The sequence below is a fragment of the Pseudanabaena sp. CCNP1317 genome (genome assembly GCF_034931345.1).
GTDB lineage: Bacteria > Cyanobacteriota > Cyanobacteriia > Pseudanabaenales > Pseudanabaenaceae > Pseudanabaena > Pseudanabaena galeata.
In genome coordinates, this window is record NZ_JAYGIF010000008.1 from 1 (window position 1) to 57671 (window position 57671).

Consider the following 57671-nt stretch of genomic DNA (forward strand, 5'->3'; position numbering starts at 1 on the left):
CTAGAACTAATCCTCCACCTGCCTGTGCTTCTATTGCCAAACGCGAAAAGTTAGATTTTCGTATCGAATTTGCTCGTATTACCATTGTCTCATCTTGAGACTCTCCTGAGTTTTCTGCACCACTAAGGTCTTTGAAGTTCCATCTTATCAGGGATCTGGATAGTCTCATTGCCATTGGTTTCAGCTAGAGTTTCGAGATCGCTTGAGTAATGTTCTGTTTTCTCTATGTTGATAGGAGTCGCTAAATCGTATTTTGAAGCGATCGCCACCTCTATTTCCAACGTAAAAGTACTACCCTGATCGATGACGCTCTCGACTTCGATATTGCTATTCATTAAATTCGCAATCCGCCGACATATCGCTAAGCCTAATCCTGTTCCTTCGCTCTGACGCTGGCGATCGCCTACTTGTAAAAATGGTTCAAAGATTGTCTCTAGCTTGTCAGACGGAATTCCCACTCCAGTATCTTGTATTTGGAAACGGATGATAGCTAAGGCTTTTCCCATCGGCTCTCTTTTGCCCCCAATTTGCTGCACCTTAAAAACCACTGAACCGCGATCAGTAAATTTGATCGCATTACTCAATAAATTAATCAAAATTTGTCTTAAACGCACATCATCAACTTCAATTTCTGGCACTAGATGCGGATCAGGTAAATACAAAAACTCTAGTCCCTTACTCTCGGATCTGACCCGACACATTTCAATTACACCTTGCAAAAATGAAGGTAAATGAATAAATTTTGGATGAAGTTCTAGTTTATTAGCTTCAATTTTGGAAAGATCTAAAACATCGTCTATGAGCGTTAACAGATGAAACCCACATTGATGAATAATATCAACTCCGCGCTTTTCCTTATCTCCCCAAGCTCGCGATCGCCTTAAAATTTGGGTGTAACCTAAGATCCCGTTTAAAGGCGTTCTTAACTCATGGCTCATATGGGCTAGAAATTCACTTTTTGCATGGTTTGCCGAATCTGCTAGCTCTTTAGCTATTTTTAACTCGCTGGTTCTTTCTTCTACCTTTTGTTCTAAACCTTCAAAGGAAGACTTTAACTGTTTTGCCATTTTATTAAAAGTCTGCGCTAATACGCCCACTTCATCGATAGTCATAATTGGTGCAGCTTGATTGAGATCTCCAGCCGCTAAACTAGCCGCTGCCTCACTAATTGCTACAATCGGACGTGTGATTTGACTAGAGAACCAGTAAATAGCAACTAGCAATACTCCTGAAGAGAGAAACCCCAAGACAAGAATATTTATAGCTAAGCGGTTGGCTGGAGCTAACGCTCTTTCTTGGCTAATTTCGGCGATCAGTGCCAAATTTTGTGAAGGTAACCACCAATATACGCCTACCACAGGTACACCTGCGTAGTTATTGTAAGCTCCAAAAACATTTTGTTGTCTAATCGCTTGATTGATCCCTTCGCTAGATACTCCATTTGCCCAAAGGCGATCGTTGGCGTTTGCTTGTTCCCCCGCAATAAAAATGGCTTTCGTACCAGCTTTGCCAATCAAATAAGTTTCACCTGTTTCACCTAGCCCCGTATTATCACGAATTAAAGCATCAATGTCATCCAGATTAAAATCAGCAGTCACCGCCCCCATTTTGGTATTAAATTCATCGAACAATGCGGTGCTAACTGTCATTGCTACTTTTTTGGTACTTGATGAAATATAAAAATTAGGAACAACTGTATCTAAGCGATCGCCTGTAAAGTATGTAGCAGGATCACCCAAGGGCAGATAGCTTCCCTCTAGTTTGGGGTCTAAGGAGGAGAAGATCACAAAACCACTATTTCTTGTAATACGGATATTCCTTAAGTTTGGTTTTACTCTCCCAATCTGTTCCATATATTGTTTGAGTTCAGCATAGGCTTGTTGATAAGTAGGTTGAGAAGATTCGGAAGTCAGAAGTATGCTTAATGTCTCTTTAATTTTGAAATCTTGACTAACCAGAAGAATATCGCGTAACTGGTTATCTACCCACTTTGTAAGTTGATAGGATTTTAACTGGTTTGCCACGGTCAAGCGATCGACGACTTCTGCCGATAGAGAATTGCGTGCATGAAAATAGGAACCGATCGCCACCGTAATCACAGTAATCACAGACAATGCCGAAAAATAGCCGACAATTTGCCTTAATAAACTGCGACTGAGCCATAATTTCATTCTTTTCATACTGTTTTCTCCCAAGATTGCCAAATATCTTGGATTTTAGAGATCAACCAATCTGTAGATTCTACAATTGAAGCCTTGTCTTGAATGACTTTGAGAACTGTCTTTGCCCAAAGTTGCTGGTTTTGGACTGCGCTAAAGGCTGAGTGAATTACCTCATAAGGCACAAAGCTAGGACGTTGAAAAATTTGCATTGCTGATGACAAGTGGGGATCGTTAGGGTCATTCCAAAATGAATCTTCTAACAGATCTGGCATGACTGGAAAAACTCTTCCTTTAAAACTTTTTAACAGAGGAATCAAGTTATCTCTACGAATTAAAAAGCTTAAAAACTCCTTGGCAAGCTGAGGGTCTCTCCCATTTTTAGGAACGATTGCCTGCTTTATTCCTTTTCTGGTCAATAATTCACTACCATCTACTTTTAAGGGTCGATTAATTGTCACGATCTGGCGATATCTGGCGATCGCATCACGATCATACCTAGGATGAGATAGCTTTTGAGTAAGCGGAATTGATAGTGTTAGGTTTTGAGTCATTAAGATTTCGCCATTTAATAAACTATTGTTATTACCCGCACCTAACCACTGAGAGGCCGCAGGCGGCACATATCCCTGTAAATAAAAATTAGTAAACTCCCTTAATGCGTCCATAAACTTTTGACGATTTTCAGGACTCGATAGCAAGAGTTGTCCTTGAGCATTAACCACAGAGACATCATAGGCATCCATAAACATCTTTAGAGATGTGTAAGTATCAAATCCAATGGCAGACATACAAAGACCAACACCGTAAATTTTAGGGTGATTCTTAGCTCGCAACAATGTTTGAGCAGTTCGCCAGAATTGCCAAAACTGATCCCATTCTCTAGGAATATCCTGCTGCGTGAATCCAATCTCTTCTATAAGATTTCCCCAATAGTGAATATAGTCATCCGATTGCCACAATGGCATAGCGTAGTAACTACGTTCTTTTTGCACTTGATTGCGATAGAAGACATGATCAAGCGCAATAGAAGTATATCTGTCTTCAATCGGATGAATTACATCAGACAAATCAACTAGGCGATCTTGCCAAGCTAATTTGGGTGCAAGGCTAGCATCGATTCCCACAGAATAGACAATATCAGGAATTTGCTCGAAATTTTGTTGGTCGATAAAGCTAGTCAACTGCTGATCAATCAAAGGAACAGGTAATAGTTTTAAGTCAACATCCTTACCAGTCTTTTGTTCCCATAATTGAACTAGAAGATTGATCTGTTCATTCTCTTCTGGTAAAAAACCCTGCTCCCACCAAATTACAAGATCAGCTTTATTGGACTTCTGACTATTAGTACTGTTTAGATACTTTGATGGGGTACAACTTGACATTCCCAATGCCCCCAAAGATAGCTTGGTAAAATGCCGTCTATTTAACATAATGAATTGGCATAACAAGTTAATATGCTATTAATAATAACAATTCACAAAAGTGTCGCGACACTTTTGTGAATTAAAAACCAAAACCAGTCTTTGTGTTTTGGTATAACTTAGCAAAATAACATATAAGTATATGTAATTGTATATTCAACTATAGCAATCCTAAATAGGTTGAGAGAGTGCGCCCCTTCGGGGCGCACTCTCTCAACACTCAAAATCTTACAACTCATTTAGGAGCGCTATATTTTTTATCAGTAATTAATTGTCATTATGAAAATCGATTCCATAATGACAATTGCTGATTTTCTACTCTCAATAATGCAATAACAGTATTGCTGTAATTGGGCGTTTTGGGGAACCGTTTATTTGTATGTGTATAAGTAGGAGATGCTTTATAATTTAAGACCAAAGATTTACTATGACAAAAGCTCTATAAATGGAGCAATGCTAAATTATTTGTAAGCATAACAAGAAGCTACCCCCCCTTGTTATGTACTTTAGCTTCTCATGATTCATTTAGGATTTATATAATTTCTAAAATATTCACTAGGCAATAGTAATGACTATCTATTAGTCATTTACTACCTTACCAGTCTAAAAATAGACATTAAAACCCAAGAATTAGTGGTGTGATGCGAAGCGCCACTTCAATAATTCTTGGTCGGGAAGTTATTTAATGATGATATACCAAAATACAAAACGGCTATACCGTTTTATCTGAATTGTTCAGATAGCGACACCTTCCCCCATGTGTAACCTGTTATGCTGAGGTTGTGAGACAATCCGATCAATACAATTCTATAAGTAATCTTAAGATAGCTAAACCAAAGAATAATTTTAGATTTCGGAAAAATCTGAGCAGTTTTAAATTATGAAAAACAAAGTAAAATCGATTTTAGTAGTTGATGATGAAATTGAAATTCAAAGACTTTTTAAACAGAGATTTAGAAAAAGAATTCAAGCTAAAGAACTAGATTTTATATTTGCGTCAAATGGTTTAGAAGCAATTGAAATCTTGAAAGAGTCGAATTGTATATCGATGGTTCTAACTGATATTAGAATGCCAGAAATGGATGGTTTATCCTTAATTTCAAAATTGGCTGAACTTGATCAAAATTTAAAAGCAGTAGTAGTTTCAGCCTATGGAGACATGCAGAATATTCGGATGGCGATGAATTACGGTGCTTTTGACTTTGTAACTAAACCGATTGATTTTGAAGACTTAGAAATTACTATTAATAAAACACTTACTTTTGTAGATAGTTTACAGGAACAGCAGCAAAAGCTGGAGGAAGCGTTCACACAGGTGCGATCGCTAGAATTAAAGGAAATTGCTCTTGCTCATGCCAAAGAGATGGCGGAAGCGTCAAATGCAGCAAAGAGTGCTTTTTTAGCAAATATGAGCCATGAAATCCGTACTCCCATGAATGGTGTAATCGGAATGGCAGATCTACTGGCAACTACTAACTTAACTGAAGATCAGAAAGATTATGTGCAAATTATTCGTGATAGCGGTAATGCACTGTTAACAATCATTAATGACATTCTTGATTTTTCTAAAATTGAATCAGGAATGTTGAAAATAGAAAGCCGACCTTTGTTTTTAGAAGATATTATTAAATCTGTCTGCGAACTTTTAAGCAACCAAGCGAACGATAAAAGCCTCAACATTCAATATTCAATCAATCCTGATATCCCTAGAGAGCTATCGGGTGATGCGGTACGAATTCGTCAAATTTTAATCAATCTTTTAGGCAATGCCATTAAATTTACGCTACAGGGAAATATTTCAATCTCGGTTGCACCTCGTTTATCTGCTGGCGATCGCGCCAATGCCAATAGGTTATGTGAATTAATTTTCATAGTTACAGATACGGGGATTGGCATTGAATATGAGCAACTAAATTTATTGTTTCAGCCCTTTACTCAAGCTGATTCTTCCATTAGTCGCAAATACGGTGGCACAGGACTGGGGCTGGCAATTAGCAAAAGTTTAGTTGAGTTAATGGGAGGCACTATTTGGGTAGAAACCAATGGTCGAATCGGTGGTAACCCTCCTGTTAATTGGATATTTAATTCTGAAGATATATACATGCGAGGTTCCAAGTTCTACTTTACGCTAGTTCTGGAAACGTTACCTACAATATGTATCCCATGTCCAGCAACCAGTAACCAAAGCATTCAACCAAATTTATCCCCTCTGGCTCAACCAACTCTTCCATCAGCTAGTTTCCAAGTCCTCATTGCTGAAGACAATCTCGTTAATCAAAGGATACTTGAATTATTTCTAGAAAGCCTTGGCTATAGTCCAAATCTTGCCAATAATGGTTTAGAAGTACTAGAAGCTCTCGGTCAAAAAAATTATGACTTGATTTTTATGGATATACAAATGCCTAAGGTTGATGGAATTACAGCTACGAAAAAGATTCGCCAAGATTTCCAACAACAACCATGGATTGTGGCCTTGACCGCTAATGCTTTGCCAGAAGATCGTCAATTATGCCTAGATGCGGGGATGAACGACTTTATTACTAAGCCAATTCAGATTGAAGATATTGTGAATATTTTCGTGAGGTATAGCAATTCCAAGTAGTTACGTGGAACGCTGAGATTGGGGCTTGGAGACCAAGCCCCTACCTTTACAAATATGTAGGGATTTGGTCTCCAAATCCTCTTTTAGAGGCCATTTAAGAACTGTCTAGCTCCCCCTCAATCCCCCTTAAAAAGGGAGAATTATCTTCTTCCCCCTTTTTAAGGGGGATTGAGGGGGAGCTCTTAGTTTTTTTATACCAGAAAGTAATTCTTAAATAGTTTCTTAAGATGATATGGAAACATGATGACGATCTTCGTTCTACGTAACATCAGTAAATATAGCTGTCGCCAAGTGTATGAGGACATAAAACCCAAGAAGATGAGTGGCGGCGCGAAGCGGCGCCACTCATCTTCTTGGGTTTGGTCTGTGAGCATTCTTAACACCGAAGAAATTATAAAAAGCTCGTTCTATAAGGTTTTTATAATTTCTTCGGACTCCGAAAACCGATCGCGGCAAAATCAAAGTTGCAATCTCGCTCTATTATCGGTAGCATAGGGGATAATAAAAAATGTAATAAAACGCAACAATCAAATATCTTTGGTTTTTGCAACTGGCAATCCCCAAATGTATATTTGGCTATAAAGAAAAGATAGGAAATTTGAGTAAGGAGTGACACAATGCAGCAGCAGGGCAAAGCCCTAACTGTTCCAATCGGTCTGATGGGTGCAGCACAGGGATTTAATCCGACGATACTACTGCTACTGGGTTCGATTGTTTTGGCAACTGCATCGACAACAGGGTATTGGGTATGGGGCTGGGCGCACTGGCTCGTATTTGTTTGTAATTTTTCGGCGCTTTATGTACTGGGAACAGTAATACATGATGCTTGCCATAACGTTGCTCACCCCAATCGCATTGTCAATGCTGCGATCGGGCATATTGCCGCAATATTGCAAGGCTTTGTTTTCCCTGTATTTACTCGTGTCCACATGCAGCACCATGCCCATGTGAACGACGAAGAAGATGATCCCGACCACTTTGTTTCAACTGGTGGACCATTGTGGTTGATCGCAGCTCGCTTTTTCTATCACGAAGTTTTCTTTTTTCAACGTCGGCTATGGAGAAATTACGAGCTTTTAGAATGGGCAATTAGTCGTTTAATTGTGGTCGCGACCATATTTGTTGGTTATCACTATGGTTTTCTTGGCTATATGATGAATTTCTGGTTTGTGCCAGCAGCCGTGATGGGACTTTTGTTAGGCTTGTTTTTTGACTATTTGCCGCATCGTCCTTTTGTTGAGCGATCGCGTTGGAAGAATGCCAGAGTTTATCCAGGTAGATTTTTAAATATCTTGCTATTAGGTCAAAACTATCACTTAATTCACCATCTTTGGCCGAATGTACCTTGGTACTACTACGAGAAAGCTTATTATCAAATGAAGCCTTTGCTTGATGCCAATGGATCACCACAAACCTTAGGGATTTTCAAAATGCCTGATCTAGCTGGTTTTCTATACGATGTGTTCTTGGGTATTCGTTTTCACAGTCATAAGCACAAATAAAAAAGGGAGCGCTAAGCGCTCCCTTTTTTATTTATATGAGGACATAAAACCAAAGAAGAGAATGGTGGCGCTACGCGCCGCCATTCTCTTCTTTGGTTTTGCTTTGGCAGCTATAAAAAGCTAGGGCGTTGCACAGCGCTAGCTTTAACTTTTTGGGGGCTATAGTTTATCCAAGGAATGGTCTAGCTGCATTCTCGTTTCCATTTGGCGGATAAAGTAACCTGTCATCATCGCTGAGCCGATCAAGCCCGCTAAGTTTTCGCGATCGGTGGTGATACTGACATTAAAGTGCTGTGGAGGTAATATACCTAGCAAGTTTTGAATATTTTGGTTGATGATTTGCTGCGCTTCAGGGCTGACGGATTGAGCAACAGTTGCCAGAGTTTCAGGCGATTGATTTTTGAGATAGTCGAGTAAAAGGTTGTTGGAGGAGTTTAGCTCGCCAAGGTTAAACATAATCGGTTACCTACATCTTTAATGAAAATATCTAAAATATATTCTTACTGATGCGATCGCTGAGTTTTGGGTAGGAAAACCGTATTTAACCGAATAGAAAATTTTAAAAGCCTTGCTAAGCAAGGCTTTTAAAATTAAAAATCGTCGTCATAGCTGCCGCTACTATTGCTAGCTGCTTCATTATCTTTGCGAGAACCAAGTAGATCTAGACGATCAACACGAATTACAGGTTTTTGCCGCTCGTCACCTGTAGTGCGATCGTTCCAGCGATCAAATTTGAGTGATCCTGATATACCGATTAGGCTCCCTTTTTTAACAAAATTTTTGGCAACTTCAGCGGTTTTGTCCCACATTTCTAAGTCAAACCAATCGGGTGGATCATCACGGTTGCTGGTATTGCGATTAACTGCGATCGTGAAGTTGCAGACTACTTTGCCAGACTCGAAATATTTAACTTCAGGATCACGTCCTGCACGTCCAACTAGATGAACTTTGTTTAAGGTCATAGAAAAATTATCAAAAAAGATTTAGACATCTGCATTTTATAGCAAAACCCCAAAATAGAGGCGACACTTCGTGTCGCCTCAGCAACTCTCATTAGGAAACCAATTTTGGTGTTTCCAGCGCCGAAGGCGCTGGAAACACCAAAATTGGTTTTTTGAAAGCCCGCCAACGACGGGCTTTCAAAAAACCGATTTTCATAATGAGAATTGCTGATGTCGCCTCTATTTTGAGCTATGGATTAATTGACTCAATCCTTGCTGATAAGCCTTGTTGCGCGAGGCGAGACACTTGGACTTCAGCAATACGGCGATCGCTATAGGCTCCAATCTGCACTACTAAATAGCCATTCAGCCGCGAAGCAAAGGAATTCGGCACAATTTGACGTACTTGAGCAACGACATTTGGTGAAGAAACAGGCACAACCACTCGATATCGAGGTTGGTTTTGGGGTCTAAAACTGGTATTTGCTAGTGGCGCAATTAGAATTGGTTGATTGACAGGTTCACCACTAGGTGGACGCGATCGCACAGGGGGCAAACTGGTGGTAATTTCAGGGTTAGCAGGTATCGGAGAGTTAAAACTTCTAGGTGTAATTCTGACAATCACAGAAGTAACAGGCTCATACCAGAAAGGATTGTTTGCTTGAATGCCTTGATTGGGGGTAGAAGATGTCGATCTAAACAATGCGGGTGGATTATCAAGGGGAGGCGCAAGATTCATGGGCTGACTGGCTGCAATCTGTTGTTCTAGTTGTTGGTTGATATTGGCAAAGCGATCGCTTTTGGGCGCAGTTGGTAAGGGCTTACGTACCGCCACATTTGCCGTTGTCGTATTTGTCGAAGGACTAGTAAGATTATTTGCAAATAGATTGGATGGCGGACGCACACCCGACAATTGCAAATTTCCCTTTACTCTTTTAATGTCCAATTGATTGCCAATCACAGCAACCGCATTACGGCTGACGTTTTGCAAATCGAATGTGCCATTTCCCTGAAAAGTGTTGTTACCATCATCGTTAGACTTACCCAGATCTGGCTTAGCAGTATCAGAAATGGTTACGCCATAGGCTCGATTATTGACGATCGCATTGCCGCGCAAAATTGGCTTGGCGTTAGATTGGATTAAGAGTCCATTTTGATTTTGCGTAAAGGTATTTTCCGTGATTTGTGGAGCCGCATTTTGGCGAATACTCATGCCAAAAGTAGTTTGTTGAAAGAGGTTGCCACGAATATCTGGACTGGCTTCACCCTCGATCGCTAAGCCACTAGTTCCATTGCGAAAGAACTGATTGGCAGAAATAATTGCCGTTGATTTGCCCGTAATCAAGCCGCCATCTTGCTGATTATCGATAAAAGTATTATTGGCGATCGCAGGACTCACATTTTCAATCCACAGTCCATAACCTCTAGGATTAGGATTGGTGACAGTCACACCCCGCAATTCTGAACCGTCACTAAGAGCGATCGCCACATTTTGAGGAAACCCTGATCCTGTGCGTAGGGTTCCCCCGCCTAAAATTATGATGCCTTTGCCTTTATTGGCTTCATTACCCCGCAATGTCACATTAGGGCGTAGTCGCATTGGGAACTGCTCACCCGTAGCGCTGCTGTAGGTTCCATAGGCTAGCTGAATAATCTGTCCAGCCTGAGCGCGACTCAACGCATAGGTAACTGTTTTGAATGGTGAATTACTACTTCCTTGATCGGGGCGATCGCTACCTGTTTGGGGATTTACATAGATGATATTTTGGGCGATCGCTGATGCGCTAGGCGATGTCTGTGATTGAGCGGCCACAGGGGAGGCGATCGCTAAGGTTGGCGACAAGATTGCGATCGGAAGCAAATAAATCAGGTTTTGAAAAATAAAGCCTTGAAATGTTTTACAGATGCTCATTTTCATGTACGGATTGCTTCCCTTAAATTTGCTGAAGTTACTGAACAGGACTTGGGCAGATGGGCTAGAAATATTAAATCTAAATTAAATTTAAAACCCTAGTCTTAAGAATCATAAACTACCCTAAGTTCACAACTATGGCAAGAGCAACAAGTCAGAGGGTAAAAGCGACGCTTTGCGTCGTCTTTATCCTTTGACTCCAATACTAGCTTCGGTAGGAATGATGTAGCGTTGTAGAAATACAAACACAATAAATACTGGAAGCATCGAAATCGCGGAACCAGCGGCAATTAATCGCCAATCCTCAGAGAAGGCACTTGCCAGACTAGCAATCCCCCTCGGCAATGTATAAAGCTCAGCCTTATCAACGATCACCAATGGCCACAAAAAATCGCCCCACATCGCCACAAAGGTGAATACTGCGAGGGTAGTCAGAGCAGGACGCGCCGCAGGTAACATCACATGCCACCAAATCCCTAAACTAGAGCAACCATCCATACGTGCTGCTTCTTCCATTTCCTTAGGAACGCTTTGAAAGGCTTGACGCAGTAGAAATATGCCGAAAGCTGAAATTACATAGGGGAAAATCAAACCAGCATAAGTGTTTTTGAGGTTTAGCTGCACCGCCAGAATATAAAGGGGAATCATCGTAATTTGAAACGGAATCATGGTTGTACCAACGATCGCCCAAAATATAGAATCCCGTCCTTTAAAATCTAGTCTGGCAAGGGGAAAGGCTGCGAGGGAGCAGAATAGCAAATTTAAAATTACGGTGATGCTGGAAACAAAAAAGCTATTCCAAAGATAAAGATCGAAGCGGGAATTTTTCCAGACCTTAAGGAAATTCTCAAAAGTAGGCTGGGCGGGTAAGAGTTGCGGTGTAGCCTGAAAAATATTTTCGCTAGGTGATTTAAAAGCGGTACTTACTAACCAGAGCAAAGGAAAAACCGTTAAAGTTGCGATCGCAATTAAAAGGATAAATTGAAAAGCAATTTGTAAATTAGTCAGTGATGATATTTTTCGATCTTTTTTCTTCATAGTTGAACAAAACAACACTTTGACTAACTATCATGCCACCTTTGCTGTGTGTAGATACGAGAAAGATGTCAGAGTGATTGTGTGTGGATACTTTTCAGATTGTTTCTTCAAAAACTCAATAAATTGCTCTACTAATATTGGTTCATACCAACCTTTTACTGTTTCTTCTAGAATTATTTCGATGGCTTTTTCCGAACTAAAAGTTCTCTTATAACTACGAGTATGTGTGAGTGCATCATATATATCTACAAGTTGAACAACTCTTGCTAAATATGGAATGTCTTTTTTGGATAAGCCTTTAGGATAGCCCGAACCGTCCCAACGTTCGTGATGGCATTGAATAATGGGAATAATCGGTTCAACTTCTTTGGGGAAAAGTAGGGTTGCGTTATCAATTGTGGGATGTAATTTCATAAATTCCCATTCATGATGCGATAGCCCAGATGGTTTATCTAAAATATTTGAAGAGATAGAACATTTGCCAATGTCATGCAAATAAGCACCCCAAATTAAAGTCTGAAGCTCTAGATCTGACAACTGCAAAAACTCTCCAAAATATCTGGATAAAATTGACAAGTACTTGCAATGTAAATATGTCGGGGAATGAAGTGTATAAATTATTTGTTTTGTAGAAGGTTGCAACAGATTGGATAATCCTAAAATCTGAATATCATATTCCCTAGAATAATCACTCATAAGAAAAAATTCCCAAATATTTAAGTCTTAGACCAGTTGAGCAATACACTCTAGACTATTTCATTCCCTTTGCACTAAAGCTTTAAAAACTGTCTTTGACTGATTAGCATAATTTGCTTATGGGTAGAGATACAGCTACCATATTACATAGTAAATAATCAAGTCAAGTTAAATTGTTACAATGTATACTGCGAAACATACTGTGAAATTTATGAAAAATTGACGGCTCTCCACTAGGAATATATCTTCGTGTGAACATCATAAATCAATTTTAAAAGCCATAAATAATAATCTTCCTAAAAATCTACCATTTGCATTGCATCTAAATTTATTTAACGTGAGTTCGATATAGCCATTTGCGGCGTGCTTCGCACGCCGCAAATGGCAGAAGATTGGAAGCCATCCACGAGAAAAAGTAAGTGCGGGGCAAGTGGTGAAAGCAATGATTTTGAACTGCATGGGATTCTTGACAGCTCCATTGTATTTATTCAGTGACTTTTTTATAGGAAAAGCGACAGAACATCTAATCGGAACAGGAGTAAAAGCAGAATATTTGAACGATAGTCGCTTAGGGAGAGTGATGGATCAATTATATGAATATGGGATCACGCTAATATTTGTGAAGATAGCGACGGAGATGTGTAAACGATTTGGTGTAAGCGTGAAGAATACACATCTTGACGGCACAAGTATGTCAGTGCATGGGAAGTATCAAACAACGGAATCAGGAGAGGAAAATTTAGTCGAAGAAGACTCATCTGAACCAATAGCGATCGCAATTACGCAAGGGTACTCACGAGACCATCGCCCAGACTTGAAGCAATTTACATGGCATTTACTGACCAGTGAAGAAGAAGAGATTCCGATATTCATGAATGTTGCAGATGGGAACAAAATAGACCAAAGCGCTTTTCCAGAGGTAATCCAAGCATTTCAGACAGAATGGGAAGGAGAACAACCAGAATTGTATGTAATGGATGCAGCCTTCTATAGTGAAGCAAATCTGAGGGAATTTGGTAACAGCATCGATTGGATTAGCCGAGTACCAGCAACGATAAAAGCTGCACAGGAATTAATCCAAACTTTATTGCCCGAACAATTTGGTGAACAGCAAGACCACAAAGGTTATCGTTTTTGTCCTGTACTAAGATTAAACAGATATTCCTTTCCTAGCAAATAATATACTAGTTAACAAAAATACAACGACACTTTTGCGAATTAAAAACTATCCATAGCAAGGTCTTTAAAATATAAATTGGCTACGCCATTTTATGTTTTGGTATAAATTTGTAATATAGCGATCCTAAATGATTTGTAAGATTTGGAGGGTTGTGAGAGTGCGCCACGAAGGGGCGAACTCTCACAACCCATTTAGGATTGCTATATTACCTTATGTTGCATTTATTTTATAAGTAACCATATTAGAGTGATAATTAATCTCGGGGTGGGGAAATGACAAACCTTAATTTAGGTGAAGTCTACGAGCAAGTTAAGCATCATAATTAATCCTCATGATTCTGCGAACCTCAAAAAAGGTTTTCGCGCTTGTTTTGATTAACAATAAATTAAGGTTTAGATAGCATCTCTACCAAAAGCTTCTCAGTTAACTATCATAAAGAGTGAATCATCTATGGTACTCGATCCTCAGGCTTTCATGACAACGATGGAGAAACGTATATCTTTCTCAGATTCTGACAAAGCCATACTTAAAACAAATGCTGCATGGGGAAGTTCGATCGCATTGCAAATGGCAGAAGTCTTTTATGCCTACCTTGCTCGCGATCCCGAAATGAATGAAATCCTTAATGCTAAGGAAGGTAGAATGCACCGCTTAAATGAGACCTTCATTGAGTGGTTTGGGGAAATGTTTACAGGTATGGATAATTGGGGAAGCGCCTATGCTGCGCGTCGTTGGCGGATTGGATTAGTGCATGTGCAGATCGGGATCGGTCCACAGCACGTTGTTCCTGCGATGGCAACTGTTGTTAATGAAGTTGGCAAACAACTTAAGTCTTCAGGGCTTAGTGATGACTTGCGGGAGTCATTGGGTAGAATATGCATGATCGATCTTGCGTTTATTGAACAAGCCTATGTTGAAGTTTCTTCACAGGCAGTTCTAAGGGAAACTGGATGGACTGAAGGTCTGTTTAAGCGTATGATTTCTACAGGGGCGGCGGGCATGAAATAGGAATGCCATTTAAAAAACATTGAGGTTATTATGCGTACCGAACTTGGTGATTTTAGTAGTATTGTTTGTTTTAAAGCGGTAGTGACTGGGACTGAAGAAGCCCTAGGTGAAAAAGCGGCGGCGATCGCGTTGATCTCCGCAGGTCGCAATCGCGGTAAGCAACTTGCTGAACAGCTTGGAATTAAAGGGAAGAACATTTCTCATGACGAACTTGTTTCCCTTCTTCAAAAAGCTTTGGGTAAAGACGGGACAAAACTTTGCATTGTAGACAAAATTGAGGAAACCGATGCATCAATCAAGGTCTACTGTCGGGAAACAATTTGCTCTGCTGGTGAACCCGAAGGTTCTCCTCGTAAACTGTCTTTTACATTGGGAGCAATTCAAGGTGTGCTGGAGCAGCTTGAGGGAAAACGTCTGCGCGGCAAGCAAACAGAATCTGTTTTGCGCGGCGGTTCCCATGATGTGATTGAGTATGAGGTTATCGGTTAGCTGCATAATCTTTTCACTAAGTCTACAAAACTAAGTCTACAAAACTAAATCTACAAATAATTCAAAATTCAAAACAAGGAGAAAGATAATGGGTATTAACGTTGCGAAGCTGGAAAGTATTTTACAAAATCTGGTAACCAGCACCAGTGATGTCCAAGGAGCAGCCCTAGTATCGCCCGATGGCTTGCCTCTAGCTTCTACTTTACCAAGTGGAATGGACGAAGAGAGGGTATCAGCGATGTCAGCCGCAATGCTCTCTCTTGGCGAGCGCATTGGTAATGAGCTAGCTAGAGGGGTGATCGATCGCCTGTACGTTGAAGGCGACAAAGGCTATGGCATCTTGACCAGTTGCGGTGAGGAGGCTGTATTGTTGGTATTGGCAAGTAAAGCCGCAAAACAAGGTTTATTGATGCTGGAAATCAAGCGAGTGACTGGTGATCTGAAGGCGGCTCTTGCCTAGTTAAATTTTCTAGTTGAATTTTCACGGATGCTATGCGTCCGTGAAAATTATATTGATTAGATAGCTATAGGCAAAGAATAAAAAAATTTATGGAAATTATGCGTTTGGTTGTAGCTGGAACTGTTGGGGCGGGGAAGTCAACTTTTATTCGGACAGTAAGTGAAATCGATGTTGTTGATACCGATCGCTGCGCCACAGATGAAACAGCAGAAATAAAACATAAAACTACGGTCGCGATGGACTTTGGTAGATTGACCTTTGGACCTGAGATGGCTTTACATATTTACGGAACTCCCGGACAACAGCGCTTTGACTTTATGTGGGATATTTTGATTCGCAAAGCCCATGCTTTCATTCTCCTAGTTGCAGCCCATCGTCCCCATGAGTTTCGTTATGCAAGGCGCATTCTCAGTTATATGAATCGACGGGTGCAGATTCCTTACATCATTGGGATTACCCATATGGACTGTGAAGGTGCATGGTCAAGTGAGAATATCAAGCTGGCGTTGGGTTTTGTCGATGAGAAAAATCAACCCCCAGTGATCGTTTTAAATGCAGAGGAGCGCGATACAGTTATTCAGGCGATCGTCGCTTTGGTGCAATACTATATTCAAAGGTCTGCTGCTTGATGTGATTGTTTATTCTAGCTACATAACAGCCAAAAACAAGTTGATCCAAATCTTAATAGACTATAGCTCTAAGCATTTACTCTCTAATTTACAGTTATGGCAATTACAGGCTCTTTATCTGAGTTTTCCCTCCCAGAGATATTTCAGTTTTTAGATCAAGGACAAAAAACTGGTATCTTAACGATTAGAGATCCCCAAAATGTACAGACGGGAAAACCTTTTTTACGACATATTTGGCTCCAAAATGGAAGAGTTGTCGCCGCAGGCGATCGCTTAGATAATCGTGGACTAGTGCGATTGATTGAACAAAGAGGTTGGCTGAATGACACCCAAAGATTAGAACTAGAAAGATTGCTCAAAGAAGATGCGCTTTTGGGACTCAATTTAAAATCCTTGGGTATATTGCAGCCAGACCAACTCAAACTATTATTTAGTGTTCAAGTACTTCGACAAGTTTGTGCGCTCTTTCAGGTGGAGACAGGGTTATTTCGTTTTGATGCCAATGCAAATTTGCCTAAAGCCGAAATGACAGGTTTAAGTTTACCTGCTACTGAGACGACGTTAATGGGATTACGCAGTCTCAAGGATTGGAACATCCTCGAAAGTAAGTTACCTGAAGCAAATTCGACTTTGTTCAATATTATTTCGGGTCAATCTCCATTACGGTTGGATAGTAATGAGACGCAAATATTATCACTTGCAGATGGTTATACAAGCATCAAAAAAATGGGGGAGCAACTTAGTTTACCGATCGCCAAGGTGCAGCAAATAGCATTTCGGTTGATTGTAGTGGGACTGGTAGAGGAAGTTCCTGATATTGATATGGGAATGTCTAGTAACTCTAATAATACGGATAATGCCCTTGCGATCGCTGGGGATACTAATGGACAGGTCAGCAATGCTTCAGAGCGACCACCAATTAGTAATACTTTTTTACAAAGTCTAGTTGGTTTTTTGCAGCACAAAGCTTAAATAGATTAGCAAGAGTGCGCCCCTGCTTATAACTGATTGCCCTCACCCCTAGCCCCTCTCCCCAAGGGCGAGGGGAACAAGAATTTTCTGGGTTTTGCTCCCCCTCTCCTCTCTGGGAGAGGGGGTTGGGGGGTGAGGGCAATCTTCATTCCTCGTAACATCAGTAATAAAAAAGAATTACCTTAGCTTAATATTTATGAAAGCCATCTCTGTTTTAGGAACTTCGTCTAATGCTGGAAAAAGCTGGATGGTCACAGCTTTAGGAGCATGGCTAAGGCGCAATGGTGTCAAAGTTGCACCATTTAAAGCCCAAAATATGTCAAATAACTCCTATGTGACCTTGGAAGGCGGGGAAATAGGACGGGCGCAAGCAGTGCAAGCGATCGCCTGTGGGATGCGTCCAATCGTAGAAATGAATCCAATTCTGTTAAAGCCATCAGGAAATGGAACTTCGCAGTTAGTTTTATTAGGTGAAGCGCGGCAACATATTGCGGCAATTGATTACTATCAACATATCGAAACGCTTTGGGAAACTGTACGGGACACCCTTGAGTTTTGGCGCGATCGCTGTGATGTTTTGCTGCTAGAAGGTGCAGGCAGCCCTGTAGAACTAAATCTCATGCATCGCGATCTTGTGAATTTACGCCCAATCATTCATTTGCAAGGAAGATGGATTCTTGTGGGTGATATTGAGAAGGGCGGTGTATTTGCTCAGATTATTGGCACAAATCAGCTTTTGCCTGAACCTGCACAGGATTTAGGATTAGGCTTTATTGTCAACAAATTTCGTGGTGATTTAAGGTTATTTAGTGATGCTGAAAAGTACTTTCGTAACTACATGCCAAATCTTCCCTATTTAGGAGTTCTTCCCTATGCTTCAGAATTGCAACCTGAGAGCGAAGATAGTCTATGCGGTGAAGCGGAAGCTAAAGGGCAAGGTGCAAAGATTGCTTGGATTAGATTTCCCCATTTGTCCAATTCCCAAGATAGTCAGCCTTGGCAATTAGATTTAGGAATAGAAACCGTTTGGGTGCAAACTATTGCCGATTTGGATAATGCGAAGATAATTATTCTCCCAGGTAGTAAAAACACTCTTAGCGATCTGCAATGGTTGCGAACTACGGGCTTAGCTGATGCAATTCTCGCAGCACATCGGCGCGGCGTGCCGATCGCTGGCATCTGTGGTGGTTATCAGATGTTAGGGAAATATCTAGGCGATCGCGAAGGTGTCGCTGGTTCTCAAGGTGAAGTAGCAGGATTAGGGCTACTACCAATTAGCACTGAATTTATGGCAACCAAACAGGTGCGTCAGGTACAAGCGATTTGGCAAAGGTCACAATCTATCGATAAATGGATGACCTACGAGATTCATATGGGTGTTACTCACTTAATTGATGGAAGAGAATCTTCGCAAATCCAGCCTTTGCTGCAAGTGCAAGGCGATCGCGAGTTTCGTGATGAAGGAATGCAATGCGATCGGGTATGGGGTAGTTATTTGCATGGTTTATTTGAGTCCGCCAATGTCCGCAAAGCTTTAACTCAATTAGCAAATATTTCTGAACATCAACCTTCTTCCCAGTCTTGGCTAGAGCATCAACAAAGTCTCTATAACAATATGGCAGATTTAATCGAAACACATTTAGATCTCACCCAAGTTCTTCGTTATTTAGAAATGAAACCTAATCACAAAAACTGAATAGATTTATAGCAATCCTAAATGAGTTGTGAGAGTGTGCCCTTCGGGCACACTCTCACAACTCATTTAGGATCTAGGATCGCTATATATAGCAACGCAAGAGATAGATAGGAAAAATCAAAGCCAAAAAGATGAGTAGCGGCGCAAAGCGCCGCCACCCATCTTTTTGGCTTTATATCCTAAGCAAAACTTACATTGCTATATACACCCATTTGAAAATGATCTGGATAATGCTACGATTTTATCTAGTTGCTAATTAACTGTAAGGGGGAAACTAGCTATGAATAACGAAACATATGTCACACACAAGAAAGATGTCGCTATATCTCCAGTAGTTCCTTTTAATTCAATACAAGCAAGGTTACAGACTCGTCCCTTTGGAACTCAAAATCAGAGTGATCCAAATACGCCTCAAGATCAAACAGCCGATCTAGCAAAATTCGCTGATCGAAGCAATCTCAATTCTTTGATAGATTTATCCACTAGTTCTCGCATTCAGCAACAAGAAAACAACGGAAAATCCCACAATATCTCTCAAGAGCAATCTGCGGTGAATTTAGTTCAAAGACAAGAATTTCGTACTGCTCAGTTACAGAGAATGATGTTTGGCGGTGTTCAGAGAAGATCTGATCATGGAAATATGGAGATTACTCCTAATATCGTTCAAAAGTATGAACAGAAACTACCTAATCAATTACGACTCAAAAGAGAGGGAATGAATACAAGTACTAGTGTTCAAATTCTCCAACGAACTCCAGAATCACAAATTATTCAACGTAACCTAGACCAATCTAGACTTGATCGCTTAAGTAATGGTTTAGGTAAAGGGAAGTATAACAAGGTAATTGGTGCAGGATTAGAAGAGTATTTTGATACTCTCTCGGATACAGAGCTTGTTCGCTATAAAGCTCTACAAAACACTAAGTTTGATCAAATAATCAAGGGCTTAAAAGAAAGTTCCTTATCAACTATCACCGAAGGAGTTTCTAATTTTGCTCAAATCCTTGATCTTGTTGGTTCAGCAGTGGAAACAGGTGAAGATGCTGCTGAAATTGCAGCGATGTTACCTTCTTTATTAGGTACAGCCAGTAAAGTGGTATCAGCCACATCTGACGTTGCGATGGAGGGCTTTGGTGGCGGAATTGGCGGTATTAAAGATACTTACGAGGGTGGATCTTCGATCGCTAAACAAAGTAAATATGTAGAAGGAGGCATGACCTTACTAAGTGGAATCTCTGGAATTGCTTCTCTTATTCCAGGAGTGCCCGATGCTGTAGGCGTAGCAGGTGCTAGTGCCAAAAGCTTAGGTGGTGTCACTAAAATGGCTAATACCAAAATTAATCGTAACGCGATCAATAAATTGAAATCTGATGCAGGCTCTAATACACAGTTAATTGATGCATTAGAGATTCTTGACAATAGCATCGGCTATTGGGAAGGAGCGCAACAAACAGTACTAGGTGGAGTGGAAGGCGTAGGTAGTATGTTTGGTGGTGTAGGCAAATGGGGTACAAGTCTGTTTAGCAAAGGTGTGGAGACGCTTCCAAGTTGGGGTATGTATGCAGGTCGCGCTATTGGCAGTACAATCACAAGCAGTATCGATAGTAATGCTCAAGTAAAAAAACGAGAGGAGCAAGAAAAGTCCACCCAAAAAGCCGCTATGCGTGCGGCTGTGAATTCTAGCGTTGGCAAACCTGAACATATCGGTAGGTTACATCGCTTGGCTGTTTTGATTGAGCCAGATTTTGCTAAAGAAATGAATAGAGCGATTAATCTGCTGGATGATAGTACCCAACTGGCTGTAAAGGAGGCTATCAAAGAAAAAAATACATGGAATCCTAGTTGAGCTAAATAATTATCATGTCTTCTAATCTTGATTTTACGAACCAAAAGCGCGTTTTGACTCACTTTCAACAAGCTATTAAAGAATTAGGATATGACACCAAGATGTTTGAGCAATCAGATGATCCATCATTATTGAAAGCTCCGTTGTTATTAGTGGGTTTACCGCGAGATTCTCAAGGACGCGATCGCACGCTTAACTTTACTTTCGTAATTCAAGATGATCAAGATGATTTCGATTATCTGAGTTTGATTCAGTGTTATACTCCATTATTTTTTGAAGTATTGTCTGAACATAATGGATTAGCAAATCTCCTTCTTGCGGTTAACAATCATGTTCCTATTGGTCACTTTGGAATAAACGAGAAGTTAAATCTTTTCTATCGATATGTGATGACTTCAGAGAAATGGGCTTTGTTAGAGCCTGAAACTTTACAACAGATGATCGTTTTGTTTGTACATATCCTAGATACATTTACTCCACTCATCAATTCTTTTATTACAGCAGAAAAGACGTTAGAAGAGATTTTGCAAACTTTATAGAAACCAATTTTGTATTTTTAGCAATGCAGATATAGCGATCCTAAATGATTTGTAAGATTTGCAGGGTTGTGAGAGTGCGCCCCTTCGGGGCGCACTCTCACAACCCATTTAGGATTGCTATACTAAGGAAACGTGAGTTCGATATAGCCATTTGCGGCGTGCGAAGCACGCCGCAAATGGCGAAAAATGGTAAGAATCGCTTAGCGATTCTTATCATTTTTCACTTTCGTCGAACTGACGTTAAGGAAGTTAGAAAAAAGATCTATAAATGCACAGATCCCCGACTTTTTCTGGGCAAGCAAAGACAATGTACAAATTCACAAAAAAAGTCGGGGATCTTAACCTTTGCTTTTTGATTTTTCTTGTGCCTAGTTACTTAAAACCACAAAATTGTCGCTATTCATTGGTCCCAGCAATTTCTGTCGAACGAATCGCAAGAAATTTTTTGAAAGTGTTGCTTTACAGTATTTTTAAAAAATTTCTTGGTTTGGGTTTGAGCGCAAAGCGCAGTAAATGCCTTGAAGCGTGATATTTTAGCTTGAGATGCCTACATTCAGTCCTTAGAAACCATGCTGCTTGAAGTCGAAAACCTGACTATTCGTTATGGCGATGCAGAACCTGCGGTCGATCGCGTTACTTTCCACTTACAAGCAGGTGAAGCACTAGGGTTAATCGGCGAAAGTGGCTGTGGTAAATCGACGATAGGGCGATCGCTAATTAAGCTATTACCCCAATATGCCAGCACTGAAGGGACGATCTGTGTCGATGGCGAAGCGATCGCTGAGAAAAAAGATGGCACATGGCGCGGCGAAAAAGTTGGCTTAATATTTCAAGATCCGATGACAAGGCTCGATCCATTGATGAGCATAGAGGCGCATGGTTTAGAGGTGTTAGCGTCCCATTATCCTAAGTTGTCAGCCCAGTCCGCAAAACAACGCCTCAATGATGCGCTCAAAGCCGTTCGTATCGATCCATCAAGGGCTAGGCAATATCCCCATGAATTTAGCGGTGGGATGCGTCAGAGAGTGGCGATCGCTCTGTCGTTACTGTTAAATCCTGTTTTATTAATTGCCGACGAACCAACCACCAGTCTGGATGTCACCGTTGCCACCGATATTCTCAAAGAACTAACAGAACTTCGCAAAAGCCGTTCTATGGGGTTACTATTGGTCACCCACGATCTCGGTATGGTTGCCGAATATTGCGATCGCATTGCCGTGATGTATAACGGGGTAATTGTGGAGACAGGCTCGGTTGAAGAAATTTTTCGATCCCCCCAACATCCCTATACCCAAAGCTTACTGGCTTCGGTTCTGCATTTCCATCCTGAAGTATTATCTTCTAGTTTAGATATTCAGGAAGTTCCTGAAGTCCAAGATCAAGATATTCCTGAAGCTATTCCAGAAAACATTTCAGAAAATGTTCTAGAAGAGAGGCTAGATCAGGAAGAGGTTAAAGTAATTGAAAAAATTCAGACCCCTCTCAAATCGTCACCCAGAGTAATTCTCTATGTCAACCACCTGAAAAAGCATTATGTGACAGGCGGAAATTTACTAACAAGATTAGTTGATCCTTCGATTGGTTTGGTTAAAGCCGTGGATAGTATCGATTTGGAAATACTCTCAGGGGAAACCTTTGGCATTATTGGCGAAAGTGGCTCTGGCAAAAGTACAACGGGAAGAGCAATTTTGCAATTGATCAAGCCCGATCGCGGGTTAGTACGGTTTAATAGTGTCGAACTAACCAAACTTAAAGGTGAGCAATTGCGCCAAATGCGATCGCAGATGCAAATGATTTTTCAAGATCCGCGTGCTTGCTTCAGTCCTTATATGAGCGTATTTCGTAGCGTTGCCGATCCATTGCTAATTCATAAACTTGCCCCCGATCTTGAATCAGCCCGCGAAAGAGTCTATGCCATTCTCGAAAAAGTAGGACTGAATTCCCAACTAGCCGAACGCTATCCTTCGGATTTATCGGGTGGTCAATTGCAGAGAGTCGCGATCGCCCGTGCGTTGATTACTAACCCTAAATTAGTGATCTGTGATGAGCCTGTGAGTATGCTTGATGCCTCAATTCAGAGCCAAGTTTTGCAGTTAATGCGCGATCTCAAGGAAGAATTTAAGCTTACCTATATTTTCATTACCCATGATCTCGCTGTGGCTCAATTTTTCTGTGATCGCATTGCCGTGATGCGTAGCGGTAAGATTGTAGAGCAGGGCAGTACCGCAGCAGTGTTGACCAATCCTCAACACGAATATACCAAGGCTTTGATTGCTTCAATTCCACGTATTCCTTACATCAATAGCTAAACCCAAAAAATTTTCAAAAGTGTTGCTATGCAACACTTTTGAAAATTATTTAGATACAACTTCTTTGAAAACTGCGACAATGCCCGATTCCCGAAAAAATCTCTTCCTTGATTCTCACTTCCTTAATCCCGATCGCTCTAATCTTGAAGACATCCGCAAGTTGGGATACGCCTTTATCGATTTGATCGTGGATTCAGTTTTGGATACTCAAAATCAGCCCTTTGTCAAAGATGAGTCTGCTTTTGATATTCTCATTCCTGAACATGGACAAGATTTGCAAGAATTATTGGCAGAAGTGCGCTCGCAGATTTTGCCACGTACTGTTAACTTCCAGAATCCTTGCTATATGGGACATATGGATAGCGTGCCTAGTGCGATCACGATCTGGGCAGATGCGCTAGTTTCGGCAATTAACAACAACATGCTGAGCTATGAACTTGCGCCTGTATTTACGGAAATGGAAGCACAATTGATGCAATGGTTTGGCAATCTCTTTGGCATGGGAAATGATTGTTTTGGAACACTCACTGCTGGCGGTAGCCTTGCTAATATTTCAGGGCTATTATTAGCGAGAAACTGGAAAAAGCCTCAGAGCAAGGTTTTGGATGATTCCAGTAATTTAGTGGCTTTTGTGTCCGATGCTGCCCATACTTCCTTTGAGAAGGCGATGAATGTGATTGGTGTTGGCAAAGAGAACTTAGTGCGCGTTCCCACAAATTATCGTGGCGAAATTATTTTAGAAGAATTGGAAGTTGCTATTCAAAAAACAATTAGAGAAGGGAAACAACCTTTTTTTGTAGCGGCGATCGCAGGCACTACGGTAACAGGAGCCATTGATCCGATTCAATCAGTGGGAGAAATTGCTAAGCGTTATGACTGTTGGTTTCATATCGATGCCGCCTATGGTGGAGCAGGTATTTTTACACCCAAGCTAAAACCTTTATTCCGAGGCTGTGAACTTGCCGATTCTATGACATTCAATCCCCAAAAGTGGCTCTGGGTAGCGCGAACCTGTGCGATGCTAATTGTTAAAGATAAGCAGCATCTCGTGGATGGCTTTGATGGAGAACTTCCCTATATGGATGCTCACACACTCAACTTCGGGAATCTTAATTTGCAGGGAACCAGACGTACCGATAGCCTCAAGTTATGGATGGCTTTGAAGGCGATGGGAATTTCGGGTTGTCGTTATCTAGTCGAGCGATCGCTTGATCTATCTGATAGTCTGCGCCAATGGATTGATGATTCACCCGAATTAGAACTAGTCTGCGAACCAACTTTAAATATTATTTGCCTCAAATCCAACGATCCGCATCTCAGTAGTGCCGCCCTGCGCCAACAATGGATCGATGCAGGTAAATTATGGCTGTCTTTGCCTCTGTGGAAAGGCGATCGTATTCTTAAAGCCGTAGTTTTACACCCTTACGCAGGGCAATAAAAAAGAGTTGTTCTCGCTTTGCGAGAACAACTCTTTTTATTCATTAACTGATGTTAGGTAGATAGAATGCCTACGATCATCTAAGTCTAGGGCTTTCCCTGTGGCACAGCCCCTACAAAAATCTAAATTATTTGGGGTAGGGACAATCCCCCCGTGGTTGCCCTGTCGTGCTAGCAGAAAGAGATTCATCATCTTAAGTTCCACGTAACATCAGTCATTAACCAAGATGTGTAATTAACGCTTGGCGCATGATCTCAATAGGGACAGGTTGATCTAACCAAAACTCCAACCCGATCGCCCCTTGATTGATCAGCATCTCCAACCCATCGATCGCCTTGAGTCCCCTAGCAGCCGCAATTTGCAAAAACTTTGTGGGGCGTGGTGTATAAATCAGATCATAGGCGATCGCCTGATCAGGTAGTAAATTCATCTCCGCCTCAGAGATGGGTGTATTAGGATCACTTGCCATCCCGATCGGCGTAGCATTGATGATAATTCCCGCAATTTCTAGCAAATGCGGTATTGAAGTCCAAGGATGTACCCGCAGATTGTAATCGTGGAGTTGGCTAGTCATTGCCCCATGAAATTTTTTCATCTTTCTAGGATCGCGTCCCACCACATGAATAACAGGACAGCCCAACTCCAAGCAAGCCGCCACTACCGCCTTAGCTGCCCCACCACTGCCAAGGATCACCGCAGGACTATTTCCCCAGTCACAATTAAGTTGCTTGAGTGGGCTTAAAAAACCTGCTACATCCGTATTTGTGCCAATCCAGCGATCGCCAACTCGCTTTACCGTATTGACAGCACCAACAGCTTTGGCGATCGGCAAGACTTCATCAAGTAAGGGAATCACCTCAACTTTATGGGGAATGGTCAGGTTAAAGCCTTGCACTGATTGAATTGCTTTTAGCCCTGCGATCGCCGCAGATAAATCCTCCACAGGGATTGGAAAAGGCACATATACATAGTCCAGACCCATTGCGGCGATCGCGGCATTGTGCATCACAGGCGAAAGACTATGACTGACGGGAAAACCCATCACCCCTAAAATTTTGGTTGTTCCTAAGATGCTTCCGCTCATAGTTGCTGACCTCACGCGATTAAAAAACTATGACATAAATGTTGCGCCTAAAGGCTAATAATCCGTAGATTAGAGGATATGCACTGCATATCCTCTAATCTATGAATTTACCAACGGAGTAATTCAGCGCATAACTCCAACTCAGTAAACGCAACCACAAACGAGGATTTGCTGGTTCGAGCCAAGTTTGACAACTACGCATGAGTTGCGGCAACCATCCACCCAGTAAGGCGTTAGCCAAAGAACTACGGGTAAAAGCCCCATAACTCGAAAGCCACTTCAAGAGATCCTTTGTCCCAGCCATCTCTAGAATCCAAAGAATTAACTTGGGATTTTTAAACGCCGCAATCAAGGCAAGACGGTTAAACATCAACCAATTAAGGCGATCTTTGATAAAGCGATCGCTTACGGGTTGCGGCTCATCAGCAAGCAGTCCAAAGAAAGTATTTAGCATCGAGTTCACACGCTCTGGCGGTAAATGCATCCCCGTCGGAACCATCATTCCCTTAGAAAACAGCCAAGTGACTGCGATATTACTTTGATAGGCATTAATCTGGCTAAGATCATCGGCTCTAAGCAAATCGTGTTTTAGGGCTGTATCCAATAAAGTCGCTAAACGTGGCAAGTTGCGAACGAGGGAACCAAAGCCCGTAAAGACTAAGGGGGATTGCAGAGAGGCAGCATCACCGATCGCTAAAATTCGATCAAAGGCACATTTTTTAGAATCTTCATTGAGGCTGTAATGTCCAGTGATATAGCCAAAAGTTGCTTTCTTCCAAGTCAGTTTTTCCATATCACAACGGCGATACTCTGGCAAAATCGTGAAAAAGTCCTCATACATTTCCAGCAACGATCCTGCGTTCTCTGGATGCACTTGATGATAATGGAATAGATAAATTGTCAGCTCATCCTTTTCCGCAGGAAAGAGTTCCCAAATCAACTGTCGTCCCCGTGAGATATCGCCATGACTGAACAACACATCGCCATATTGGGAATCCCACACATGCTTATCAATTCCTTCTAAAACTGCACCCACAGTCGGACAGACACTATCAAAGGCTTGACCAGCATTTAGTTGCTGTGCGATCGCTGAAGCCGATCCCATCGCATCAATCACTAAGCGCGAATTTAGAATTACCTCTGCATCCGTTTCCAAATTCTTTGCAAAGATGGTTGCGCCATTATCGTTAATTACTACTTTCTGAAATTCGGTGCGATCGCAAATTACTGCACCATATTGATGTAATTTTTTGCTACAAATTTCTAACAAACGATTAGTATCGATCGCAATATTTAAAACCGTAGGCGTATGCAATACCTTAGCCTTAAGATGCGGTGGATTATTGCTATCAAAAAACTTGTTAAAGCCATCCACATATTCCGCCGTAATCATCGCTTCAAATTCTTCTTTAGTGAAGAGTCCAAAATCAATCAGATTCTGGAATTCTGCACGGGAAATATTCCATTCTCGATTCATGCGTCCAAAGGGAATGCGCTCCACTAAGCACACACGATAACCTAACTTCGCCATCATCGCCGCATGGATAGCGCCCAATGCTCCACCCAGATACACAATGTCATAGATTACGTCGGGCTTTACAGAGTTAGTTTGTGAATCTTCAAAAATCACCTGCTTGGAAGTTGCGGGATTTTTGACACTTTCCCGCCAACGTTTTTCCCACCAATAGACCCGATTAAGATCATATTCGCCATTGGGAATGCGTTGAAAGAATTTGACCGTAAGCGGATATTCCTCAGCTAGGGCTTCAAAAATTGATTGATTTGGGGCGATCGCAGGTGGCTGTTTAAATTCATAGGGAAAGGCTTGACGCGCCGCCTTTGTCAAATGCTCAAGAAAATCCTTTTCACCATCCATGACCTCATCTGACCAGCGAAATATTTTGAGGTAAGTCGTGCGCTGTAATGTCCAGATAAATACTGATAATTGCGCGATCGCTCCTGAGCGATTTTGGCGATCGAGGATAAAGCCATGCTTAGCAACGGATTTTTTCCCAAAGGGACATTGGTACTCATTCTGGAGCCATGTTTTCACGGCTGCAACTTGAGGTGTAGGGATTTCAATGTAAAGTAACTGCTGCATGGCTAAATCAATATCTTCAGTGTTCTAATTTTGGCATATAGGCGATCGCATTACTAAATAAGCGACAGCTACATTGTAAAGGCTATAACCATTCTGGAACTAATCATTGAGGTTTTGCAAAATACTCTCAACCAATTTATAAACACGAGTACCTAATTGCGAAGTCCAGTATTCATTTAGTCTTAAGTCAAGACTTCGCGATCGCGCAATTGCATTTTTGACATTGGGTTTGTACGCAGAAATATCTAAATTGCTCTTATTGTAGACCCCTAAATCTGCTTTAAGTCTTGCTTCAAAATGCTTACAAGTCTTATCTTCAGGGTGTAAATCTCTAAAGTGTAAGCATAGCCAGATTTCAAAACATGGATTACTAATAGCTAATTTGTATCCTTTTTGCCTAGCTTGAGGGCAGACAGCAATTAATTGATCCTTTTTTACCCAGCGATCTACATCAAGCACCAGCCATAACTCATCATCTTCACTAAAGCCGTATAAGTCCTTGAATTTATCCAGACGCTCTAGTACATATTCAGGTGCAGAATCATTCTTTTCTCCAGTAGCTAATACTTCCACCTTCACCTTGCGATTACCGAACATTTCAAAATACTGTTTTTCGGTATTTCTCCCCTCGGTTGCTATCACAAATAATTTTGCACTTCTACGATCATGCTCACGGTCTAAAAGCTTAGTGCGATTTATCTTTCTCATTTCTCTTGATCAATTTACTTTTTCAGGCAGAGAATCTTCACACTCAGACCATCCTAAATCCTTTGGATTTCCAAAGAAAGGAATCGCTCCAAAACGAGCATTTAAGTAACCTTTTTCAATCTTAAGATCAGGTCTGATCTTAAATTCAGCTAACGAGTAGCAATCAGATATACCATTTTTATTTTTTTCAACAAACCATATCTCATCACGCCTCAATAAATCTAGATCTAGCAAATTAGTATCATGAGTTGTAAAGATAAGTTGATTTCCCTTAGATCTACAATTTATTGCGGACTCTACAAAACATCTCGACAAAAGTGGATGTAATCGTCTATCTAACTCATCAATAAATACAACTTTTTCTGCGTCTTTTCCTAAAATATACAGAGAGGGAATCAAATTAATAAGACGCTGTGTACCTTCTGATTCTTCATCCATAGAAAAATCAATCAAATCGCCATTCTCGTGACGATGACTAGTTTTTAGTTGAGTTAAATTAACCTGACCATTTTTGTCTTTAAACAACAGAAAACGCCCACCTTGAGAGTTCCCAACTGTCGTGACAGAATTTTCTTCTAGTTCCTCAAGAATACTATCCCTAAAACCTTTGGGCATAGTGGGAAAATGATTGTCGAAATCTAGTTCAACCATATCAGTTGATATTGCTTCAATACCTGTTCCAGCAAAAACAAGGAATTTGCTCAGAAAATCTGTAAAGGAATCATCTACAGCCACCCCAACCTCTAAATTTTTGAAATTTGATTCAGCAGGTACAACCATGAGTACGTTTTTAAACCAGTTAAAAACTGGCATCAAAATCTCAATCCTGCGATCAATTGCTTCTGTTAAAAAAAGTTGGTTTGGTCTTGTCCCTGTAGCGATAAATTTTAAATTAAGATGTCGGTTTGAATCTTTCCCTTTAATCGGACTTCTTCCCTTAATTATTGTGCCAAATTCAAAGCTTGTTTCTTTTTTGGAAGAAGTAGAAGTAACTCTTTCAAAATACATTACTTCCTTTTTTTTGCCTTTAGGAATACCATGCAGCCATTCTTCAACGATTTGTTCTTTATTTAGTCTAAATCCGTAAGAGTACTGAGAACCTTGATGAGTAAAGATAAACTCGAATTTACTGGTTTGTTTATCATAATCACCCAACTTAAACGTAGGTACGGAAATAGATTGATTTGTTCGAGTGCCTTTGATAACTAAATTTTTCACAAAACCCATAGCTTTAATGAGATTTGATTTACCTGCGGCATTAGCTCCATAAATAGCTGCAATTGGCAATACAGAACGACCTTCTCCTGCTTCATGCTGAGCAAGATGATCGCTATGCTGACTATCGCTATTAACTGCCACCATGCTAAAAGTCGCTTCATCTCTGAAGGACAAAAAGTTTTCTATGGTGAATTGAATTAGCATTTTTTAATCAAGCATATTTAGGACTTTACTTGATTATAGTTTATATGGTTCCTCCAAATGACCATTTAGGAGAAAAAATCTCTTAAATGGTCATTTGGAGGTTTTTTTATGAAGTAAGGAATGAAAATTAATTAATTTTCATTCCTTACTACCATTTAAGGTTTGACAATCAAAATACCGTAGGCATCAGGATTGAGATATTTACGAACGGCGGCTTGGATATCCTCTTTGGTGATGGATTTCATGAGATCGGGATAGTTTAAAGCTGGCTCTAGCGAACCGACAATGCGATCGTAATAGCCATAAATACCAGCGCGTTCCTTGGGTGATTCATTGCCAAAGATGAAACGATTGCTGACTTGAGTGCGGATTTTGGCAAGCTCCTCATCGGTGACGGGAGTTTCATGCAATTTGAGGATATGTTCGCGAATTGCCTCTTCAACGATCGCTACATCTTCCACATTCAACTTCGCAAATACTTGAAAAGTTCCTTGCCAACGCATCGCTGAATTGCTCACAGAAATGCGATCAACAATGCGTCGATTTTCGCGCAAGTCCTGCACCATCCGCGAAGTGCGTCCACTACCGAGAATGTTTGCCAAAATACTTAAGGGATAGGTTTCCGCTAAATCTCTTAAACCAGCGACGCGCCATGACATGCTCAGTCTGGCTTGCTTCAGACTTGAATCAGTGACTTCGCGCCGCACAACTTCCGTAAATGGCTTTTCGGATGTAAAGTCTTTGTGCTTTGGCTTGACAGCGATCGCATCTCCTTCTTTTCGTGTCTCAAAATAATCCGCAATCACACCAATCATCTCGCTGACGGGTAAATTGCCAACAACGGCGATCGTCATATTTTGAGGTGCATACCATTGGCGATGAAACGATCGCATTTGCTCTGAGGTGACGTTTTCAATTACATCTACGGGGCCCAGAACAGCACGACGATAGGGTAACTGCTCATACACTAATTCCGAAATATGACGATAAATACGGCGATCGGGATTATCTTCACTGCGCCGAATTTCTTCTAGTACCACATGCCTTTCGCGCTGAAATTCTTCGTCAGGAATGCTAGATTTTAGAACTATATCCAGTTGTAGAGGTGCAAGTTTCGCAAAATCCTTAGGCGCAACATTGATATAAAAATGCGTGTAGTCCTGACTAGTAGCCGCATTAGTATTACCACCATGAGACTCGATCGCCTGTTCAAATTCCCCTAAGCCAAGGCGATCGCTGCCCTTGAACACCATATGCTCTAGGAAATGTGCCATACCGTTGATGTCATCACTCTCGACCGCAGAGCCAACGTCAACCCAAATACTGAGATTGACCGCATCAACAGGAATCTGTTCGGCAATAATCTTTACCCCATTGGGCAGGATATGCTGAGTGGGAGCAGTGGAGACTGAAGCCTGATCAAGATCAGCTTGATCAAGAGCAGCTACATCTAACCGACGTGGAATGACGATCGCTGGCATGGCAAATTCAAGGTTTTTTACTAAATTTTTAAATAAAAATCGCTTTTATATTTGATTCTAGGTGGCGCATAGCGTCACCTAGCCAAAATCACATTCTTTTTAGAGCTTGCAATTTGTAATAAGCTTCTCGCAGTTGCAAGCCAGAAGTATCTTCTAGCATAGCAGCAAAATCATAGGACTCTTGGTAAGCAGCGCGTGATTTTGGCAGATTTCCAAAAGATAAGTACAAATCACCCAAATATCGCTGAGCGATCGCCGCCGTTTCGCGATCGCCCATCACCAAAGCCAAGCTAGAGCGATTTTGCAATAATTCTTCAATGCGATAAAAGTTAGGGACTTCGAGATAGGCGGCAATCAAGCGATCGCTAGCAACTGCCATCAATGGATAATTGCGATATTGGCGGGCGATCGTTAGAGCCATACCATAGTCCTTGATCGCTGATTTGTAATTATCCAACGACATGAAACTATCGCCGCTATTGACATAGACATAGCCTTCACCGATCGCCTCACGGAGTGGATATTTTTTGATAGATGCATAATAGAGCTTGATCGCCGCTAGATGGTCACCGTAGCGCCCTGCAATTAAACCTTTGTTATTCAGAGCAAGCGCGGTATTCAGTCCTTGATCATTTTGAATAGCCAGATCAAGAGTTTCGTTGTTGAGTTTCGCCGCAGATTCTAGTTTGTTTTGGGCAATCTCAAAACTGACCAAATTATTGGAGCTTTCTAACTTTGCGCCATTGTCTTGCAAAGTATTGGCATAACGGATTCTTTGGCGAGTTGTATCTTGAGCGGCGTTCGCTGCTCCCATCATTTCATAGGCATCGCTCACCCTTGCCAGTGTGTAGGCGATCGCAGGTTGGTCATTAATGCGACGGTAATAGCCGATCGCATAGAGCCAAGTCTTAATGGCTTCGCGTGGTTTGCCATCTTTGAGTTGTACATAGCCAAGATCAAGCAAGCGATCGGCTTCATTGCGAACAGCCCGATTTGCGGGGTTAACAGTTGTGTGTTGCGCCTGTGTCGGCATCGGCACAATGATCGCCCCCACAAATGCCGCTAAAATCGTTGCGCCAATATTAGCAACTGACATTTTCTGATGCTTTCTATACATATCCCTACATCCTCACCAATAAGGTGGACATATTGTAGCGACATAAAAGCAATTTTTTATAGAAGTTTTCTGACTTTTTCTGACGTTAACGTGAGTTCGATATAGCCATTTGCGGCGTGCTTCGCACGCCGCAAATGGCGAAAAATGGTAAGAATCGCTTAGCGATTCTTACCATTTTTCGCTTTCGTCGAACTGACGTTAACTAAAATATAGGCAAGCAAAATAAAAAAGCACCCAATGGGTGCTTTTTTATTTAAATATAGTGCAATTTAGAAATTCATTTCTGCGGCTTGGACTTTTTCGACTTGCTTCTTCTTCAGTACCAACAAAATTTGGGTAACGATGACCGAAGCAAAGAATGCTAGCAACCACTGAATGCGGCGAGGATCTTGAAGGACGATTTCGCCATCATGCTGACCAAAACCACCAATATTAGGATTTGTGGTTAGAGGAGAACCAACTTTCACATCACTACCAGGTTCTACAACTAGTTCAGCACCAGCAGGAACCTTCTCAACAGCAATACTGCCATCAGTAGTCTGAACTGAAATTTCATAACCACCGTAGATACCTTCATCTTCATTTGGGGCGATCGGGCTAATTTGCGTAACTAGACCAGAAACAGAAGAAGTATATTCGTTGTTATTGCTCTTTTCGCCAGTAGGATAAACCTGTCCACGACCACGGTTGCCACCAGCACTGACTGAATATTTCAAGAAGTGAACATTCTTGTCCTTAGCAGGATCGGGAGCAAGTACAGGAAAAACAATTTCCGAATAATCATCACCAGATACGGGACCAACTAAAACAATATTTTCTTGGGTATCACTGTAGGGTTGGTAATAGGTATCCTTGGTCTTTTCCTTCAGTTCTTCAGACAAGCGATCTTCAGGAGCAATCTTAAATCCTTCAGGCAATACTAAAACTGCACCAACGTTCAGACCTGTTTTGCTGCCATCAGCACTTACTTGTTGTTTGGTGTGATCGTAGGGGAGTTTGACAACGGCTTCAAATACGGAGTCGGGTAGCACTGCTTGAGGTAGTTCTAATTCGATTCCCTTTTGGGCGAGGTGGCAGTTAGCGCAGACGATGCGACCTGTAGCTTCGCGAGGATTTTTGTAAGCTTCTTGAGCAAAATAAGGATATGCAAAAGCAGAGGGGGCATTAAGCCCGAATAGTAAAGTTAAACTTGTGAGGACACATAGACTGACTCCCACAATCAAACGATTAGCACGGAACAAAGCTTTTTTCATGTATAAGTTCAAATGTAATTCAAATACCAATTTCGATATGTTAAGGATAGACGGCGCTCCTCGTCGTCTATCCTTAACCCTTTATTTTAAGCCCACCAAGGTGCTTCATTAGTGCGGAAGTCAGTTTCTGTCCATGTGCTAAATTGCACCACATCATCGCTAACTGTGGCATGGGCAAGGGCTAGAGACAATGGCGCGGGACCCCGTACAACTTTACCTTCAGCGTTGTACTGAGAGCCGTGACAAGGACACATAAATTTATTTTCGGCAACATTCCAAGGCACAACGCAACCAAGGTGTGTACAAACTGCGTTTAGTCCATAGGAAGCAATTTCTTTATTGTCGGTAACGACAATATAAGTAGGATCGCCTTTAAGTCCTTGAGCAAGTACGCGATCGCCTGCTTGATGATCTGCCAAGAACTTTGAAGCAATTACATCATTACCTAGTGCGTCCTTAGCAGCAACGCCACCGCCAGTTCCACCGCGAGAAGGTGGGACAAAATAGGCGAGGAAAGGACCTGCGGCTCCAAGGGTGGTTACGGCCGCAGAACCCCCTAAAATTAAGTTCATAAATTGACGACGGCCCATGCTAGGGACATCGGCGGATGCAGAAGCTTGACTCATAAATTTGACTAAGGATTTGGCTGAGAAATATTACGTTTTATATATCACTTCCTACCATGATATCGACAATCTTTGGACTTCTCTCTAGTTGTTTTGCAACGAAATGTTAAGCGTCGTGATTTTAGAGAATATTGTTAAGCTTAACGGTAGTTGGATTTAAATTTCTGTAACTTACTGATGTTACGTGGAATGAAGATTGCCCTCACCCCCCATCCCCCTCTCCCATAGAGGAGAGGGGGAGCAAAATCCAGAAAATTCTTGTTCCCCTCTCCCAAAGGGCGAGGGGCTAGGGGTGAGGGTCTTAGAAACTTCCACGTAACGTCAGTAACTTAATCAAGAACCAAATTTTTGAAGGTATTGCGAAGCCGCACCCTCAAAAATCGGATCTTGACTTTGTGGTGAGGCTTTAAGTGGTTTGGGTTAACAGAGGGGGTAAGCTTAGCTGAACTAGTTTTAATTTTTCTGATTAATTTTCCTGAGACTTGATTATGCCCATATGAATGAAAAATACCCTTCGCAGTTCTCTAAGTATCGGATCTTAGGCTTAGTTGGCAGAGGACAATTTGGCAAGGTTTCATGTGCAAGGATGCGAGATACTGGCAAATTGGTCGCGCTCAAAGAACTGGAACATCAGCGATTTCCTACTAGTAAGCTTTTACGCGAATTGCGCTTTTTATTGACCCTACAGCATGAAAATATTGTTACCTGTTCAGCGCTAATGCATCATCAAAACTATCGCTATTTAGTGATGGACTACTGCGAGGGGGGTACACTCCGAGATCTGATGAGCCATAGCAAAACCCTATCAGTGCAGCAATGCTTTGATTTAATTCATGATATTTTGCTGGGTTTAGAACATGCCCATGCCGCGAATATTATCCATTGTGATATTAAGCCTGAAAATATACTGCTAAAGATTACGGCTAATGGATGGCTTGCCAAAATTTCCGATTTTGGTATTGCTAAGCTCAGTCAAGAAATCGGTACTGATAGCAACAATAGTGGCTCGCCTGGTTATATGGCTCCTGAACGGTTTTATGGTCAATTTTCAGCAGGCTCGGACATTTATGCAGTGGGGATTATTTTGTATGAGCTTCTGGTTGGCAAGCGACCATTTACAGGAATGCCTACGGAATTGATGAATGCTCACTTAAATCATCGGATCGTTATTCCTGATAGTTTGCCCCGATCGCTTGCCAAGATTATTACGCGATCGCTAGAGAAATTACCAAAACGTCGATACATTTCAGCCTCGGAGATGCGCCAAGATCTAGAAGCAATTCGCTCTGAAGATTTTAGCCATGTTCAAATGGGGCTTGATGCTGAAATTTGTACGACAGTTTTCTTTGACCAGAAATCGCAACATTTTGCCCAAAAAGATACACCTGAAAAGATTGTTGGGCTAGTTGGTGCAGAAAAATCGCGTTTTTATAGTACTTCTAGTTTTCTTCTGCACTGGCATAGTTTGACTTTGGATCAGTCTGAACAGATCGCCAAATCTGAATATGAAATTGAGGCGATCACTTTTGCAAGAAAGACCTTATTTGCGATCACCAAGCGCTCGATCTATCAGTTTGGGCAAGTAAAACCAAAATCTTTGTATCAATCATCTCAAGCCTTCAAATGGGCTATTTCTCCCCATGGTGATTGGTTTGCCGTATCTACGGGTAAACAATTAGAAATCCGAAATTTAGTTTATGGTCGAGCAATGCGCTTGGAGTTTGCCACTAGAGACTTAAGTTGCATCATTGCCTTCGATCAACATCATTTGTTAGCGATCGCTAATAAGCCAGAAAATAATGAAAGTCGGGCGATTGTTATTTCGCGACGTTGCAATATTATGTATCGCTTATCTCTGCCCATACCGATAGATTCTGGAATTGCTACATTTACCAGCGATCGCGTACTTTTGCTAGAAGCAGGTAATCATAAAAATATCTATCTGCTTGACATCAAGCCCTATCGGCTGATGCGAATTCCCTTAGAGTATGAAGTCTTAATCATGTCTGCAACCCCTTGGGGTTATGTGATTACCGCTAGTTACAATGAGCATCAGACTATTTTAATGTTGTTAGATTTGCGCGGTAATAATATTAATAACTTGATTATTGATGGCGAAGTGACAGCGATCGCTCCGATTGATATCAATTTATTAGCGATCGCAATTTCTGATAAATCAGGTTACAAGCTACACGCCATCAATCTTAAAAAACTAGAAATTGATCTGGTTTTCTAGAACAACGTGAGTTCGATATAGCCATTTGCGGCGTGCGAAGCAAGCCGCAAATGGCAGAAAATGGTAAGAATCGCTTAGCGATTCTTACCATTTTCTGCTTTCGTCGAACTGGCATTTTTTTAATTCACTAAAGTGTGGCCACACTTTAGTGAATTGGCATAATTTTTTATGGTTGATTTGCGGAAGATCGCTTACGTCGAGAAGCTTCAGGTGATTGAATTGGCACAAACTCCTTAGAATTTTCCGATGACTCAGATCTTGAGTCTAAATTTTCTTCGGTGTTTGATGAATCAATTGGTTGCGCCCGATTTACTCTCAAAATTACACCGTTGGAAGTACCATTTTTGACAGGGTTAATCACTGGATTCATGGTTACAGTTTCAGTTGGTGGCTCAATGATTTCTTCTTCAGATTCAGTTAAGCTTTCGGCAAATTGTTCTTCTCGCCCCACCGAAAGATTTACGTCGGTACTTGATTCAAACCTTGAATCAGATCTTGATTCCATCAGTGATTCCGATCTTGAACGAAGATGACCAATATTATTCGCAATTTTTGGCGCTTGCCCTGGTAAAGCCACAGTCACAATCACATTGCGAGGATCTTTAACTTCACGATCTAATAATACCAAGGGAGAAACACCAATTTGCGAATAAACATCTTGCTCTTCTTCAGTCATTTCCACCACAACTACCTCTGGTGGCTCAATAACTTTGGTGCGAATTTCTCGCTTATTAGGTCGCTCAGGTAAATTCTCAGGTACAACTACAGGCGCAGCATCAATTACCTCGACTAATTCTTCGCTAGGCTCGGCGATCGCCTTAGCTGCAGGAATGCTCGGCAAAGATAACTTACTTGGAACTGACCGATCAACTATGACTTCGCGCTCGATGCGTGGCTCAAAACGTGGCTCAACTAGAGGCTCAATCCTTGGCTCGAAACGCGATCGCACATCCGCAGGTATAACTTTTTCTGGTTCACGCGACTCCCGTGGATCTTTGTTGAGGATGGCTCGTTTTCCGCGTCTACGTAGATTGCCACGTTCTTGATAGCTAGGATGGTTCACCAAATTAGGCTCAAGTCCACCACCCAACTCCGAATCGCCATCTTCATACTCAGAGGTAAAATCAAGCTGATTCGATTGTTTTGATTCCCAAGTGCGTGATGTAGCATCAACAGGTTGTCCCGCCGCTTCCCCAGGTAAGTGCATTAGATGCCCCAAACCACCACAGGTCGAACAAGGACGACCAAACAATTCGTAAATACTCTGACCTTGGCGCTTACGGGTAAGCTCAACTAGCCCCAATTCAGTAAGCTGAGCAATTTGAGGACGGGACTTATCTGCGCGTAACGCTTTATTAAAATGTTCTAAAAGTTGCAATTGATCGCGGCGAGTGTCCATATCAATGAAGTCCACCACAATTACGCCAGCAATATTTCGCAGACGAATTTGACGAGCAATCTCCACGGCCGCTTCGCAGTTTGTCCACAACACCGTCTCACGAGAGGTTTGGGACTTGGTAAAGGAGCCAGAGTTAACATCGATGACGGTCAATGCTTCGGTTGGCTCAATAATAATGTAGCCACCACTGGGCAGATCGACCCTAGGCTTAAGGGCTTCACGGATACCTGCATTTACCCGAAAATATTCTAAAATCGGTGTGCGCTCACGATGATGGTCTAGCATTAAGCCGCTAGGAATTTTGCCATCCGCCCAGCCCAATAAATGTTGCTTAATACGACGTAGCCCATCGCTAGTATCGGTGACAATGCGATTTACTTCAGTGCTATAAAGATCGCGCAATACTCGTTGTACAAAATCCCGTTCGCGATCGAGTAACGTCGGCTGGCGCGTAGTTGCCACATCCTGCTGAATGCCCTCCCACTGGCGCTGTAAATTATCGAGATCCTCAATGATCTGCTCCTCTGGCATTCCGTCGGCTTCAGTCCGCACCAATATACCCATACCCGCAGGCTTAACCAAAATGGCAAGGGCGCGAAGACGGTTACGTTCAGCCTCACTGCGAATGCGTCGAGATAGGTTCACCCCCCGACCAAATGGCAATAGCACAACATAACGACCGGGTAATGAAATATTTCCTGTTAGTCTGGGACCTTTATTTCCTGTTGGCTCCTTCATCACCTGCACCAGCACACGCTGTTGCGGTACGACTAGATCGCTGATCGATCCAGACGATCGCCGCATTTTTAAGGGGCCAAGGTCAGTAATGTGAATAAAGCCATTGCGATCGCCATCGCCAATATTGACAAAAGCCGCATCAATACTAGTTAAAACATTTTCGACAACGCCCAAGTAAACATCCCCGACTTGGTGAGTTCCTGCGGCCACAACAATTTCTTCAATTTGATCTTCACTAAAAACAGCAGCAATTCGATACTGCTCGGCAATAATTATTTGCTTTGGCATTCAATTTCCTCAGAATTTCTTCGATTCAAAAGAGCCAGCCTAAGAACCTACCAGAAAAATATTTTTTCTAAACTTCGTATAAAAAATATTAAAAAAAATATCTTTCAAACCCTTTAATAAACAGACTCAAAAAGTCTTAGGGGCTTTACAACAGAACATACCAATAACGAAAATAAGAAAAAATTTCGATTGCAATCTGTCTATATCGTCAACCAGCCATCTTAGCTATGTACCGAGCTAATAACTGGTCGTTGTGTCTGCTCTGACATCACGATAACGAGGCATATTGCTTTGTATGGAAAATTGGTGGGGTTTCGTTAAAAGAATTAGTTATTTCTTAGACTGGCGTTTATTAGACTATCTAAAAGGTGCTTACACCATTTGCCTACAGCATTCAGCCTGTAAGTAAAACAGCGTACTTGATGGTTCAAGTTTATGATTATGGTTGGTAAGCTCGATTACTTAACCAGCAGCTAGATGCGTTTTAGCTAGCAGCCAGCTTAAGCCTATCGTAGTATTATAGCGCAGCGTTGAGCGTTACAATTTCTTAATAGTGTTTTAATATTGATAGTTATGTTAGGGGTTCGGCTGCGCTGTACCTCCAACTTTAAAAATCAAGAAAATGAGGGTAAAGTTCTGAGTACGCGAGTAGTTATCGTCCGTCACGGCGAAAGTAATTTCAATATCTTAAGCAAAATTCAAGGACGAGGTAATTACGATCGCCCAGAATTGCAGTCTGTCTTGACGGACAAGGGAAAACAGCAGGCTAAGCTCGCAGGAAAAGCGCTATCAAATCTCAATGTTGATGTTGCCTATGCTAGTCCTTTAGTACGTGCTCAAAATACTGCGAAACTTATTTTGGTTGAAAATTTTAATCCTCCAGAACTAAGAACAACTGATGGTTTACTCGAAATTGATCTCAGTGAATGGGAATCGATGATCGCTGGTGACGTTAAAGAGCAGTTTCCTGAAAAATATCATCTCTGGCAAAATGAGCCAGAAAAATTTCAATTAGGCGATCGCTACCCCATCCTCGACTTATTTGCACAAGCCAAAGCTTTATGGAATGAGATTTTAGTCAAACATCAAGATCAAACAATTTTGTTGGTGGGGCATAGCGGCATTAATCGCGCTCTAATTTGCTCGGCGATCGGTATTCCTGTGAGTCTGTATCACAATATTCAGCAAGTTAACTGCGCCATAAGTGTCCTCAATTTCCAAGGAGCAAGTATCACCGACGGCGTGCAGCTTGAATCTCTCAACCTTGCTAGTCATCTTGCCGATATTTCAGGTTCACCATTACCCCCTGTCAAGAAAAATCACAATGGTCCGCGTCTATTATTAGTTCGTCATGGTGAAACTGAGTGGAATCGTCAAAAACGTTTCCAAGGACAAATCGATGTCCCCCTCAATAACAATGGTCATGCCCAAGCGCGACGAGCCAGTGAATTTTTGGCAAAGGTTAAAATCGATAAAGCATTTAGCAGCCCGATGTTGCGCCCTAAAGACACGGCTCTAGAAATTTTAAGCAAGCACCCCAACATTAAGCTGGAGTTATTTGATGAACTCAAAGAAATTTCCCATGGTCTCTGGGAAGGCAAATTTGAACATGAAATCGAAGCTGAGTTTCCCGGAGAACTAGCTCTCTGGCAAGCTCAACCTGAAACCGTGCAAATGCCTGAAGGTGAGAATTTACAGCAGGTTTGGGATCGTGTGGCAATTATTTGGCAAAAGATTGTCGAGTCTGTTCCCGCAGGTGAAACGGCGCTGGTTGTCGCCCACGATGCGGTAAACAAAGCGATTCTTTGCCTATTATTTGACTTTACCCCTGAGCAGTTTTGGGTATTTAAGCAAGGTAATGGTGGTGTCAGTGTGATTGATTATCCTCAAGGCGCACAGGGCAGTCCAATCTTGCAATCTGGAAATATTACGACGCACCTATCTGAAGGTGTGCTCGATCGCACTGCCGCAGGCGCTTTGTAATTTGAAGTAAATGGTGCTTCAGTACCATTTACTTCAAACCTTAAGAGAGACGCATTTTCTGCTAATTTGGTGTAAAGGATTTGTCTTAGTATTTTGTTTTAGTATTCGGAGTTTAAATAAAGTGACTATTCTATTCCAACTTTTATTGGCAGCTTTTGTATTGTTTTCCTTCGTTTTGGTGATTGGTGTACCCGTAGCTTACGCATCCCCTAGCTCTTGGAACCAAACAAAACCTCTGTTATTTCTTGGCTCTCTGATTTGGTTAGCATTTGTAATTGTCATCGGCATTTTGAATGCTTTTGTAGCTTAGACATAGCTAATAAAGCCCCCCAAAAGTTTTACAACACCTTGCTAAGCAAGGTGTTGTAAAACTTTTACTTTGCTTAATTTTGATTAATATTTGAAAATTGCTACAAATTAAAATTCTATGACCGTTTTTGAAGGTAGCTTTACCAATACAGATAGTTTGCGCTTTGCGATCGTGGTAGCTCGGTTTAATGACCTGATCGTCGGTAAGCTTCTCCAAGGATGTCAAGATTCGTTATTGAGACATGGTGTTGATGTTTCAGAAACTGGTAGCCAAGTTGATTATGCATGGGTTCCAGGAAGTCTGGAAATATCAATGGTGGCAAAGAAATTAGCAGATTCAGGTCGTTATGACGCAATTATTTGCCTAGGGGCTGTCATTCGCGGGGACACTCCCCATTTTGACTATGTGGCTAATGAGGTTTCTAAGGGAGTTGCGGCAACCTCTTTCCAGACTGGTGTACCGATTATTTTTGGGGTGTTGACCACTGACACGATGCAGCAGGCGCTAGAACGTGCAGGCATCAAGGGTAATAAAGGTTGGGAATTTGGGATGGCGGCGATCGAAATGGCTAACCTCATGCGCCAAATTCGCTCGAAATCTGTTTAAATAAACGAGCAAAGCTCGTTTATTTAAACTATAAATCCTCCGCTTTGTCCTTGAGACGCTTGCCAACTGCGGGCATCGTAATATAAATCTTCTAAACAAATACTGTAAAGAGCATCCTTAAGCTTGCGATCAAGTCTTTGCCATAGGGCAAATGTGACCCAATCAGAGGCGAGTTTTTCCTGTGGCTTGAGTCTGGGCAAAGGATAGGTATCTTCGCCAACTGCCGATAAAATTTCGCCCAGAGAGATGTCTTTGGGCGATCGCTTCAGCTTATAACCACCTTGCACGCCACGAATTGACTCCACCAAATCTGCTTGACGCAAAGCGATCAAGATTTTTTCTAAATAGGGGGCAGGAATCGATTGGCGATCGCTAATTTCGCGGACTGAGGCAGGCTTGCGTTTTGCCCAAACCACTAGATCGAGCATCGCCTTCACACTGTAATGACCTTTTCTGGTTAGTTTCATGATTTCACTGCAACCGATAGCGAACAAGGGGCTTAAGCCCCTTGTCTACGCTCAGTACCGATGATGTTTAAAAAAGAAAAGATAGATCAACGGGAGCAGGTAGCATTTCGCCGCCACGCCAATCAAGTACTTGTACCAAAATCAAATAGCCCACACCCAAAACTACGGCGACAACGCCCGTCAACACTGATATCCACTGCGATCGCTGCATAAGTAAAACCAAATAAATTTAAGTAAAAAAATTAGGTGGAAAATCTAAGGAAACCTACGAATTAGCAAAAACACCCAAACTAACTGCTATTATCCCTCTTGAAATATCTTTAAATATCGATATTTAGAAGTACATTGCGCTGATAACAACAGATTTTTTGGGAAAGTCTTACTTAGTAAGACTTTCCCAAAAAATCTATGGGTTTATTAATGTGGCAAAGTGTTATATATCAAGTAAAGCTCTGTTTTGGTAGGAACAAACTTTGATAATTCTCCGTCCTAGAACTTGAAGATAAAAACACAGACATTTAGTCATGTGCAGATTCAAGTCCAGTAGGAGCGAGTAATTGATGAGTTATAGCCTATCTTGGTCAACCAGCATCGGAGGGTACAAGCCCTCCAACTCCGTGTCCGTTGATAAGCTCCCCATCGTTGAATTGGTACAACTGTGCCAAACCGAAGCGCAAACCAGTAGGTCTGCGTTTGCAGAACTTATGCGACGTAATCAATCCTATGTCGATCAAGTACTATACAAACTCGCTCCTGACTGGCAAGATCGCGCTGATCTTGCTCAAGAAGTATGGCTGCGTGTTTACCGAAATATCAAGCGCTTACAAGAGCCAGAAAAATTTCGTGGTTGGCTGAGTCGGATTGCCACAAATTTGTTCTATGACGAATTGCGTAAACGCAAACGAGTTGGCAACTCCGTTTCCCTCGACGCACCATTTATGTCTGGCGATGGTGATGAAATGAGTTGGGACTTACCTAGCGCGGCTCCTAGCCCAATCGAGAACATGTCTACGCAGGAGTTCTATGACCAACTTCGCAAAGCTATTCAAGATTTACCTTCTAGTTTCCGAGAAACCATTGTGCTAAGGGAAATTCAAGGTTTATCTTACGAAGAGATTTCGGAGTTAACAGGTGTATCGCTTGGTACAGTCAAATCACGTATAGCTAGAGCAAGATTGAAGCTACAAGCGCAACTACAACCCTATTTGTCCAATATGTAACGAGGGGTGTATTTAAGTTATGAGTGCTAACCAAATTTTTAATAGTTCTATGATTATTCCAGAGGAGCGCTTTGAGTTACTCAGTGCGTATATAGATGGCGAAGTAACTGAAGCTGAAGAGCAACTTGTCGAACAGTGGCTGTCCGATGACGTTGATTTCCGTCGCCTCTATCAACAACAACTAAAGCTACGTCAATCCTTAATTGATTTGCCAGTGCCTGTGGCAGCCCATTCATCTGTAAAAGCAGAGACAGATGTAATGATTAATCGTGTCTTTGCTGAGATTGACAAGCGATCGCAGCGTCGTAAATGGAAATTGGCAGGTATTGGCATATCGGTTGCGGCTGTGGTTGGGGTAATTGGATCGATGTTTACCTTTAACTCTAGTCCTCAATTTAGCCCAGTCACAAATAATATCAATGCTCCTAACCAAGTCAAAGAAGAACCAATCTTAATTGCCATGGAAGAGCCACTTGTACCTTTACCAAAATCGATGAATTCTAAATAATTACTAAAGTGATATAGCAACCCTCCAAATCTTACAACTCATTTAGGATCGCTATATAGCGCTTTTCAAACAAGCAAGGCATAAGGATTTGTTTTCCCGCCTTCGGCGGGAAAACAAATCCACTTCACTAAGTGAAAAACGCGATAGTGCAGCCCTATCACAGCTTATTTAAATCGGTTCTGATGGGTGATGCATTACTCTCTAAAATTATGTTTAATTTGTATATCTTTGGTTACTTGTAGCAGGATAAGTCAAATCTTTGCCCCACCACATGTCTTCTTGTCTTCTCTCCTAACGAGATTGGTAGTAGCTATAAGTGGCGGTTTTCCGTCTGGTGGCAAAGATTAACATGGTAAACAATATTTTGTAGAATTTAGGTATTATTGGTCGCGGAAATAGCTATGAGAGACTCAAATAAAAAATCTCGTTACAAGCAACCTTTGATTTATGCTTCGATGCTCCTATTAGGTGTGATTTTGGGAGCTTGGGCGGTTGTATCTGGAGTGCGATCGCCAAATACAACGGTAGTTACGCCCGTAACTCAAGTTGCATCAATATCACCAGTGATCGCACAGGAGAGTGACAGAGTTAAATCGATTGCCGTACCCCGCAATTATGTGGTGGAAGCCGTTAATCGCACTGGCCCCGCCGTAGTTAGAATCAATGCCTCTCGTACTGTAGCCAGCAATCAACAAATCCCTCAGGAATTCTTGGAAGACCCCATGTTTCGCCAGTTTTTTGGTGATCAACTCCGACGTATGCCTAGGGAACGGGTGGAGCGTGGTACAGGTTCTGGTTTCATCATCAATAAGAATGGCGACATCATCACCAATGCCCATGTTGTTAGTGGCGCAGACAAGGTAACTGTGATTCTCAAAGATGGTCGCCAAATTGAAGGGAAGGTCATAGGTAGCGATGATCTAACTGATATTGCGGTTGTACAGGTTAAGCCAGACAACAATTTACCTACCGTAAGCATTGGCAGTTCTGCAAATTTACAACCAGGAGACTGGGCGATCGCGATCGGTAATCCCCTTGGTCTAGACAATACCGTTACGGCTGGCATCATCAGTGCGATCGGTCGTAATAGTGGACAAATTGGTGTTGATAAGCGAGTTAGCTTCATTCAAACCGATGCTGCTATTAATCCTGGTAACTCAGGTGGTCCTTTGCTTAATCAAAATGGCGAAGTTATTGGAGTCAACACCGCAATTATTCAAGGCGCACAGGGTTTAGGTTTTGCAATTCCGATCGAAACTGCTCAGCGTATTGCTAAGCAACTAATTGAGAATGGGAAAGTGAGCCGTGCTTATCTTGGTATTCAAATGGTAACGGTTGATCCAAATGTCAGAAGACGGGTTAATCAAGACACTGAGTTCGGCATTCAAATCTCTGAAGATAAGGGTGTATTGATTACTAGAGTTGTGGATGACTCTCCTGCGGCAAAGGCAGGGGCTAGACGTGGTGATGTGATTGTCAGATTTAACGATAAAGAAATTTTGAGTGCTGATCAAGTTACTCAATTAGTTGAAGATCGTGCGGTTGGTGACAAAATCCGTATGGAAGTTAAGCGTGCTGGTCAAACAGTTGCTTTAAATGTAGAAACGGCACAGTTTCCACAGAAATTTCCTGATTAGGACTGTCAAGCCAAAAGATAAAAAGCGGCGCTCTGCGCCGCTTTTTATCTTTTGGCATAATGCAATTAGATTCTAGCAATGAGCAGTTCGTCCTATGGGTAATTTTATTGGCTGGCTTGGCGCATTACTATTGATATTTCTTGCGGGCTTTGGACTAACTCAATGGTTAAATTTGCCATTTGGTAATTTCATTGATTGGGTAATTGGCGCAAGCATTTTTGTGTGGCTGATTATCATCGTCACTGTGCCTTGGAATGTGTACTTTCAGTCCAAGGCTGTACTCAACCAAGCAACAATTTCTAAGGAAAAAGGGATTAATGTCGATGATAACCAGTTACCCTATGTCCGATCGCTTGCCCAAAAGTCCCTAGGCTTAGCGCTGGGGTTACATGTGATTTCGGCGATCGCTCTTTATGTTTTAGCATCGAGTGGTATTGGCACTATCGGTTATGTGGGGGCGATCGCTGCACTTTTATTGACGATATTGCGTCCTGCCATTAGTGCCTATGAGTATATATCCCAGAGGTTGCGAGCAATTTCTCGACAAATTGATTACCCTCGCGAAGATGTGATGGAGTTGCGCCAAAGGTTTGCCAATTTAGAAGAATCAGTACGGCAAATTAATGAGCAGCTTAACGAGCAACTCAGCAGCGAAAATCCCTATTCATGGGTTGCCAAATATATACAGTTTTCTGAGGAAACACGCAAAGATTTATCACGATTAGGTGCAAATGTCGAAGATTTACGCGCCACCAATGATCGTGAGCATGAGCGATTAGTCCGAGAGTCACGTCAGGCGATCGCTCAACTCAGTACCGATAGTCAGTTTTTGGAGCATGTCCGCGAAATTATCCGCTTTTTTAAGAGCGCATAAAAAGCACAAAATTGTTATATCGCAAAACCAAAAAGATGAGTGGCGGCGCTAAGCGCCGCCACTCATCTTTTTGGTTTTACGTCCTAAGCAAAACTTACATTGCTCAAACGTCAGTTCGACAAAAGTGGAACGCTGAGATGGGGGCTTGGAGACCAAGCCCTCTTTCTAACTAAACGATTCTTACCATTTTTCGCCATTTGCGTCGTGCTTCGCACGACGCAAATGGCAATATCGAACTTACATTGCTCAAAATACAAATGGCTACACCATTTTGTGTTTTGGTATTAGATATGGCGCAAAGCGTTGTGTCTAGTTGCTTTCAGCCAAATAGCTCATTATGGCTGCTTGCAAGTTTGATGTGGGTAGGTTAGTTTTAATCAATGTCATAATTGTTAACTATCTGAATATTCTGACTATTGCGCTCTTCACAATTAGCTATCGCCCCTCTTACTATGATTAACAGATCCATCATTCCCCAAGATGCAACCGTAGTTGAAGGCAGTCAATTCGAGCACTCCTTTGTGGTTAAAGACCCCGAAGGAATACAAGGAGTATTACTAGATGCTCGATTCTATAGTCTTGGGAGAGCTACTGAAAATGATATTGTGGTGCATTCTCAGTTGGTATCTCGTCAACACGCAACTTTAACGGCTATATTGATCGATCCACCTTTGTTTCAATTATTTCGGCTGAGTGATGGGAATCCTGAAAAAGGGAGAAGTACGAATGGCATACAAATCAACGGTGAGCGTCGAGATCATTGGGTGCTGATGCATGGCGATGAAATTGTGTTTAGCAGCGATAGTATGGCTTACTATCGAATTGATCCAGTCCCCCCCTACGTTAATGGCAACATAGATGTTTTTATAGATAGCTTAAAAAAGTTAGCTAAACTCTATCTTAAATCGGGAAGTTATACAGATGCTGCTGAAGGTACACTCCAACAAATTTTAGTGGTAACGCAAAAATCTTATGGAGAGATGCATCCTAGTGTTGCAAATTGCTTGATTGATCTGGCGGTATTTAATTATTCAAAAAATGATTTTGTTAAAGCAGAACCATTATTTTTGCAGGCGATCGCTATTCGTAAGCAAGCATTAGGTGAAGATCATCCTGATGTAGCCTCAGCAATGTTAGATTTAGCCGCAATTTATAATGCTCAAGCATTTTATCTGAAAGCGGAATCATTGTTTTTAGAAGCTTTAGAAATCAAAAAGAAGGTGTTAGGTACAGATCATCCAGAAATTGCGGCAAGTTTAGTAGATTTAGCAGCCATGTACTACCCGCAGAAGCGGTATCAAGAGGTTAAAAATCTTTATGAACAAGCTATCAAAATCTATAGGCGATCGCTTGATGCTAAGAATCCAAATATTTTATCAGTTCAGAAAAAGTTAGCCAGTATCAAGAAGAAATTACGTCCTAAGTGGCTATCTTTAAATGTGCTAATTCCTATATCTTTAATCGTACTTTCTGGGGTTATTGCCTATACATTTTTTGCTGCCGAAAGAGATATTGCCTGTGTTAAAACGCTCCCTGACGGTAGTGTTCAATCAATATCTAGTGATGAGTGTCGCCAAATCAGTAAATAGCTTTTCAGTCTGACGTTAATTTAGGCATAATGGGGTTAGCTGATAATTTTACTAGATATAAAGTTTGATGATTGTCAATAAGCTCGAACTCAAGCAAGCATTAAATTCTAAGTATTTGAAAATAAAGCCTGACTCTGAGCAAATTCAGGGTTTTAAGACTAATTTGGGGCAGATGCTTGCTTTGTGTGACAGCAATAAGGATGAAGAGTTTAATAAAAATCTGTTGAGTGATTTTTTAAAAAGGAGCTTTTACAGCGATCGCTATTTCGTCAACACTAAGGATAGAAGCGATCTGGTTATTCATAATGACAAGGGGGTGGATAGTCAGGTTGGGGTGATCTTTGAGACGAAGAAGCCCACAAAGAAGGGGAGTGGGGAGATGCCGAAAGTAAGCAGCCTCAATACTAAGGCAGTGCAGCAGTTGGTTTTATATTTTTTGCGGGAGCGGGTGACGCATGGAAATGTTGGTGTGAAGCATTTGGTGGTGACGAATATTTATGAGTGGTTTATTTTTGATGCGAAGCTTTTTGAGGATTTGTTTTTTAGCGATAAGGTTTTAGTTAAGGATTTTCAGGATTTTGAAGAGGGGCGGCTAAGTGGAACAAAAACAGATACCTTTTACAAAGATATTGCTAAACCTGCGATCGCTGAGGTGATTGATCGTATTAAATTCACCCATTTTGATTTGCGCGATCTTGAGAACTTAGACATAATCGAACTTTACAAGATTTTTTCGCCTGAGCATTTGTTAAAGCTACGTTCTGCCAATGACAGTAATAGTTTAAATAAGCCTTTTTATAATGAGTTGCTGCATATCATTGGTTTGACAGAGATTAAGGATAAGGGCAAGAAGTTAATTGGACGTAGAGCCGAGGGCGATCGCCATGATGGTTCTTTGATTGAGAATGCGATTCATGAGCTTGATAGTTCCGATAAGATTTCGCAGTTAGAGAAGCCTGAAGAGTTTGGTGAAACCCATGAGGAGCGGCTGTTTAATGTTGCCCTAAGATTGTCAATTACTTGGATTAATCGCGTTTTATTTTTGAAACTATTAGAGGCGCAATTACTGAAATATCATGATAATGATCAGGATTTTGCGTTTTTAAATTTGACTAAGATTAAGAGTTATGGCGATTTGAATCGACTCTTTTTTAGTGTGTTGGCTCGCGAACAGGGCGATCGCATTGCGAGTGTGAAGGATACTTTTGCGAATGTGCCTTATTTGAATAGCTCGCTGTTTGAGTTGACAGATATTGAGCAGAAAACTATTTCGATTAGTAATTTGGCTAGTGAAAACCTGCCAATTTTCGGGGCGACGGTGTTGATCGATGGCAATGATAGGAAGCGATCGGGTGAATTGAATGGGTTGGCTTATCTGTTTGAGTTTCTCCATGCCTATAAGTTTAGTAAGGATGAGTTTGAGGATACGCAGGAAGATAGTGAGAAGTTGATTAATGCTGCGGTATTGGGGTTGATATTTGAGAAGATTAATGGCTATAAGGATGGTTCTTTTTATACGCCGAGTTTTATTACGATGTATATGTGTCGGGAGACGATACGGCGGGCGGTGGTGCAGAAGTTTAATGAGGTGATGGGCTGGAGTTGTGGGAATATTGAGGATTTGAAGGATGATTTGAGTGGCTATATTCGGAAGTCAGATCGAGTGGTTCGTAGAAATGAGGCTAATGGAATTGTAAATAGTCTCAAGATTTGTGATCCTGCGGTGGGTTCGGGACATTTTTTGGTGTCGGCTTTGAATGAGATGATTGCGATTAAGCATTATCTGGGGATTTTGCAGGATAAGAATGGGGAAACTTTGAGTCAGTATGAGATTGAGGTGGTTAATGATAAGTTGAAGGTGACTTTGGATGGTAAGTTGTTTGCTTATAATCCTAAAAATAAGGAAAGCCAACGGGTTCAGGAGACGCTGTTTCATGAGAAGCAGTCAATTATTGAGGGTTGTTTGTTTGGGGTGGATATTAATCCCAATTCGGTGACGATTTGCCGTTTGCGGTTGTGGATTGAGCTTTTGAAGAATGCTTATTATCGGTGGGATTCGCCTCAAGCGTCTTTGGGAATTGATCCCCCCCAGCCCCCCTTAAAAAGGGGGGAGAATCAAGAAAATTCTTTCCCCCCCTTTTTAAGGGGGGGTAGGGGGGATCTGGAAACCTTGCCGAATATCGACATTAATATCAAGTGTGGGAATTCTTTGATTAGTCGGTTTGGGTTGGATGTGGATGTGAAGCAGGTTTTGCAGAAGCAGAAGTTTAGTATTGAGCAGTATCGGAATGCGGTACAGACTTATCGCAGTGCAGAAAGTAAGGCACAAAAGCGAGAAATGGAAGGTTTGATCGCGAAGATTAAGGAGGGTTTTAGTTCGAGTTTGTCGGGTGGTGATCCTAAGAAGGTGAAGTTACGGCAGTTGCAAGCGGAGCTTTATAGTGTCGAAAATCAGACTTTGTTATTTGAGGAAACTAAGGCGGAGGTTAAGGCTAGGGAGAAGAAGGTTAATAAGTTAAATAATGAGATTGATAAGTTAAGTGCAGAGATTGAGGATATTGAAAGCGGTCGGCTCTATGAGAATGCCTTGGAGTGGCGGTTTGAGTTTCCTGAAGTTTTGAATAATAATGGTGATTTTGTTGGGTTTGATGTAGTTATTGGTAATCCACCTTATGGTGTTAATTTTGATAGAAATTATGAAACCTGTTTAATTAATACTTTTTATCAATGCAAAAAAATCCCTGATAGTTATTGTTTTTTTATATTACAGGGGCTAAACTTACTCAGAGCAAATAGAAGTTTGTCATATATTGTTCCAAATACTTTTTGTGATTTAGAAAAGGGTGATGAATTTCGTAAATTCCTGCTTACAGAGTATGTCTTTACAGATTTGTTTCAAAGTGGTTGGATTTTTGAATCAGCTATTGTTGATACATTAATTATATTTTTAAAAAAATGTAATCCATTGAATAATCCAGATAAGACAATAAGTATAAAAGTTGATTCACAAGAATATAAACGCGAAACAAATGACTTTTTAGACAATTTTCTCGTAAAAATTGATTACAGGAATCTACCAGAAACAAATAAAGTAAAGTCAAAAATTATTGCTAACTCAACTTTGCTTGGTGAAATTGCAGAAATAAAGGCAGGAGTCAAAATGTATGAAAAAGGTAAGGGAATTCCTCCACAAAACAGCGTAATAATTAGCGAACAGCCCTACTCTAAGATAAATATCTGTCCTCAAGGATGGATGACTTTATACAGAGGAAAAGATATACATAGATATTATCTAATATCCCCAAATGAATTTGTTGACTATGGATTACATTTAGCTGCCCCACGTAGTCCCGAACTTTTCCAAAGTCCTAAAATATTAATGAGGCGTACAGATGATAGATTGATTAGTTGTTTGGAAACTGAATCTTCAATTTGTGTTAACTCATGCCATGTTATAAAGCTAAAACAAGAATATGCCGATAAATACTCATATAAATTTATTCTTGGATTACTTAATTCTAGATTGATGCAATATATTTTTGAGATTCAAAATCCGCAAATGATAGGGAAAACATTTGCAGAGATAAAGGTGGTCTATGTAGAAAGATTACCTATCTTTAATAATCAAAAAGTTAACAAAATAGAGATAGAAAATCTTGTTGACGAAATTCTTACTGCTAAAAAAGGCGATCGCCATGCAGATACGAGCGAACTAGAAAAGGCGATCGACGATTTAGTCTATCAACTTTATGGGTTGACAGAAGAAGAGATTAAAATAGTAGAAGGAGAGAGGTGACAAGGAAAAAGATAAGGTTTAGATTATTTAAAATTACAGAAGACAAATTATTATGGTGAACCAGATGATTCAACTACCAATAACCCTAGAGCAACTGATTACCACTGTACAACAACTACAACCTAGCGATCGCGCCCAAGTAGCCAAAGCCTTAATTCAAATAGAATTAAAATCAGATCTAACAAGCTTACTTGGAGAACTGTATAGCCAACCACCCATTGATGAAATCACAGATGCCGAGATTATGAACGAAATTAAAGCTGTACGCCAGCAATCAAGAAACTAGACATGAAATTGAGAGTAGTTATAGATACAAACATTTGGATTCGCATCCTATTAAAAGGACGCGTTACACTCCCAATCTTAGAAGCATTTAATCAAGACAAATTCCAATTAGTCATGAGCCAAAGCCTTTTAGATGAATTGCATGAAGTATGGAACCGACCTCGATTAAGAAAATATATCGACCGAAATCAAGCCATACGCCTAGAGCAACAGTTAAAAAATCGTGCAATCTGGATTGAACCAAAAACAATCCCCCCTTATTGCCGAGATCCCAAAGATTTACCCGTATTAGCTACCGCCATTGACGGCAAAGCAAAAATCATCGTATCTGGAGATGACGACTTACGAGCCGATGAAGCATTGAGAGAAGCAATGGAGTTATATTCCATCGAATTATTAGGAGTTAATTCTTTTCTAAAATATTTAGAGGAATCTGAAGAATAGATCTAATTCTCACTGCTAAAAAAGGCGATCGCCAAGCTGATACGAGCGAATTAGAAAATGCGATCGACGCTTTGGTTTATCAACTTTATGGGTTGACAGAAGAAGAGATTAAAATAGTAGAAGGAGAGAGGTGACAAGGAAAAAGATAAGGTGTAGATTTTTGTAAAAATGTTTAGCTTGAACAAGGAAATAGATTATGAAAAAAAGCATTCCAACTGATGTAATTACCATCGACAACGAAATCCAACATGGTAAACCTGTGCTAAAAGGAACTCGTCTTCCGATCGCCATAATTATCGGCTCTCTCGCAGGTGGCATGACCTATGACGAAGTAATCCAAGAATACGCAGTTACCCGCGAACAGATTCTTGCCTCCCTAGCTTACTTCTCCGAGCTTCTAAACTATGAAACAGTCTATTCAATGGAGAAAGTAAGTTGAAATTACGTTTTCTAATTGACGAAGACTGCCCACTAAGTTTAGAAACTTTGCTCAAAGACAAAGGACATGATGCCATTCACGTCAAAACATCTGGACTTAGCGGTACAAAAGATCCTGAAATATTTATATTTGCTCAAAAAGAACAAAGAATAATCATCAGCCGAGATCTAGGATGGTCAAACATCAAAAACTATCCACCAAATACACATTGCGGTTTAATTATTTTAAGATTTCCCTTTGAAGTGATCGCCATAGAAATTCGGCAAGCATTAGAACAATTTATCGATCAAGTTAACTTACCTGAAATAATTGGCGCAACTGTAATTGTCGATCAAAATAAATTCAGAATCAGGAAAAGGTAAACAGTAGTCATAATGCTGATACGAGCGAATTAGAAAAGGCGATCAACGATTTGGTTTATCAACTTTATGGGTTGACAGAAGAAGAGATTAAAATAGTAGAAGGAGAGAGGTGACAAGGAAAAAGATAAGGTTTAGATTATTTAAAATTACAGAAGACAAATTATTATGGTGAACCAGATGATTCAACTACCAATAACCCTAGAGCAACTGATTACCACTGTACAACAACTACAACCTAGCGATCGCGCCCAAGTAGCCAAAGCCTTAATTCAAATAGAATTAAAATCAGATCTAACAAGCTTACTTGGAGAACTGTATAGCCAACCACCCATTGATGAAATCACAGATGCCGAGATTATGAACGAAATTAAAGCTGTACGCCAGCAATCAAGAAACTAGACATGAAATTGAGAGTAGTTATAGATACAAACATTTGGATTCGCATCCTATTAAAAGGACGCGTTACACTCCCAATCTTAGAAGCATTTAATCAAGACAAATTCCAATTAGTCATGAGCCAAAGCCTTTTAGATGAATTGCATGAAGTATGGAACCGACCTCGATTAAGAAAATATATCGACCGAAATCAAGCCATACGCCTAGAGCAACAGTTAAAAAATCGTGCAATCTGGATTGAACCAAAAACAATCCCCCCTTATTGCCGAGATCCCAAAGATTTACCCGTATTAGCTACCGCCATTGACGGCAAAGCAAAAATCATCGTATCTGGAGATGACGACTTACGAGCCGATGAAGCATTGAGAGAAGCAATGGAGTTATATTCCATCGAATTATTAGGAGTTAATTCTTTTCTAAAATATTTAGAGGAATCTGAAGAATAGATCTAATTCTCACTGCTAAAAAAGGCGATCGCCAAGCTGATACGAGCGAATTAGAAAATGCGATCGATGATTTGGTTTATCAACTTTATGGGTTGACAGAAGAAGAGATTAAAATAGTAGAAGGAGAGAGGTGACAAGGAAAAAGGAAAAAGGAAAAAGGAAAAAGAACAGAACCCTTGAGATTTGACTATAATCAAGACAATCAAACTTATTAGGAGATCCAAAATGGTTACATTAGAAGAAGCAATTTTAACAGTTAATCAGCTTTCAATTGAACAAAGAGAAATGCTTTTAGAAATCATTAAGAACCAAATGATTGAAGCCCGCCGCGATGAAATTGCTCAAGATGCCAAAGAAGCGATCGCCGCCTTTCATCGTGGAGAGCTAAAACCTCAACCTATAAATGAAATCATTTCCGAACTAAAAGCAACTTTGGCAGAAGACTAATGAGAGAAATAGTTTTAACCCCAAAATTCAAACGAGCATTTCGGAAATTTGTCAAACGCAATTCTCAGCTTGAGTCGAAACTAATTCAAATATTACAATTGATGAAAGAAGATGTTTTTGCAACACAGTTAAGTACGCATTCACTACAAGGGAAATTAGCTGGATTAAAAGCCTGTTCCTGCGGCTATGATTGTAGAATTCTATTTACCATAGAAATCTCTCAAGAACAGACAGAAGTAATAGTTTTACTTGATATTGGCACTCACAATGAAGTTTACTAGCGATCGCCACGCTGATACGGGCGAACTAGAAAAGGCGATCGACGATTTGGTTTATCAACTTTATGGGTTGACAGAAGAAGAGATTAAAATAGTAGAAGGAGAGAGGTGACAAGGAAAAAGGAAAAAGGAAAAAGGAAAAAGGAAAAAGGAAAAAGGAAAAAGGAAAAATTAGAGTAACTTTATAAATATCCAATTCAAAAAACTATGACACTTAAAGAACTAGAACCTCAACTACTCGCACTCTCACCCACAGAAAAATCTCAAGCAATTCAACTAATTCTCAACAGCCTATTAAATAGTTGGCACGGCATTGAGAAAACATTAAACGTATGTGGCGGTGATGCTTGTATTCGTAATACCAGAATCCCCGTTTGGCTATTAGTCAGCTACCAACAACAAGGGCTTAGTGACGCAAAAATATTAGAAGCATATCCAACCCTAAATGCAGTTGATCTAGCAAATGCTTGGATATATGCCGAAAGCCATCCCCAAGAAATTGCCAATGCTATCCTTGAAAACGAGGCAGATTAAGCAATGGTCAAACTCTATGCAGATGAGCAATTTCCATTGCCCGTTGTCAAAATTTTGCGTACATTAGGATACGACATTTTGACCGTACAAGATGCAGGGAAAGCAGAACAAAAAATACCTGATCCTGAAGTCTTGCAATATGCCATTAGCCTCAATCGAGCCGTCTTAACCATGAATCGTCGGGATTTTATTCGTTTACATACTCAAACTCCTCAACATAAAGGCATCGTGATTTGTAAAAGTAACACCAACTGGGAAAAAATCGCCCAAGCCATACATAATCATCTCTCTCAATTTGAGACTATAGAAAAACAACTCATTAGAATCAAATTACCATCGGTATAAAACTATCAACTGTAAGGTGATCGCCACGCTGATAAGGTAAAAGAAGAAAAGGCGATCGATAATTTAGTTTGCAAACTCTATCAACTCACCTAGGAAGAAGTAAAAAATCATCGATCCAGAATTTGAACTAACAGAACAAGAATACACAGCAATTAAAATAGAGTAAAAGGTAAAAAACAATGAGAGCAATAGCAGGACTAAATCGCATTACCTTTGACCCAAAAATCATGGCAGGTCAAGCTTGCATTCGCGGAATGCGGATACCCGTATCCGTAGTCATCAACCTCATCGCCAACGGCTTATCAACAGCCGAAATAATTGAAGACTATCCCTATCTCGAACCAGAAGACATCCAACAAGCGCTCAGATATGCCGCTTGGCTGACCCAAGAGCGAGTCATCTTTTGGCAAACCGCCCAAGCAGTATGAAATTTTTAGGTGATATGGGTATCTCTCCCCGCACAATTGCACTCTTGAGAGAACAAGGTTATGACGCAATCCACCTGATTGAAAAAAATCTAGAAAAGATGACCGATCCCGATATTTTAGACAAAGCTCGCCAAGAAGAACGAATATTACTCACCGTAGATTTAGACTTTGCCCAACTATTAGCAATTAGCGGCGAAAGCTTACCCAGTGTCATCTTATTTCGTTTAGGAAATGTAAGCCGCGAAGTAGTTAACCGTCATTTGTTAGCAATCTTAAATGACTATGCTACAGAACTTAAAAATGGTGTAATTATCTCTGTAAGCGATGTTTCAATTCGATTGAGGTACTTACCGATTTAATTATGAATCTCAAAAAAGGCGATCGCCATGCTGACACGACAAAAGAAAAAAAGGCGATCGATAATTTAGTTTACAAACTCTATCAACCGTTCTGTCGCATTCGTGGCTATATCTCGACGCTCAGAAAGCAAGGTGTTAATGTTCTGGAGATACTCAAATAGGTGTTTCTTGGAAACCATTTCTTTCCTGATCTCCAGCCTGATTAGTTATCTCTAGGCTAGCTTAAACTTAGAGGCATTTCTAGAGAATGAGCCAATAGAAACTCCCGATCGCTTAATACCCGTCTAGTTTCGCCATCATAGACAATCTCCCCCTCACTCAAGACTACGGTGCGATCGCATAGCTCAAGAACTAAGTCCAGATCGTGGGTGGCGATTAATTGAGTTTCAGGTAAAGTTTGCAAAAGCTGGATTAACTGACGACGCGATCGCGGATCGAGTTGGGCGGATGGTTCATCAAATACTAAAACCTGCGGCTGCATCGCTAAAACCCCTGCGATCGCCACTCGTTTTTTTTCACCACCCGAAAGATTATGAGATAAACGCTCTCTATATTTAGCCACATCTAATCCGACGGCTACTAAAGCCTCAGCAACACGTTCTTTTAAATGTTCACCTCGGATACC

56 protein-coding genes and 3 pseudogenes (1 of these 59 running past the window's edge) are annotated in these 57671 nt (G+C 41.1%); 40 read left to right on the plus strand and 19 right to left on the minus strand.

Annotation, left to right across the window (positions count from 1 at the left end; genetic code table 11):
• Positions 1-122: 122 nt before the first annotated feature.
• Together VB775_RS04525 and VB775_RS04530 are read right to left on the minus strand one after the other, a co-directional pair.
• Positions 123-2180 carry a sensor histidine kinase gene (locus VB775_RS04525; protein WP_281009110.1) on the minus strand — a complete coding sequence of 686 codons (2058 nt, stop codon included), beginning with the start codon at positions 2178-2180 and terminating at the stop codon, positions 123-125.
• Positions 2177-3544 carry an ABC transporter substrate-binding protein gene (locus VB775_RS04530; protein WP_281009111.1) on the minus strand — a complete coding sequence of 456 codons (1368 nt, stop codon included), beginning with the start codon at positions 3542-3544 and terminating at the stop codon, positions 2177-2179. The genes VB775_RS04525 and VB775_RS04530 overlap by 4 nt, the downstream gene beginning before the upstream one ends.
• Positions 3545-4463: 919 nt before the next feature.
• Here VB775_RS04530 and VB775_RS04535 point away from each other — a divergent pair.
• Both VB775_RS04535 and crtR read left to right on the plus strand, forming a co-directional pair.
• Positions 4464-6185, plus strand: a complete 1722-nt coding sequence (locus tag VB775_RS04535) for a response regulator (RefSeq protein WP_281009112.1) — start codon at positions 4464-4466, stop codon at positions 6183-6185.
• Positions 6186-6802: 617 nt separating this feature from the next.
• Entirely contained in the window at positions 6803-7687 is an 885-nt protein-coding gene (gene crtR, locus VB775_RS04540) for a beta-carotene hydroxylase (protein WP_281009113.1), read from the plus strand.
• A gap of 159 nt (positions 7688-7846) precedes the next feature.
• Here crtR and VB775_RS04545 read toward each other — a convergent pair whose 3' ends face one another.
• The 5 genes from VB775_RS04545 to VB775_RS04565 all read right to left on the minus strand — a co-directional run bounded on the left by VB775_RS04545 (position 7847) and on the right by VB775_RS04565 (position 12274).
• Positions 7847-8143: a DUF760 domain-containing protein gene (locus tag VB775_RS04545; RefSeq protein ID WP_190582199.1), complete on the minus strand. Its 297-nt coding sequence runs from the start codon at positions 8141-8143 to the stop codon at positions 7847-7849.
• Positions 8144-8277: 134 nt separating this feature from the next.
• Positions 8278-8649, minus strand: a complete 372-nt coding sequence (locus VB775_RS04550; protein ID WP_281009114.1) for a single-stranded DNA-binding protein — start codon at positions 8647-8649, stop codon at positions 8278-8280.
• Between the two features lie 229 nt (positions 8650-8878).
• A complete protein-coding gene (locus VB775_RS04555; RefSeq protein ID WP_281009115.1) occupies positions 8879-10540 on the minus strand; it encodes a DUF1565 domain-containing protein in 1662 nt (553 codons plus the stop codon).
• Between the two features lie 186 nt (positions 10541-10726).
• On the minus strand, positions 10727-11578 hold the full coding sequence (locus VB775_RS04560) for a carbohydrate ABC transporter permease (RefSeq protein WP_281009116.1): 852 nt from the start codon (positions 11576-11578) through the stop codon (positions 10727-10729).
• Between the two features lie 30 nt (positions 11579-11608).
• Positions 11609-12274 carry an HD-GYP domain-containing protein gene (locus VB775_RS04565; protein WP_281009117.1) on the minus strand — a complete coding sequence of 222 codons (666 nt, stop codon included), beginning with the start codon at positions 12272-12274 and terminating at the stop codon, positions 11609-11611.
• A gap of 391 nt (positions 12275-12665) precedes the next feature.
• On the opposite strand from VB775_RS04565, the gene VB775_RS04570 reads away from it, so the two are divergent.
• The 11 genes from VB775_RS04570 to VB775_RS04620 all read left to right on the plus strand — a co-directional run bounded on the left by VB775_RS04570 (position 12666) and on the right by VB775_RS04620 (position 24840).
• Positions 12666-13454 carry an IS1634 family transposase gene (locus VB775_RS04570; RefSeq protein ID WP_281009395.1) on the plus strand — a complete coding sequence of 263 codons (789 nt, stop codon included), beginning with the start codon at positions 12666-12668 and terminating at the stop codon, positions 13452-13454.
• Between the two features lie 450 nt (positions 13455-13904).
• Positions 13905-14462 (plus strand): protoglobin domain-containing protein, encoded by a 558-nt coding sequence (locus VB775_RS04575; protein WP_281009119.1) that lies wholly within the window; start codon positions 13905-13907, stop codon positions 14460-14462.
• Between the two features lie 30 nt (positions 14463-14492).
• Entirely contained in the window at positions 14493-14951 is a 459-nt protein-coding gene (locus VB775_RS04580; RefSeq protein WP_281009120.1) for a hypothetical protein, read from the plus strand.
• An 88-nt stretch (positions 14952-15039) separates the two neighbouring features.
• Positions 15040-15411 carry a roadblock/LC7 domain-containing protein gene (locus VB775_RS04585; RefSeq protein ID WP_281009121.1) on the plus strand — a complete coding sequence of 124 codons (372 nt, stop codon included), beginning with the start codon at positions 15040-15042 and terminating at the stop codon, positions 15409-15411.
• Positions 15412-15500: 89 nt separating this feature from the next.
• The gene (locus VB775_RS04590; protein ID WP_281009122.1) at positions 15501-16040 is read left to right on the plus strand and encodes a GTP-binding protein; all 540 of its coding nucleotides are present in this window, start codon (positions 15501-15503) and stop codon (positions 16038-16040) included.
• 96 nt (positions 16041-16136) lie between these two features.
• Positions 16137-17012 carry a DUF4388 domain-containing protein gene (locus tag VB775_RS04595; protein WP_281009123.1) on the plus strand — a complete coding sequence of 292 codons (876 nt, stop codon included), beginning with the start codon at positions 16137-16139 and terminating at the stop codon, positions 17010-17012.
• 196 nt (positions 17013-17208) lie between these two features.
• A complete protein-coding gene (locus tag VB775_RS04600) occupies positions 17209-18708 on the plus strand; it encodes a cobyric acid synthase (protein WP_281009124.1) in 1500 nt (499 codons plus the stop codon).
• A 280-nt stretch (positions 18709-18988) separates the two neighbouring features.
• Positions 18989-20554, plus strand: coding sequence for a hypothetical protein (locus tag VB775_RS04605; protein ID WP_281009125.1), 1566 nt, complete (start codon positions 18989-18991; stop codon positions 20552-20554).
• 14 nt (positions 20555-20568) lie between these two features.
• Complete coding sequence (locus VB775_RS04610) at positions 20569-21093, plus strand: hypothetical protein (RefSeq protein WP_281009126.1); 525 nt, start codon at positions 20569-20571, stop codon at positions 21091-21093.
• Between the two features lie 569 nt (positions 21094-21662).
• Positions 21663-23402, plus strand: a complete 1740-nt coding sequence (locus VB775_RS04615) for a dipeptide ABC transporter ATP-binding protein (RefSeq protein ID WP_281009127.1) — start codon at positions 21663-21665, stop codon at positions 23400-23402.
• A 79-nt stretch (positions 23403-23481) separates the two neighbouring features.
• Positions 23482-24840 (plus strand): pyridoxal phosphate-dependent decarboxylase family protein, encoded by a 1359-nt coding sequence (locus VB775_RS04620; protein ID WP_281009128.1) that lies wholly within the window; start codon positions 23482-23484, stop codon positions 24838-24840.
• Between the two features lie 217 nt (positions 24841-25057).
• On the opposite strand, the gene VB775_RS04625 is transcribed toward VB775_RS04620, so the two are convergent.
• The 8 genes from VB775_RS04625 to petC all read right to left on the minus strand — a co-directional run bounded on the left by VB775_RS04625 (position 25058) and on the right by petC (position 34632).
• Positions 25058-25924 (minus strand): shikimate dehydrogenase, encoded by an 867-nt coding sequence (locus VB775_RS04625; protein ID WP_281009129.1) that lies wholly within the window; start codon positions 25922-25924, stop codon positions 25058-25060.
• 94 nt (positions 25925-26018) lie between these two features.
• On the minus strand, positions 26019-28025 hold the full coding sequence (locus VB775_RS04630; RefSeq protein WP_281009130.1) for an NAD(P)/FAD-dependent oxidoreductase: 2007 nt from the start codon (positions 28023-28025) through the stop codon (positions 26019-26021).
• A 99-nt stretch (positions 28026-28124) separates the two neighbouring features.
• Positions 28125-28733, minus strand: a complete 609-nt coding sequence (locus VB775_RS04635; RefSeq protein WP_281009131.1) for an RloB family protein — start codon at positions 28731-28733, stop codon at positions 28125-28127.
• Positions 28734-28742: 9 nt separating this feature from the next.
• Positions 28743-30155 (minus strand): AAA family ATPase, encoded by a 1413-nt coding sequence (locus tag VB775_RS04640; RefSeq protein ID WP_281009132.1) that lies wholly within the window; start codon positions 30153-30155, stop codon positions 28743-28745.
• Between the two features lie 155 nt (positions 30156-30310).
• Positions 30311-31636: a M16 family metallopeptidase gene (locus tag VB775_RS04645; RefSeq protein ID WP_281009133.1), complete on the minus strand. Its 1326-nt coding sequence runs from the start codon at positions 31634-31636 to the stop codon at positions 30311-30313.
• Between the two features lie 88 nt (positions 31637-31724).
• Positions 31725-32732 (minus strand): hypothetical protein, encoded by a 1008-nt coding sequence (locus VB775_RS04650; protein WP_281009134.1) that lies wholly within the window; start codon positions 32730-32732, stop codon positions 31725-31727.
• Between the two features lie 290 nt (positions 32733-33022).
• On the minus strand, positions 33023-34006 hold the full coding sequence (locus VB775_RS04655) for an apocytochrome f (protein WP_281009135.1): 984 nt from the start codon (positions 34004-34006) through the stop codon (positions 33023-33025).
• A gap of 86 nt (positions 34007-34092) precedes the next feature.
• Entirely contained in the window at positions 34093-34632 is a 540-nt protein-coding gene (petC, locus tag VB775_RS04660) for a cytochrome b6-f complex iron-sulfur subunit (RefSeq protein ID WP_190576956.1), read from the minus strand.
• Positions 34633-35128: 496 nt separating this feature from the next.
• Between petC and VB775_RS04665 the strand changes: the two genes are divergently transcribed.
• A complete protein-coding gene (locus tag VB775_RS04665) occupies positions 35129-36868 on the plus strand; it encodes a serine/threonine-protein kinase (protein ID WP_281009136.1) in 1740 nt (579 codons plus the stop codon).
• A gap of 166 nt (positions 36869-37034) precedes the next feature.
• On the opposite strand, the gene VB775_RS04670 is transcribed toward VB775_RS04665, so the two are convergent.
• Positions 37035-39293: an Rne/Rng family ribonuclease gene (locus tag VB775_RS04670; RefSeq protein ID WP_281009137.1), complete on the minus strand. Its 2259-nt coding sequence runs from the start codon at positions 39291-39293 to the stop codon at positions 37035-37037.
• Positions 39294-39866: 573 nt separating this feature from the next.
• On the opposite strand from VB775_RS04670, the gene VB775_RS04675 reads away from it, so the two are divergent.
• From VB775_RS04675 to ribH, 3 genes are all read left to right on the plus strand, one after another.
• A complete protein-coding gene (locus VB775_RS04675; RefSeq protein ID WP_281009138.1) occupies positions 39867-41276 on the plus strand; it encodes a histidine phosphatase family protein in 1410 nt (469 codons plus the stop codon).
• Between the two features lie 121 nt (positions 41277-41397).
• Entirely contained in the window at positions 41398-41586 is a 189-nt protein-coding gene (gene psbZ, locus VB775_RS04680) for a photosystem II reaction center protein PsbZ (RefSeq protein ID WP_072143510.1), read from the plus strand.
• A 117-nt stretch (positions 41587-41703) separates the two neighbouring features.
• Positions 41704-42192: a 6,7-dimethyl-8-ribityllumazine synthase gene (gene ribH / locus VB775_RS04685; RefSeq protein WP_281009139.1), complete on the plus strand. Its 489-nt coding sequence runs from the start codon at positions 41704-41706 to the stop codon at positions 42190-42192.
• 23 nt (positions 42193-42215) lie between these two features.
• On the opposite strand, the gene VB775_RS04690 is transcribed toward ribH, so the two are convergent.
• The gene (locus VB775_RS04690; RefSeq protein ID WP_281009140.1) at positions 42216-42659 is read right to left on the minus strand and encodes an RrF2 family transcriptional regulator; all 444 of its coding nucleotides are present in this window, start codon (positions 42657-42659) and stop codon (positions 42216-42218) included.
• A 67-nt stretch (positions 42660-42726) separates the two neighbouring features.
• The gene (locus tag VB775_RS04695) at positions 42727-42882 is read right to left on the minus strand and encodes a hypothetical protein (RefSeq protein WP_281009141.1); all 156 of its coding nucleotides are present in this window, start codon (positions 42880-42882) and stop codon (positions 42727-42729) included.
• A gap of 337 nt (positions 42883-43219) precedes the next feature.
• Between VB775_RS04695 and VB775_RS04700 the strand changes: the two genes are divergently transcribed.
• From VB775_RS04700 to VB775_RS04795, 23 genes and pseudogenes are all read left to right on the plus strand, one after another.
• A complete protein-coding gene (locus tag VB775_RS04700; RefSeq protein ID WP_281009142.1) occupies positions 43220-43879 on the plus strand; it encodes a sigma-70 family RNA polymerase sigma factor in 660 nt (219 codons plus the stop codon).
• A 49-nt stretch (positions 43880-43928) separates the two neighbouring features.
• On the plus strand, positions 43929-44387 hold the full coding sequence (locus tag VB775_RS04705) for an anti-sigma factor family protein (RefSeq protein WP_281009143.1): 459 nt from the start codon (positions 43929-43931) through the stop codon (positions 44385-44387).
• A gap of 401 nt (positions 44388-44788) precedes the next feature.
• The gene (locus tag VB775_RS04710) at positions 44789-46024 is read left to right on the plus strand and encodes an HhoA/HhoB/HtrA family serine endopeptidase (RefSeq protein WP_281009144.1); all 1236 of its coding nucleotides are present in this window, start codon (positions 44789-44791) and stop codon (positions 46022-46024) included.
• Positions 46025-46118: 94 nt separating this feature from the next.
• The gene (locus VB775_RS04715; RefSeq protein WP_281009145.1) at positions 46119-46898 is read left to right on the plus strand and encodes a hypothetical protein; all 780 of its coding nucleotides are present in this window, start codon (positions 46119-46121) and stop codon (positions 46896-46898) included.
• Positions 46899-47350: 452 nt separating this feature from the next.
• On the plus strand, positions 47351-48487 hold the full coding sequence (locus VB775_RS04720; protein WP_281009146.1) for a tetratricopeptide repeat protein: 1137 nt from the start codon (positions 47351-47353) through the stop codon (positions 48485-48487).
• Positions 48488-48554: 67 nt separating this feature from the next.
• Positions 48555-52283: an Eco57I restriction-modification methylase domain-containing protein gene (locus tag VB775_RS04725; RefSeq protein WP_281009147.1), complete on the plus strand. Its 3729-nt coding sequence runs from the start codon at positions 48555-48557 to the stop codon at positions 52281-52283.
• Between the two features lie 64 nt (positions 52284-52347).
• Complete coding sequence (locus VB775_RS04730) at positions 52348-52569, plus strand: hypothetical protein (RefSeq protein ID WP_281009152.1); 222 nt, start codon at positions 52348-52350, stop codon at positions 52567-52569.
• A 2-nt stretch (positions 52570-52571) separates the two neighbouring features.
• Entirely contained in the window at positions 52572-53012 is a 441-nt protein-coding gene (locus tag VB775_RS04735) for a putative toxin-antitoxin system toxin component, PIN family (protein WP_281009149.1), read from the plus strand.
• Positions 53009-53146 (plus strand): annotated as a pseudogene (locus VB775_RS26340) (hypothetical protein); the annotation flags it as partial. The gene VB775_RS04735 and the pseudogene VB775_RS26340, both read left to right, overlap by 4 nt.
• Positions 53147-53208: 62 nt before the next feature.
• Positions 53209-53451, plus strand: a complete 243-nt coding sequence (locus tag VB775_RS04740) for a DUF433 domain-containing protein (RefSeq protein WP_281009150.1) — start codon at positions 53209-53211, stop codon at positions 53449-53451.
• Positions 53448-53813 carry a DUF5615 family PIN-like protein gene (locus VB775_RS04745; RefSeq protein WP_281009151.1) on the plus strand — a complete coding sequence of 122 codons (366 nt, stop codon included), beginning with the start codon at positions 53448-53450 and terminating at the stop codon, positions 53811-53813. The genes VB775_RS04740 and VB775_RS04745 overlap by 4 nt, the downstream gene beginning before the upstream one ends.
• An 11-nt stretch (positions 53814-53824) precedes the next feature.
• Positions 53825-53926, plus strand: a pseudogene (locus VB775_RS26345) (hypothetical protein); the annotation flags it as partial.
• A gap of 64 nt (positions 53927-53990) precedes the next feature.
• Positions 53991-54212, plus strand: a complete 222-nt coding sequence (locus tag VB775_RS04750) for a hypothetical protein (RefSeq protein WP_281009152.1) — start codon at positions 53991-53993, stop codon at positions 54210-54212.
• A 2-nt stretch (positions 54213-54214) separates the two neighbouring features.
• Complete coding sequence (locus tag VB775_RS04755) at positions 54215-54655, plus strand: putative toxin-antitoxin system toxin component, PIN family (RefSeq protein WP_281009149.1); 441 nt, start codon at positions 54215-54217, stop codon at positions 54653-54655.
• A pseudogene (locus tag VB775_RS26350) lies at positions 54652-54789 on the plus strand (hypothetical protein); the annotation flags it as partial. The gene VB775_RS04755 and the pseudogene VB775_RS26350, both read left to right, overlap by 4 nt.
• 91 nt (positions 54790-54880) lie before the next feature.
• Positions 54881-55102 carry a hypothetical protein gene (locus VB775_RS04760; RefSeq protein WP_281009153.1) on the plus strand — a complete coding sequence of 74 codons (222 nt, stop codon included), beginning with the start codon at positions 54881-54883 and terminating at the stop codon, positions 55100-55102.
• On the plus strand, positions 55102-55383 hold the full coding sequence (locus VB775_RS04765) for a type II toxin-antitoxin system YafQ family toxin (protein WP_281009154.1): 282 nt from the start codon (positions 55102-55104) through the stop codon (positions 55381-55383). The genes VB775_RS04760 and VB775_RS04765 overlap by 1 nt, the downstream gene beginning before the upstream one ends.
• Positions 55370-55492, plus strand: coding sequence for a hypothetical protein (locus VB775_RS04770; protein WP_281009155.1), 123 nt, complete (start codon positions 55370-55372; stop codon positions 55490-55492). The genes VB775_RS04765 and VB775_RS04770 overlap by 14 nt, the downstream gene beginning before the upstream one ends.
• Positions 55493-55587: 95 nt before the next feature.
• Positions 55588-55914 carry a DUF433 domain-containing protein gene (locus VB775_RS04775; RefSeq protein WP_126385840.1) on the plus strand — a complete coding sequence of 109 codons (327 nt, stop codon included), beginning with the start codon at positions 55588-55590 and terminating at the stop codon, positions 55912-55914.
• Positions 55915-55917: 3 nt separating this feature from the next.
• Positions 55918-56259 carry a DUF5615 family PIN-like protein gene (locus VB775_RS04780; RefSeq protein ID WP_281009156.1) on the plus strand — a complete coding sequence of 114 codons (342 nt, stop codon included), beginning with the start codon at positions 55918-55920 and terminating at the stop codon, positions 56257-56259.
• 179 nt (positions 56260-56438) lie between these two features.
• A complete protein-coding gene (locus VB775_RS04785) occupies positions 56439-56687 on the plus strand; it encodes a DUF433 domain-containing protein (protein ID WP_281009157.1) in 249 nt (82 codons plus the stop codon).
• Complete coding sequence (locus VB775_RS04790) at positions 56684-57046, plus strand: DUF5615 family PIN-like protein (protein ID WP_281009158.1); 363 nt, start codon at positions 56684-56686, stop codon at positions 57044-57046. The genes VB775_RS04785 and VB775_RS04790 overlap by 4 nt, the downstream gene beginning before the upstream one ends.
• 2 nt (positions 57047-57048) lie before the next feature.
• Positions 57049-57207 carry a hypothetical protein gene (locus VB775_RS04795; RefSeq protein WP_281009159.1) on the plus strand — a complete coding sequence of 53 codons (159 nt, stop codon included), beginning with the start codon at positions 57049-57051 and terminating at the stop codon, positions 57205-57207.
• 56 nt (positions 57208-57263) lie between these two features.
• On the opposite strand, the gene VB775_RS04800 is transcribed toward VB775_RS04795, so the two are convergent.
• A protein-coding gene (locus VB775_RS04800) for an energy-coupling factor ABC transporter ATP-binding protein (RefSeq protein WP_281009160.1) crosses the window boundary here: on the minus strand, positions 57264-57671 show its 3' portion. It continues 327 nt past the right edge of the window; the window shows 408 of its 735 coding nt (coding positions 328-735); its start codon lies beyond the right edge, outside the window — the gene reads right to left on this strand; it ends in the stop codon at positions 57264-57266.

What these genes read in the sequence shown, in the direction of transcription:
- VB775_RS04525 (WP_281009110.1), bottom strand. Translation starts at nt 2,180, where the DNA reads ATGAAAAGAATGAAATTATGGCTCAGTCGCAGTTTATTAAGGCAAATT.
- VB775_RS04530 (WP_281009111.1), bottom strand. Translation starts at nt 3,544, where the DNA reads ATGTCAAGTTGTACCCCATCAAAGTATCTAAACAGTACTAATAGTCAG.
- VB775_RS04535 (WP_281009112.1), top strand. Translation starts at nt 4,464, where the DNA reads ATGAAAAACAAAGTAAAATCGATTTTAGTAGTTGATGATGAAATTGAA.
- crtR (WP_281009113.1), top strand. Translation starts at nt 6,803, where the DNA reads ATGCAGCAGCAGGGCAAAGCCCTAACTGTTCCAATCGGTCTGATGGGT.
- VB775_RS04545 (WP_190582199.1), bottom strand. Translation starts at nt 8,143, where the DNA reads ATGTTTAACCTTGGCGAGCTAAACTCCTCCAACAACCTTTTACTCGAC.
- VB775_RS04550 (WP_281009114.1), bottom strand. Translation starts at nt 8,649, where the DNA reads ATGACCTTAAACAAAGTTCATCTAGTTGGACGTGCAGGACGTGATCCT.
- VB775_RS04555 (WP_281009115.1), bottom strand. Translation starts at nt 10,540, where the DNA reads ATGAGCATCTGTAAAACATTTCAAGGCTTTATTTTTCAAAACCTGATT.
- VB775_RS04560 (WP_281009116.1), bottom strand. Translation starts at nt 11,578, where the DNA reads ATGAAGAAAAAAGATCGAAAAATATCATCACTGACTAATTTACAAATT.
- VB775_RS04565 (WP_281009117.1), bottom strand. Translation starts at nt 12,274, where the DNA reads ATGAGTGATTATTCTAGGGAATATGATATTCAGATTTTAGGATTATCC.
- VB775_RS04575 (WP_281009119.1), top strand. Translation starts at nt 13,905, where the DNA reads ATGGTACTCGATCCTCAGGCTTTCATGACAACGATGGAGAAACGTATA.
- VB775_RS04580 (WP_281009120.1), top strand. Translation starts at nt 14,493, where the DNA reads ATGCGTACCGAACTTGGTGATTTTAGTAGTATTGTTTGTTTTAAAGCG.
- VB775_RS04585 (WP_281009121.1), top strand. Translation starts at nt 15,040, where the DNA reads ATGGGTATTAACGTTGCGAAGCTGGAAAGTATTTTACAAAATCTGGTA.
- VB775_RS04590 (WP_281009122.1), top strand. Translation starts at nt 15,501, where the DNA reads ATGGAAATTATGCGTTTGGTTGTAGCTGGAACTGTTGGGGCGGGGAAG.
- VB775_RS04595 (WP_281009123.1), top strand. Translation starts at nt 16,137, where the DNA reads ATGGCAATTACAGGCTCTTTATCTGAGTTTTCCCTCCCAGAGATATTT.
- VB775_RS04600 (WP_281009124.1), top strand. Translation starts at nt 17,209, where the DNA reads ATGAAAGCCATCTCTGTTTTAGGAACTTCGTCTAATGCTGGAAAAAGC.
- VB775_RS04605 (WP_281009125.1), top strand. Translation starts at nt 18,989, where the DNA reads ATGAATAACGAAACATATGTCACACACAAGAAAGATGTCGCTATATCT.
- VB775_RS04610 (WP_281009126.1), top strand. Translation starts at nt 20,569, where the DNA reads ATGTCTTCTAATCTTGATTTTACGAACCAAAAGCGCGTTTTGACTCAC.
- VB775_RS04615 (WP_281009127.1), top strand. Translation starts at nt 21,663, where the DNA reads ATGCTGCTTGAAGTCGAAAACCTGACTATTCGTTATGGCGATGCAGAA.
- VB775_RS04620 (WP_281009128.1), top strand. Translation starts at nt 23,482, where the DNA reads ATGCCCGATTCCCGAAAAAATCTCTTCCTTGATTCTCACTTCCTTAAT.
- VB775_RS04625 (WP_281009129.1), bottom strand. Translation starts at nt 25,924, where the DNA reads ATGAGCGGAAGCATCTTAGGAACAACCAAAATTTTAGGGGTGATGGGT.
- VB775_RS04630 (WP_281009130.1), bottom strand. Translation starts at nt 28,025, where the DNA reads ATGCAGCAGTTACTTTACATTGAAATCCCTACACCTCAAGTTGCAGCC.
- VB775_RS04635 (WP_281009131.1), bottom strand. Translation starts at nt 28,733, where the DNA reads ATGAGAAAGATAAATCGCACTAAGCTTTTAGACCGTGAGCATGATCGT.
- VB775_RS04640 (WP_281009132.1), bottom strand. Translation starts at nt 30,155, where the DNA reads ATGCTAATTCAATTCACCATAGAAAACTTTTTGTCCTTCAGAGATGAA.
- VB775_RS04645 (WP_281009133.1), bottom strand. Translation starts at nt 31,636, where the DNA reads ATGCCAGCGATCGTCATTCCACGTCGGTTAGATGTAGCTGCTCTTGAT.
- VB775_RS04650 (WP_281009134.1), bottom strand. Translation starts at nt 32,732, where the DNA reads ATGTCAGTTGCTAATATTGGCGCAACGATTTTAGCGGCATTTGTGGGG.
- VB775_RS04655 (WP_281009135.1), bottom strand. Translation starts at nt 34,006, where the DNA reads ATGAAAAAAGCTTTGTTCCGTGCTAATCGTTTGATTGTGGGAGTCAGT.
- petC (WP_190576956.1), bottom strand. Translation starts at nt 34,632, where the DNA reads ATGAGTCAAGCTTCTGCATCCGCCGATGTCCCTAGCATGGGCCGTCGT.
- VB775_RS04665 (WP_281009136.1), top strand. Translation starts at nt 35,129, where the DNA reads ATGAATGAAAAATACCCTTCGCAGTTCTCTAAGTATCGGATCTTAGGC.
- VB775_RS04670 (WP_281009137.1), bottom strand. Translation starts at nt 39,293, where the DNA reads ATGCCAAAGCAAATAATTATTGCCGAGCAGTATCGAATTGCTGCTGTT.
- VB775_RS04675 (WP_281009138.1), top strand. Translation starts at nt 39,867, where the DNA reads ATGTTAGGGGTTCGGCTGCGCTGTACCTCCAACTTTAAAAATCAAGAA.
- ribH (WP_281009139.1), top strand. Translation starts at nt 41,704, where the DNA reads ATGACCGTTTTTGAAGGTAGCTTTACCAATACAGATAGTTTGCGCTTT.
- VB775_RS04690 (WP_281009140.1), bottom strand. Translation starts at nt 42,659, where the DNA reads ATGAAACTAACCAGAAAAGGTCATTACAGTGTGAAGGCGATGCTCGAT.
- VB775_RS04700 (WP_281009142.1), top strand. Translation starts at nt 43,220, where the DNA reads ATGAGTTATAGCCTATCTTGGTCAACCAGCATCGGAGGGTACAAGCCC.
- VB775_RS04705 (WP_281009143.1), top strand. Translation starts at nt 43,929, where the DNA reads ATGATTATTCCAGAGGAGCGCTTTGAGTTACTCAGTGCGTATATAGAT.
- VB775_RS04710 (WP_281009144.1), top strand. Translation starts at nt 44,789, where the DNA reads ATGAGAGACTCAAATAAAAAATCTCGTTACAAGCAACCTTTGATTTAT.
- VB775_RS04715 (WP_281009145.1), top strand. Translation starts at nt 46,119, where the DNA reads ATGGGTAATTTTATTGGCTGGCTTGGCGCATTACTATTGATATTTCTT.
- VB775_RS04720 (WP_281009146.1), top strand. Translation starts at nt 47,351, where the DNA reads ATGATTAACAGATCCATCATTCCCCAAGATGCAACCGTAGTTGAAGGC.
- VB775_RS04725 (WP_281009147.1), top strand. Translation starts at nt 48,555, where the DNA reads ATGATTGTCAATAAGCTCGAACTCAAGCAAGCATTAAATTCTAAGTAT.
- VB775_RS04730 (WP_281009152.1), top strand. Translation starts at nt 52,348, where the DNA reads ATGATTCAACTACCAATAACCCTAGAGCAACTGATTACCACTGTACAA.
- VB775_RS04735 (WP_281009149.1), top strand. Translation starts at nt 52,572, where the DNA reads ATGAAATTGAGAGTAGTTATAGATACAAACATTTGGATTCGCATCCTA.
- VB775_RS04740 (WP_281009150.1), top strand. Translation starts at nt 53,209, where the DNA reads ATGAAAAAAAGCATTCCAACTGATGTAATTACCATCGACAACGAAATC.
- VB775_RS04750 (WP_281009152.1), top strand. Translation starts at nt 53,991, where the DNA reads ATGATTCAACTACCAATAACCCTAGAGCAACTGATTACCACTGTACAA.
- VB775_RS04755 (WP_281009149.1), top strand. Translation starts at nt 54,215, where the DNA reads ATGAAATTGAGAGTAGTTATAGATACAAACATTTGGATTCGCATCCTA.
- VB775_RS04760 (WP_281009153.1), top strand. Translation starts at nt 54,881, where the DNA reads ATGGTTACATTAGAAGAAGCAATTTTAACAGTTAATCAGCTTTCAATT.
- VB775_RS04765 (WP_281009154.1), top strand. Translation starts at nt 55,102, where the DNA reads ATGAGAGAAATAGTTTTAACCCCAAAATTCAAACGAGCATTTCGGAAA.
- VB775_RS04770 (WP_281009155.1), top strand. Translation starts at nt 55,370, where the DNA reads ATGAAGTTTACTAGCGATCGCCACGCTGATACGGGCGAACTAGAAAAG.
- VB775_RS04775 (WP_126385840.1), top strand. Translation starts at nt 55,588, where the DNA reads ATGACACTTAAAGAACTAGAACCTCAACTACTCGCACTCTCACCCACA.
- VB775_RS04780 (WP_281009156.1), top strand. Translation starts at nt 55,918, where the DNA reads ATGGTCAAACTCTATGCAGATGAGCAATTTCCATTGCCCGTTGTCAAA.
- VB775_RS04785 (WP_281009157.1), top strand. Translation starts at nt 56,439, where the DNA reads ATGAGAGCAATAGCAGGACTAAATCGCATTACCTTTGACCCAAAAATC.
- VB775_RS04790 (WP_281009158.1), top strand. Translation starts at nt 56,684, where the DNA reads ATGAAATTTTTAGGTGATATGGGTATCTCTCCCCGCACAATTGCACTC.
- VB775_RS04795 (WP_281009159.1), top strand. Translation starts at nt 57,049, where the DNA reads ATGAATCTCAAAAAAGGCGATCGCCATGCTGACACGACAAAAGAAAAA.